Below are 57671 nucleotides of genomic sequence, written 5' to 3'. Positions count from 1 at the left end.
AATTGATCCTACTGGCGAAATGACGGCAGCAGTTCCCATTGCACCGGCTTCAGCAAACTGATCAAGATCATTGATGGAAATTGTTGTCTCTTCAGCTTTTAGACCAAGCTTGTGTGCTACAGCAAGCAAAGAGTACTTTGTGACTGAAGGCAAAATAGAAGGAGATTTTGGTGTCAAGAAACGGCCATCTTTTGTGATGCCAAAGAAGTTGGCTGATCCAAGTTCTTCAATGTTTTCATGAAGACGTGGATCAAGATAAACAACATCTGAATATCCGGCCTTGTGGGCCTCATCACCTGCTAACATTGAAGCACCATAGTTACCACCAGCTTTGGCCGCACCAGTACCGCCGTGTGCTGCACGATCATAATGATTAGTGACATAAGCGGTTGGTGTTAAGCCACCTTTATAATAGGCGCCAACTGGTGTTGCATAAACTTCAAAAACATAATTATCAGCCGGATGAACACCAACCACTGGACCACCACCAAATTCAAAAGGACGTAAATAAAGTGTTGCACCAGTACCGTATGGGGGAATAAAGTCTTGGTTGGCTTTGGTCACTTCCTTCAAAGCACGTAAAAAGAGTTCTTCGGGTACAGGCGCCATCATCAAACGATCAGCGGAATTTTGTAGACGCTTGGCGTTACGGTCGGGACGGAACAAATTAGCGCCACCATCTTTTCGACGATATACTTTTAACCCTTCAAAAATATTTTGACCATAGTGAAGACCTGTTGCAGCTTCATTCACTGGAATGTTGGCATCTGTTTCAAGGCCACCTTCACTCCATTTACCATCTTTATAATAAGCTCGGAAACGATAGGGAAGATCATGATATTCGAATCCTAAGTTATCCCAATCAAAATCTTCGGGTTTTGCTTTCTGTTGTTCAGACATTGTCCATCCTTCTTTCTTAGAGAAATATGATAAAACTACTATAACGCTTAGAAACAAATTGTGCAACCCTTCATTTTTTCAAGGCGACCATGTGCAGTTTAAACAAATCATGTATAATAAGGTTATAATTAATGGGGTTAACCAGAATTGGAGATAAAAATGACATTACTACTTGCAGTTAAGGCACTGACGCAAGAAAACAGAGATTTTCTTGCGCAGTATGATATTGATGTTGTGACACCTGACACAATAACTGATGATCAACTATCAGAAGTAGTCATTAGCTATGCTTGGGATAACACCATCGGCAGTAAAATATTAAGCTTACCAAATACCAAACTAAAATGGATTCAGGCGCAGTCTGCAGGTGTGGATTACTTACCATTATCTTTATTAGCACAGCGTGGTATCACTGTCACAAATGCGAGTGGTTTGAAAGCATTGCCAATCGCTCAAACAGTATTGGGTTATTTGCTATATTTTGCTCGGGGATTAAATGTCTATGCTACACGTACTCACTGGGAGCCATTCACTGATCAATATTTAATAAGTGAATTGCCTGTTTTAGTTTTTGGTACAGGTCGAATCGGACAACAAATTGCCCATCATATCAAGGCTTTCGGTGGTAAAGTCTATGGTGTCAACACGAGTGGAAAACCAGTAGCAGGCTTTGACGAGACTTTTCCAATTACCGACTATCAAGCTGGTTTAGCTAAAGCACAAGTTGTTGTCGATGGGCTACCTGGGACAAAAGATACAGAGAATTTTTTTGATGATCATTTCTTTGCGCAGTTTAACCAACTCTTTTTGTTTATAAATATTGGACGAGGCACCACTTTGAATCAATCCGCTTTACTTGAAGCAATTGATGATTCTCGTGTTAAGTATGCTGCGTTAGATGTAACAACGCCTGAACCATTACCTCATGATCATCCGTTATTTGAACGGCCACAAATTTTGCTAACCCAACATACCAGTTGGGGGGAGAATATTAATGCGGGTCGAGTAGGTGGCTTATTCAGGCTCTTTGAAAAAAATGTACCTAGTTTTATGAAAGACCAAACATTTGTCCAAAATGTGGTTGATTTGAACAAAGGATATTAAATTGATTAATTGCTTTATTAGCATGAAAAAAATGCTAAGTTAAAAAGATTATTGCAAAAAATGACGTCCAATCAACGCCAGTAGAGAGGATTTTATTCATGACTTTAACACATCCACTAGTGATTGTATCGTTTGATGCATTGGGGGCTGAGGATGTCGCTCAACATCTTGAGATGATGCCTAATTTGGCGCAGTTAATACAGCGTGGGGCTCATGTCAAAAAAGTGGAAGGCATTTATCCAACTTTAACCTATCCATCGCATACGTCAATTATGACAGGTGTTTATCCGGCAAAACACGGTATTGTTAATAACACTAAAATACAACCAGAACGTGGTGACTCACCAGACTGGTATTGGTATGCTAAAGATATTCAAGTACCCACTTTATTTGATTTAGCGCATCAAAAAGGACTCAAAACGGCAGCTTTTTTGTGGCCGGTGTCGGCAAAAGCACCAATTACTTGGAATATTGCTGAGATTTTTCCTAATCGAATTTGGACGAACCAAGTGTTGGTGTCATTTAATGCCAGTACCCCATATTTTATGTTTGATATGAACCGTCGTTTTGGTAAATTGCGTAACGGTATTAAGCAACCTAATTTGGATAATTTTATTACCGCTGCTGCGGTTGATACGATAAAAAATAAAAAACCAGATTTGTTAGCTATTCATTTAGTTGATATGGATGCACATCGTCATCAGTTTGGGGTGCGATCGGCAGAGGCTTACGCTGCTTTAAAGCGTCTTGATGCGCATCTTGGCGAATTAATGGCAGCCACAAAAGAGGCTGGTAATTTTGAAAATACGAATTTTGTTGTTCTTGGTGATCACTTCCAAATTGATGTTAATCATATGATTCATCTTAATCAGTTGTTTGCTGAGCAAGGCTGGTTAGTTGTCACTGACAAAGGCCTAATTGATGGGGATTGGCGTGTGTTAGCCAAGACCACTGATGGGTCGACATATGTCTATATCAAAGATGATAGTTTACAAGATAAAGTGCGGTCAATTGTTAACCAAGTTCAAGGTGTTGAAGCAATTTATCAGCCAAGTGATCTGATTAAATGGCATATCAATCCAGAAGCCGCTTTCATTATTGAGGCACAAAATGGTTATTTCTTTACTGATGAAGTTAACCGTCCAGCGGTCGTTGAAGCGGCTGATGATGCTGATTTGGGCACGAGTGATCGCTATAAAGCGGTCCATGGTTTTCGACCAGATAAGTCCGATTATCAGACAACATTGGTATTAGCTGGTCCAGATGTCGAACATATTACGATTGAGGATGCACGTTTGGTTGATGAGGCGCCCACATTTGCTAAATTGTTGGATGTTGAATTTGAGAATGTGTTAGATGGGATACCCTTGGAAAAAGTAATTAAAAAATAAGCCCAGTGTCATATATGGACTTTATATCATGTAATGGAGTAGTGATGTGCAAAATAGAGGATTAACTACCCAAGAGAAGAGTTGGGTGTTGTATGATTGGGCCAATTCTAGCTTTGGTATTATTGTGGTGACAGCAGTATTGCCAATTTGGGTGGTCAAAGTGGGCCAAAACACAGGCTTTTCCGGCGCTCAGACAACAGCTTTTTGGTCGTATGCTAACGCTTTTTCGACTTTTTTGGTCGCTATTGCTGCGCCAATTTTAGGTGCGATTGCGGACTATGCTGGATTTAAAAAAAGATTATTTACTTGGTTTACGCTGATTGGTATTATTGGAACCGTTGGTTTAGCATTGGTGCCTGATAATAAAATATGGTGGTTATTATTTATTTTTATGCTTGCTAATATTGGTTATAGCGCTGCAAATATTTTTTATGATGCTTTTTTAACAGATGTTACAACTGATATACGTATGAATCGCGTGTCAAGCGCTGGTTATGGTTTTGGATACTTGGGTGGTGTAATACCTTTTGTCATTTTTTATTTATTGCGAGGACTGATGACGCCAACAACAGGGGTTATGTTTGCTTTTATGTTGGCATCAGTATGGTGGTTGTTATGGACGATTCCGATGTGGCGTACAGTAAACCAAGTTAATTTTTTGCCTACGCCGCAACGACCATTCACAGAAGCTATACAAAGAATAATAACAACAATCATACATATTGCCAAATATCCAGATATTGCATGGTTTCTCTTAGCCTATTTTTTTTATATCGATGGTGTTAATACAATTTTTACTGAGGCAACAATGTTTGGTGCTGCTGTTGGCATCAAAATGACAACTTTATTAACCGTTTTATTGGCAGTTCAAATTATAGCTTTCCCATCATCGATTATTTACGGGCGATTGGCAAATTATTTTGGTACACGCAAAGTTTTGGTCGGTGGCATTGCCATTTATATTGGTATTACCATTTATGCGTTGTTCATCCATCATGCGATAGAATTTTTTGTATTAGCTATTTTGGTCGGTACATCGCAGGGCGGTATACAGGCCCTATCAAGATCGTACTTCGGTAGGCTGGTACCAAAAGACCAAGCCAGTTAATTTTTTGGGTTTTATAATATATTTGGAAAATTTAGTGCCATATTAGGGCCCTTATTGTTCGGAACAGTCGCACAAATGACTGGGCAAGTACAATTAGCGGCTGGATCATTAATTGTGCTATTTGGTGTCGGCTTGGCTGTCTTCATATTTACGCCAACTCGTGCCGACTAATATACATGCAGTTTTTGTACTGAAGCACCATGTTTGGGGCTTTTTTTGATGATGTAGTAGGATTGTTCGTTCAAATCAATTTAACACAGACGTGATATATGTTAAGATATATTTAAGTTATTTTTTCGGAGAAGTCAAGTGGATAAACAATTAGAAAAACGTGAAACCAAAATTTTAGCCCGCTATAAAAGGGTAATTAAAAGTTTTGACAAAACCTGGCGCGTGATTGATGACACACGTGTGCCCATTTTACGTGAAGTTCTCAGTTGGTTAGACCATCCTGACACTAAACTCAAAATCATTCAGATTGCTGGTACGAACGGTAAAGGGTCAACAGGCGCCATGTTAGGTGCTGTTTTGAAAGCTAATGGCTATACTTATGGTCATTTTTCTAGCCCTTTCATCATGGATGATCGCGAACAGATTCGTATTAACGGGGAAATGATTACCAAGCATGATTTTCTGACTTACTATGATCAAGTTGTGGCAACATTTGCCGCCCACGGACATGCAATTGATTATTTATCGTATTTTGAATATTTGACCATTATTTCCCTATTGGCTTTTGTGAACAACGGTGTTGATATCGTTATCTTTGAAGCTGGTTTAGGTGGCTTGCGAGACGCAACCAATGCCATTGAGGCACCAATGTTGACGGTTTTTACCAAAATTAGCATTGATCATCAAAATCTATTGGGTCACAACATCAAAGAAATAGCCGAGAATAAATCAGCGTTAATTAAATCAGGGACATGGGTTATTAATTACGCCGGTCAAGATATTGACGCTACGAAAGTATTGAAAGCTAGAACAGAGGCTGTTGGCGCCCGATGGTTCGAGCACAAGCGTGATGAAATTATAATTTTAAATACAACACCAGCTGGATTAGATTTGAGTATTAATGGCGAGAGTGGCTATTTTCTAAGTATGTCTGGTGCTTTTCAGGTTCACAATTTTAGTATTGTTTTACAAATAAGAGCAGCATTGATTGAAAAAGGCATGCTCTTTGACCGCGCAAAAACAAAACAAGGATTGGCGAATGTCAGAATATTAGGTCGCATGAATTATCATGAAGACACCAACATTTTGTTTGACGCAGCTCACAATGTTGATGGTATTAGGGGACTGGTATCGGCGCTGAATGCTTGGCACTTGAAAATCAAGCCAACATTGATTTTAGGCGTGTTAAAAGATAAAGACTATCACGAAATGTTGGATGAAATTGTACCGTTCGTGCAACGGGTCATTACGGTTACACCTAATAATAAAACACGGGCGTTATCAGCAGATGAACTAGCAGCCGATATTTTGTCGGATTATCCCAATATTGAGGTAGAGGTTGCCAACGATGCTTCGGCAGCAATTTCATTGGCCATGAGAGTCCGTGAATCTTCAAAAGCGTTAATTGTGGTAACTGGTTCTTTTTATACCTTGAATGCTATTCATAAAGAAGGAGGCATTTAATGCGATTTGTTTTAGCTTCAAATAATACTGCCAAAACGGAAGAAGTCGCCGTTTTAGCGCAGGCGATGGGACATCAAGTCGAAAATTATCGAAATGTTCTAGGCGAAACATTAGTTTTTCCAGCAGAAACCACGACTTCTCAAATTGAAAATGCTCGTGTTAAGGCACAATTTGTCCATCAGTATTTACCTGATGAATACGTTTTATCAGATGACACTGGCTTATATTTGTCAGCTTTTCCGGATCGCTTTGGTGTTGTGACAGCGCGAGAGTTCAAAGCTAAGGGTATCTTAGGAACTGAAGCAGAGCAACAATATATTCTTGATTTATTGCGTCAACCATCAATAGATCGATCGGGTTATTTATTGGCCGTGATGGGATTAGCAACGCCGGACGATCGTTTATTAACGGCACAAGGCAAAGGTGGCGTTCGGATTGCAGAAAATAGTCGACGGGGTGATTACATTGATGGTTTAGACAATATCGTTGAAGCTGAAAATGGATTGACTTTGTCAGAAATGTCAATTAATGACGTAATTGATTATCACGACCGTTCTCGCGCTTTGCAGGCACTTGTGAATCTTTTGTGAAAACATCTAGCCCGTGGTAAAATGGGAGAGATGTTTTTTTGTAGATAATATAAAATAATGAGGCAACACAATATGTCAAATTCAACAACAACATTGCCATTTTGGGATGAAGTCGTGGCAAATGCACAAATGGGTCACGATCAAAAGCAACCTTTTTTTAGTATGGCACCTATGGAAGCAGTTACTGATACTATTTTCCGCCGAGTAGTGGCTAAGGCAGGCGCTCCTGACGTCTATTATACTGAATTCACAAATGCCAGTTCCATGATTCACCCAAAGGCCAAATTTTCAGTACAAGGTCGTCTAGCGGTAGCGGAAAATGAACAGCAACCGATTGCACAAATTTGGGGTGGACGTCCGGATGATATCGCTGGCGCTGCTGGACTTTTACCCTCAATGGGCTACCGAGCTGTTGATATCAATATGGGTTGCCCTGATGCAACGGTGATTAAAAACGGTGCGGGTTCGGATTTGATTCGTCATGAAGATTTGGCACGACAAATTGTGGCTGCGGCGAAGCAATCTGGTCTACCTGTTTCAGTTAAAACGCGTTTAGGCTTCTACAAGACTGAAGAATTTAGAGAATGGTTACCCATCATTTTGCGACAAAATGTGGCTGTACTGACAGTGCATTTGCGCACGCGACAAGAAATGTCCAAAGTACCGGCTCATTTTGAATTCATTGATGATATTTTGGCGATGCGCGATGATATTGCACCACAAACTTTAATCCAAATTAATGGCGACATCAAAACGCGTCAACAAGGATTGGACTTAGCAAAAGCTCATCCAGGATTAGATGGTATTATGATTGGACGGGGTATTTTTGAGAATCCTTACGCGTTTGAAAAAAGTCCACGCCAGCACACTTTGACAGAATCAATTGATTTGTTAAACTTGCAGTTAGATTTATTCGATGAGGTCAATGCGACAGTCACCCCAAAACATTTTGAAGCGTTGAAACGCTATTTCAAAATATACTTGCGTGGATTCGCGCATGCTTCTGCTTTACGGCAAATGTTGATGGAAACGCATTCGACTGATGAAGTACGTACTGTTTTGGCACGTGAATTAGCTAAAGTTTATGATGCTGTTGCTAATGACAAACATATTTACCGAGATAATGCCGCTGCAAGCGCAGATATGGCAGCGGCGACTGCTCGTAAGGTTGCCAGTGAAACTGATTAACGACAATATATTCAAACGCAAACCTTGAAACAATGCGAGGTATTCTTGTGTTTGAATTTTTAATTTTGAGTTAAAAATGATTTTTTAAGGTTAATTTTTAGTTGAATAGCGTTTAGAATGTCATGGCATCTCACGCGAAGATGGTATAATTGTAGTCAGTATTATATCGAGTGCCAATATGAAAAAAGGTAAGAATAATTGAGACAAATAAAATTAACATCGCAACAAATTGAAGATATTTTAACTGAACATCATTTGTTAATCAAATCGGCTGATGTCAACGCGACATTTGACTTTTTGCATTATGATACACGTCAAGTACGCAATAATACATTATTTGTCGTGAAAGGTGCCTTTAAGTCAGAGTATTTAGCCGATGCCCAAGGTGTCACCGGATTGATTGTTGAGCAACCCCTAACGATAAATTTGCCACAATGGCAGGTTACCAACGTCCAAAAAGCGTTATCATTATTGTCAATGGCTTTTTTTGACTATCCTCAAAAGTCCCTTTGGATTGCTGCTGTCACTGGTACAAAAGGAAAGACTACCGCAGCTTATTTTGCATATACAATGCTTAAAGAAGCAACAAACAATCATACGGCACTTTTTTCAACCGTTGATCGTATTACGGGTCCAGAACCTCAAGATAAGAAAAAGTCTGATTTAACGACACCTGAGTCTTATGAATTATTTAAAGATATGCGCCGAGCGGTGGATAATGGCATGACACATTTGGTGATGGAAGTCAGCTCACAAGCCTACCTTAAAAATCGTGTCTATGCGTTACGGTACAATGTCGGTGCTTTTTTAAATATTTCACCGGACCATATTGGACCAAACGAACATCCGACTTTTGAAGATTATTTGGCTCATAAGATGATGTTATTTGATCACTCAGATGAAGTGATTATCAATGCTGAGACAGACCATTTTGATACAATTTATGCACATGCTAAAGCCGAGCATGATAAAGTTTATTTGTACAGTCATAGCATGATAACAACCGAAGAGAGTGCCATTCATGAGAGTCGATTTACTGTAACCAAAAGCGACTTTCCAGAAATGATTGGGCAATATCGTCTGAATTTACCTGGTGACTTTAATGAATCAAATGCTTTAGCTGCGATGATGATGGTCGCGTTTGCTGGCGTTAAGCATGAGGCAATGGTCAAAGGTTTGGACGAAGTGTTCATTCCTGGTCGCATGTTGAGCCTACCAATTCCAAATCACGGCATTGCATTTGTGGATTATGCTCATAATTACGCGTCCATGAGAGCCTTGTTAAAGTTTGCTCAGTCGCAATCACCCGAAGGTCGCGTCATCGTGGTAGTGGGTTCGCCAGGTAACAAAGGGGTGTCACGACGTGCCGATTTTGGTCGTGTAGTGAGTGAATTGGCTGACGTTGTTTATTTGACAGCTGATGACCCACAATTTGAAAATCCGCTTGACATTGCTCACCAAATTGCTGAACACATTGATAATCAATTATTAGTCGTTCATTTTGAAATGGATCGGATTAAGGCAATTCACAAGGCCATTTCTAATGCTGGGCAGCATGACATTGTGATCGTGGCAGGAAAAGGCGAAGATCCCTACCAAAAAATTAATGGTGAAGATGTGCCATACATCGGTGATTATGCCGTTGTTAAACAATTTAAGATGCAACTATAAAATCCGGTAGGATTTTTTTTTGTCAAAAAATGCCGTCATTTTCTGAAAACAGGCGTATAATAAAAGTGTAATATGTAAGCGGTTACAAAAGGAGAAAAGTTATGCAATTCATCAATTATTTTGGTAATGATGCCTATACCAATATTGCCATGGATGCTTGGTTACTGAAAAACTTGCATCCAAGTGAGCCAGTTTTTGCACTCTGGCAGAATAAACGGGCCATCATTGTCGGCGAGAATCAGAACACGTTTGCGGAGGTTAATCAAGATTATGTTGATAGCCATGATGTTCAAGTTGTCCGTCGCGTATCAGGTGGTGGCGCTGTTTATCATGATTTAGGTAATATTTGCTTCACATTTTTTGTACCGGTTGCAAATAGTGCAAATGTCAATTTTCACCAATTTGTTAAACCGATGGCTGATGCCTTGGAATCAGTTGGCATTCCAGTGGCAATTTCCGGACGAAATGATTTGGAAATTGACGGTAAGAAGGTATCTGGTAATGCGCAACGCTATGCGGGTGGTTATCTGATGCACCACGGTACTTTACTTTGGAATACTGATGTTGAAGCGATGGTGAGGGCACTAAATGTTGCGGATGAAAAATTTATTTCTAAGGCAGCTAAGTCGGTACGTGCTCGTGTGGGCAACATCAAAGATTTTGCACCTGAATCGTTGACAATTAATGACTTCATTGCCAAATTACAATATTATTTGAGTGATCAGGGTCGTGATGGTGAATATCAATTAAGCGACACGCAAAAAAAGGCTATTTTGCAAGCAAGGGATCAAAAATTCTCACAATGGTCATGGAATTATGGCAAGAGTCCAGAATTTATGTATGATAATCATGCAAAATTTGACGGAGGTGCGATTGATGTTCAGGTCAATGCTAATGATGGTCGGATCACAGACATTAACTTCACTGGCGATTTCTTAGGTGTTCGCGACTGGCGCGAAATCAAGCCAGCATTAGTCGGAATACCATTTACACCGGAAGCTGTTTCGACAATACTTGACCAGAATCGTGGGGGACAATACTTTGGTAGCATTACAAATAATGAACTATTAGCAACTTTTTTCCAGAAAGATGAGGTAAAAATTCATGAGTGATCTAACAGCAACAAATCAGCAGATACTAGATTTTCAAGCACAATTAGAGGCACAAGACACGTCATTTCCGATGTTGTCTGTATTAAATAATGATGGTCAAATTGTTGATGAAGAAGCACTGAAGCGCGCTGATTTATCAGATGAAGATCTTGTCAACATTATCAAAAGAATGTTGCTTAGTCGGCAATTAGATATCCGTTCAACTAAATTAGCTAAACAAGGTCGATTCGGATTCTTTGCGCCAACTGCTGGTCAAGAAGCGTCACAGATGGCATCGTCTTATGCTTTTAATGATGATGATTGGTTGATGCCTGGTTATCGTGACATTCCAGAAATTGTGGTTAAGGGTTGGCCAATTTGGAAAGCAATTTTGTGGTCCCGTGGACATGCTTTAGGAAACGAATTTACCACAGAAGAGGGCAAACCTGTCAACGCATGGATGCCACAAATTATTATTGGTGCGCAGTATGTGGAAGCAGCCGGTATTGCTTTGGGACTGAAGAAAAGGAATAAAGATGCCGTTGCCTATGCTTATACTGGTGATGGTGGTACGTCTCAAGGTGACTTTTACGAAGGCATGAATTTTGCGGGTGCGTACAAGGCGAATGCGGTCTTCTTTGCACAAAATAATGGTTATGCGATTTCAACGCCCCGTTCGTTGCAAACAGCAGCTACGCATTTGGCAGCAAAAGGATGGGCAGCTGGTTTACCAAGTATTGTCGTTGATGGTAACGATCCGATCGCTGTTTACTTAGCAGCCAAAGAAGCCCGTGCATGGGCAACGAGTGGTAAAGGGCCAGTCTTTATCGAGACACTAACAGATCGTCTAGAACCACATTCAACAGCGGGTGATGACCCTCTACGTTACCGGAAACAAGCAGATATTGATGCTTGGTGGCAAAAAGAACCACTGATTCGTATGCGTAAGTTTATGACTGAAAAAGGCATTTGGTCTGAAGAGCAAGAAAGTGCGTACATTGACGAAGTTAATGCGTTAATTGATGAGCAAATTAAAATCGCCGACAAAGTAGACAAACAAAAGATTTCTAATTTCATTAAGCATACATTGGAAGTTCCCGGACAAGCAATGACCGAACAAATCAGTAAGTTTGAAAGTGAGGGAAAGTGACATGGCTGTTAAAAGTTATATTGATGCAATTCGTGAAGCAATGGATTTAGCGCTAGAAAAAGATAATGACGTTGTTATTTTTGGTGAAGACGTTGGTGAAAATGGTGGTGTTTTCCGTGCTACTGATGGTTTGCAGGCTAAATATGGCGAAGAGCGCGTTTTCAATACGCCGTTAGCTGAATCCGGTATTGGTGGTTTAGCGATTGGCTTGACTACGCAAAATTACCGCCCGATTATGGAGATTCAGTTTTTCGGATTTGTTTTTGAAGTGATGGATTCCATAGCTGGTCAAATGGCTCGTAACCGCTTCCGTTTCAATGGCACACGCCAAATGCCAATTGTCGTGAGGTCACCATATGGCGGCGGTACCAAAACACCAGAAATGCACGCAGACAATTTAGAAGGTATGATGGCACAGATTCCAGGCATTCGTGTTGTAATGCCAGCTAATCCAGCTGATGCCAAGGGATTATTGCTGAGTTCAATTGAATCCAACGACCCTGTCGTTTTCTTAGAAAATCTGCATTTGTACCGTTCATTAAAAGGTGAAGTACCCGAAGGCTATTACACAACACCGCTTGATACAGCCGCTGTGGCGCATGAAGGCGAAGATGTTTCTATTATTTCGTATGGTGGCGGTGTACCTGTAGCATTAAAGGCTGCGGACGCCTTAGCCAAAAATGGTGTGTCCGCAGAAGTGTTAGATTTGCGCACTGTTTCACCATTGGATATCAAATCAATTGGTGACACGGTGACAAAAACTGGACGTGTTGTTGTCGTGCAAGAAGCACAACGCATGGCTGGAGTTAGTGCCAATGTAATGGGTGAGATTTCAGAACGCTTTATTTTAAGCCTAAAAGCACCCATCGGTCGTGTTGCAGCACCTGATTCAGTTTATCCATTTGGGCAGGCAGAAAATGATTGGATGATTAAGCCTGATGATGTTGTTGCAAAAGTGATGGAGGTTGTTAATTATGACTGAGATTTTTAAAATGCCAGATATTGGCGAAGGCATGGCTGAGGGTGACATCACGTCGTGGTTAGTTAAAGTTGGTGATACTGTGGCTATGGATGACCCAGTCGCGGAAGTTCAAAATGATAAACTGATTCAAGAAATTTTATCGCCGTACGCAGGTACTGTCACCAAGCTGTTTGTTGACGCAGGCACAACTGTCTCTGTTGGCGATTCATTGATTGAATTTGATGGTGACGGTAGTGGCGACAGTAGTGATGAGAGCGCTGAACCAACAGCCAGCGATACAGCTGAAGACACATCAGTTGATACAACCACTTCAGTCACACCGCAAACACCGACAGCGACTGAATTACCACAAGTTGTGAATGGACATGTTTTGGCTATGCCATCAGTACGCCATTTGGCCTTTGAAAAAGGAATTGATTTGACTAAAGTTCCGGCAACGGGTCGTCATGGGCATGTGACATTAGCTGATGTCACGGCATACCAAGCAACGGATACACCAGTAGCTGCAATTTCAAGTGAGGCATCTAATGAAACAATTGCCTCAGCCACAGCGGCAGTGACCAAAGATGTTGCAGTTCCTGAACCTGTACGCGAAGGTCGCCAACCAATGTCAGGCGTTCGCAAGGCAATTGCTAAAGCAATGGCAACACAGAATACAACTATTCCAACGGTTACTAATTTTGATTCGGTTGAAGTTAGCAAATTGGTCGCTCATCGCCAAACATTTAAGACGCAATTGGCCGATCAAGACATTCATTTGACTTATTTGGCTTATGCGGTAAAAGCGTTAGCGGCAACAGCTAAAAAGTTCCCTGAAATCAACGCCAGTCTAGACATGGATACGCAAGAAGTTGTCTATCATGACGATGTCAATATGGGCATTGCTGTTAATGCGCCAAGTGGTCTTTATGTGCCAGTCATTAAGCAGGCTGACCAAAAATCAATCGTGACAATAGCTAAAGAAATTGCTGAGTTAGCTACCGCAGTTCGTGAAGGAACAATTAAGCCAGCGCAAATGCAAGACGGTACGATTACAATTTCTAACCTTGGTTCGGCACGTGGTACTTGGTTCACACCAATTATTAATGGTAAAGAAGTCGCGATTCTTGGCTTGGGATCAATTCTGAAAGAACCCATTGTTGGTTCAGATGGTGAATTAACGGTCGGTCAAAATATGAAATTGTCATTGAGTTATGATCATCGTTTGATTGATGGCATGTTAGGACAGTCAGCTATTAATTATTTGAAGCAGCTGTTGGCTGACCCAGCCTATATGTTGATGGAGGTGTAATCATGGTTGTTGGTGCACAAGCACGTGAAGTAGATACAGTTGTTATCGGATCAGGACCTGGTGGTTATGTAGCCGCTATTCGCGCTGCTGAATTGGGTCAAAATGTGACTATTATCGAACGTGATCAAATTGGTGGTGTTTGTTTAAATGTCGGTTGTATTCCTTCAAAAGCCTTAATCAATGTGGGACATCATTATCGTGATGCTATATCAGACAATCCTTTTGGTTTGACACAAGCTGAAGCAAAAATCGATTGGTCAAAGACACAAGATTGGAAGCAAAATACTGTGGTCAACACGCTGACTGGTGGTGTTAAAATGTTGCTCAAAAAGCATCATGTTGATATTATTCAGGGTGAAGCATCATTTAATGACAATGAAACATTAAATGTTGTTCAAGAAGATGGCCACGAATTGCTGCAATTTAACAATGCTATCATTGCGACTGGTTCTAGCCCAATTGAAATTCCGGCTTTTCCATTTGGTAAGCGAATTGTTGATTCTACTGGCGCCTTGAGTTTACCTGAAATACCTAATAAGCTAATTATTGTTGGTGGTGGCGTGATTGGTTCTGAACTTGGTGGTGCTTATGCTAACCTAGGCTCTCAGGTCACAATTATTGAAGGCTTGGATCACACGCTAAATGGATTCGACGCAGAAATGGCTAAACCAGTCATAGATGATTTCACGAAACGTGGTGGGGTGATTGTTACCTCAGCCATGGCAAAAAGCGCTGTCCAAACTGAAAACGATGTGACATTGACTTATGAAGTAGATGGGCAAGAACAAACAGTTTCTGGTGATTATTTGTTAATTGCTGTTGGTCGACGCGCTAATACCAATACGCTTGGTCTCAACAACACTGATGTCAAATTAAGCGATCGTGGTTTGATTGAAATTGCTGATAACATGCAGACAACTGTGCCTCATATTTACGCCATTGGGGATGTGACAGCGGGGCCACAATTGGCACATAAGGCAAGTTTTCAAGCTAAAATTGCTGCAGCTGCAATTTCTGGGGATGCGCATGCTCGTGACTTGCACTATTCCTTACCAGCAGTTGCCTATACAAATTATGAATTAGCAACAACAGGCGAGACACCGGATTCAGTGACTGAAAAGCAGTTAACGGCTACAATTTCGAAGTTTCCATTTGCTGCTAACGGCCGTGCCATTTCAATTGATGAAGCAGTTGGCTTTATTCGTTTGATAAGCGATAAGACAACTAAAGCGCTACTGGGTGCACAAATTGTTGGTCCGGGCGCCTCGGATTTGATTTCTGAATTGTCATTAGCCATTGAAAATGGTCTAACGACGACAGACATTTTGCTAACAATTCATCCACATCCAACTTTGGGTGAAGCCATCATGGATGCCGCTGAAGTTGCGGATGGCCTACCAATTCATATATAATAAGCTTGACATAAACAAAGTTGCTTTTTGTAGCGACTTTGTTTTGATTGGAGGAACAGATTTTGTCAACAATGATGACAAATGATGGTGTGAGACTCGATTATCAAATATTTGGTACAGGTCAGCCCATTATTTTGGTTGAAGGATATTCAGGGAATCAAGCAACATGGGTGATGCAGGTTGAACCACTAGTAAACGCTGGCTTACAGGTAATCACTTATGATCGTCGTAACCATGGGAAAAGCGATACGGTTGACTACGGTATGCGAATGGCACGGCACGGGCAAGATTTAGCTGAATTAATGGCACAATTGAGGCTGGAAAAGCCAATATTGATGGGACATTCAATGGGTGCCAGCACAATTTGGGCTTACTTATCCTTATATGGGGATGCCAACGTCAGAGCTATCATTACTGAAGATCAGCTTCCAAAGATATTGCGAGATGATAGCTGGCCGTATGGCATTTTTAATGCTGATTTGACGATGATTTGGACAGCAGCGACAAAACTACCGCATACAAAATTAACGCGATTAAAACTGTTAGAAACAGTCAAACATGCGTTGGCTGATAACTATCAACCATTTGACTTTCAGTACAATGAACCACTACTATTAGACAGTTTAATGCAAGATTGGCGTGATGTGTTACGTCGTGAGCAAGTGAAGCACTTGTTTATTGCTGGCCAAGACTCGCCACTTTGGCCGTCGGCACATGTTGAAACAGTTGTCGCCATGTCAAAAAATGGTCAAGGTATCACTATTGATAAAGCGGGACATATTCCTCACATTGAGGCACCAGATCAATTTAATGATGCAGTCCTAAATTTTGTTAGAACGATTATGTAAAAAGCAATCCAAACGTATTTTTAACGTTCGGATTGCTTTTTGTTAGCGACCATTTTTGCTCTAATTTCGTCAATTTTGTCAGCTTTCGTTGTTTGTGTTTGTTGGCCCGATTTGTATTTTGCATCGGCTTGTTTTTGTTTAAAATCAATTTGATATCTACCCATGATCTGCTCCTTTAAAACGTTAATTATACCAGATAATAGATTGAAAAGGTTGCAAGTGGATGGATAGTGATATTTCTGGAATAGGATCAATAGTCGCTATCAATGGCTGCCAGCCTTTATTGAGTAGTTGTTCGGGCAGGGAAATTGTTTGAGGGGTATCTGACAAGTTGATGACAATTAATCGTTGGCTATCTGTTGAATTTCGTGTAAATACTAAAATGTTAGTTTTTTCCATAGTGATTAACTTAAAATCACCTGACTTTAAGGTATCATCATGTCGACGGAGATCGATTAAGCGACGATAGTAATTCAGTATTGAGTCAGGATTTTCTTTGTCTTCTTGGTAATTACGCGTTGTCGTGTTAGGATTAGTCACTAGCCATGTCTTTTTAGAATCTGCTGCATTGTCGGAAAAGCCGAATTTCGTCCATTGCATGGGGGTTCGAGCGTTGTCACGCGACCAACTTGTTGCTTTTTTTAAAGCTAAATCTGTTGCAATACCAGCCGACTTGAAGCGTTGAAAATCATGATAAGTTGGTGGATCATCAATTTGGTCTGGCGAGGTAAAGGGCATATTGGTCATGCCTAATTCCTCACCTTGATAAATAAAAGGTGTGCCTCGCAATGTGAGCAACAAAGTTGCCAAGCTTTTTGCTGCTAAAGGATTGTTATCACCATAAACAGTTAGAGATCTAGGCTGATCATGATTTTCTAAATAGATGCCTAGCCAGCCTTGTGAATTTAGTTGTTCCTCCCACGTTGTCAAACTAGAAAGTAAATGATTGATGTCAGCGCGCGGCGGTACTCCTGATTGACGAGATTGATGTTCTAATTCAAAAATCATGTTAATGAAACCCTGTGGTCCCGTCCAATTTCTAGCCGTGTCGGCATGCACACCGCCAGCCTCGCCAACAGTCATCAAATGAAGTGATTGAAAAGTATCATGCAAGCGTTTTAAAAATTGTTCGATACCTGGATTATTAGCAAAAATATCAAATTGATGTTCACCAGTGGGTTGTGGTGTCTCAAATGAAACCTTTTTAAGATGACTGAGCGCATCGAGACGAAAGCCATCAATGTTTTGCTCAGACCACCAAGTAATCATATTGATAATTTCAGTTTGTACAGATGGATTTTCCCAATTTAAATCAGGCTGTTCTGGCGCAAACAAGTGGAAATACCATTCATCAGTTGCTTGATTATAGGTCCAAACACTATCTCCAGTAAAATTAGTCCAATTGTTTGGTGGTTGGTGATTATAATTTTGTTGCCAAATATAAAAATCGTGGTAAGGGTTAGTACGACTAGTTTTGGCTGCTTTGAACCAAGCATGCTGGTTTGATGTATGGTTGACAACTAAATCCATAATGACACGGATATCTTGTTTGTGAGCAGCTGCAATAAGCGTTTTGAAATCAGATAACGTACCATACTCTGAAGCGATGTTTTGAAAATCAGCAATGTCATAACCGTTGTCGACATTTGGTGAGGTATAAATTGGATTTAGCCAAATAAAATCAATACCAAGCCATTTAAGATAGGGTAGGCGCTTAATAATACCTTGTAAATCGCCGATACCATCATGATTTGTATCCTGAAAGGAGCGTGGATAAATTTGATAGCCAATAGTGGATTGCCACCATGGTGGATTAATTTTTGTCATCAATAAATACCTCCAAAATTACAATTTTGTCGTGACTTGAACCACAAATGCCTCGTAAGGTTGAAGTATTTTATTATGCAAATTTTTTGGTTCGTCATAATTTGCAATCATGGTGGCTTCTATGTGATCTTCACTTGTAAACGTATTGGTCTGATTGCTGAAATTAGTCACAACTAGCCAAGTTAGATCATGATAGTGTCGGTAATAGGCAAAAACTTGATCAACTGTATCAATGAGCTCAAAATCACCATAGACAACAATTGGGTTTTGATGTCTAAGCGTAATTAATTTTTGATAAGTGTAGAAAATACTGTTGGAATCATTCAAAGCGGCTTCAACATTAATATCAGGGTAATTGCTATTAACATCAATCCAAGGATCAACATCAGAGAAACCACCGTTTAGGCTGTTGCGCCAAGGCATAGGTCGTCTTGCATTATCACGACCTTTATGATTAATTTGATCAAGTATCACATCAGCTGATAAATAGCCATCCTTAAGTGAGTCATGGTAATAGTTTAATGATTCAATATCTCGTAAAGCAGAAATATCTTTGACTGGTGTATTGGTTAACCCAATTTCTTCGCCTTGATAAATGTAGGGCGTGCCTTTCATCATGTGCAGTAAAATTGCCAACATTTTTGCTGATGCCACACGGTGAATCGTATCATTACCCCATCGTGATACAATCCGAGGTAAATCATGATTGTTCCAAAAAAGTGAATTCCAACCATCATCACTGTTGAGCTGTGTTTGCCATTTAGTCATGACCCCCTTGAGTTTGCTAACATCTAATGGAATATAAAACCATTTGTCTTGACCAGATTCTTGATCGAGAGTTATGTGTTCAAATTGAAAAACCATTGATAGTTCTTTTCGGTCAGGACGCGTATATAATTTGGCGATGTCAGGTGTCGCACCCCAAGTTTCGCCAACTGTCATCAAATCATGATTAGCAAACGATGCTTGGTTCATTTCTTTTAAGTATTCATGGAGCTTAGGCCCATTAGCGGTTATTTTGTCATCTGGTATTTTACCAATCAAATCAATGACGTCTAAACGAAAACCACCAACGCCTTTGTCAATCCAGAAATTAATCATGGCATAGATTGCTTGTCTGACATCAGGATTGGTCCAATTTAAGTCTGGTTGTTTTGGACTAAATAGATGTAAATAATATTGATTCGTGAGTGGATCTAATGTCCAGGCACTACCACCAAATGCAGAATGTAGGTCATTTGGTTCAGCATTATGGGTACCATCTCGCCAGACATAAAAATCACGATAAGCGTTATCACGACTTCGCTTTGATTCAATAAACCAAGCATGCTCATCAGAAGTATGATTTAATACCAGATCCATCACGATTTTGATATTTCTTTCACGAGCATCATGAATTAATTCTTCTATGTCGGTCATGGTACCAAATTCAGCCATGATATTTTCATAATCACTGATATCATAGCCGTTATCATCGTTTGGAGAAGCATAAACTGGTGATAGCCATATTGCATCAACGCCTAGTTTTTGCAAGTAGTCAAGATGTGAGATAATGCCTTGAATATCGCCGATGCCGTCATGATTAGTGTCCTGAAATGAACGGGGATAGACTTGATAAACAACGGCTGATTGCCACCAAGGTGCTGTCATAAAAAACTCCTTACTGATTAGAAATCGTCACAAGAAAGCCGTTAGGCTGAATGATGTGGCTGTTGTACAACTGCTCTGAAATGATGTGAGATATATCAATTGATGTTGGTATTTCGTAATTTGTATTCCCAGCATTAAATATTGCGAATATCTTTGTTTGACCTAGCTGACGTGTGAAACCAACAATGTTTTTGTTATCATCCGTCTCCCAGGACAGTGTTCCCTCAGACAAGACAGTTTGATAATCATGACGTAGCTGAATCAGTTGCTTCAAAAAATCATACATCGTTGCATCTTGTTGATCACTTTGCCAAACCATAGGCCGGCGGTTATCTGGATCTTGTTGACCACTCATTGCATATTCGCTACCGTAATAGATATCAGGCGTACCTTGCTGTAAAAACATAAAAGTATACATTTGTTTCACAATTGCCTTATTATTGTGTGCTACGGTTAGAATGCGTGGCGCATCATGTGAGTCAAGTAGATTAAACATCACCTGATTGGTTTGATCACGATTTAGCATTAGTTGTGCATTGAGTTTATGGACCATCTGGGAGGGCGAAATTTGTTGTTTGGCAAAAAAGTCAACAATTGACCCTGTGAAAGCATAATTCATGACGGCCGAAAATTCATCGCCCTGCAACCATGATTGTGCACTTGTCCAAATTTCACCAAGTATATAAATATCAGGCTTGATATTCGTAGTTGCTCTGCGGAATTTTTTCCAGAAATGATGGTCGACTTCATTCGCCACGTCCAAACGCCAGCCATCAATATCAAATTCTTTTATCCAGTAGGTCGCGATGTCAATCAGATAATCTTGTACTTCTGGATTAGCGGTATTAAGTTTTGGCATGTGCGGCGTAAATGCGAATGTATCATAATTTGCGTCTGCAGTATATTCGAAATTATCAGTCGGCGTATAACGCACAGGGAAGTCATGAATATGAAACCAATCAGCGTATTTTGATTGACGACTATTAGCAATAACATCTTGCCATTGAGGACTTTGATCACCGATATGATTGAACACGGCATCAAGCATCACTCGAATTCCGGCCGCATGTGCTCTTTCAACCAATAATTTAAAATCTTCTTTTGTACCAAAATGTGGATCGATTTCAAAATAATCTTGCGTATCATATTTATGATTAGTAGGTGCTTTAAAAATAGGTGTGAGATACAAGCCGTTAATACCAAGTTGACTGAAGTGATCTAAATGGTTGATGATACCTTTCAAGTCCCCGCCATAAAAACTTTCAGCGGTGGGATGATCACCTGACCGCCAAGGTAATGTTCCAGATGGATCATTTGATGTGTCACCATTGGCAAACCGTTCAGGAAAAATTTGGTACCATACAGTTTTTTTGACCCATTCTGGTGCTTTAAAACGATCAATTTCTTGAAAATAGGGCATTTTGAAATAATTATTAGCACCCATCAAACTGTTGTCATCATTTGAAGAAGACGTGAGTGCTTCAAATCCTTGATCACCATAAAAAACGGAAGCGCCGAGACTGTCAGTTAAAATAAAGCCATAGTTTAAACGGTTGAAAGGCGCTGTTAATGATGCTTGCCAATATTGATGTGTTTCAGTGACAAGTGTTTTTTTCATGACGACATTGGCCGATTTTTGCCAAGTACCGTTCTGCCAATTATAGGGATCTCCAGCAACGATGCTAATTGATTGAATATCATTTTTTGCTGTTCGGATGCGTAATCGTAGTTCATCTGCTGTATATAAATAAGCGTATTCAGATTCAGGGCGGTGATAAATTGCTGCTTTATTCATAAATAATTGCCTCGTTAATGGATTAAAATGTCAGGGGATTTGCGACCGTCTTAGACAATACGCTGTGTCGTATCGGCATCAAAAAAGTGTCCTTTATTAGTGTTAATAGCGAGTTCGACTGAGACACCAGGTTGATTGTAATCGCGGGCATTGACGCGAGCAATCAGTTGTTGTGAACCAACTTGCGTATACAACATTGAATCGGCGCCCATTAGTTCTGCAATGGTAACAGTTGCTGTTACTTTACTTTCGGGATAGGTGTCAAGTGCTACTTGCTCGGAGTGAATATCTTCCGGTCGGACACCAAAGACAACTTGTTTGCCTTCGTAGCCACGGGCAGTGAGTTGTTTAGCCATACCAAGCGGAATTTTCAGAGTAAAGCCATCTTTTGTGGTCAATATATCATGACTGAACTGGCCAGAAATCATATTCATTGATGGCATACCAATGAATGTGGCAACAAAAATGTTAGCAGGTTCATTGTAGAGTTCTTGCGGTGTACCGACTTGTTGAATGTCACCGTGGTCGATAATAACAATGCGATCAGCCAGTGTCATAGCTTCTGTCTGGTCATGTGTCACATAAATAGTAGTGGCACCAATTCGCTTGTGAATCTTAGTGATTTCTGCTCTAATTTCAACACGTAATTTTGCATCGAGGTTAGATAGTGGTTCATCCATTAACAAAATTTTCGCATCGCGAACGATTGCGCGACCCATTGCCACACGTTGTCTTTGACCACCAGATAAATCAGCGGGTTTGCGATCGAGATAGTCTTCAATGCCAAGAATTTTTGCTGCTTCTTGAACACGTTTTGTGATTTCTGCTTTGGGCACTTTTCTTAATTTGAGACCGAAAGCGATATTATCAAACACGCTCATATGTGGGTAGAGGGCATAGTTTTGAAAAACCATCGCAATATCTCGGTCCTTAGGTGGAACATCATTCATTAATTTATTGTCAATGAAAAATTCGCCACCAGATATTTCTTCCAAGCCGGCGATCATACGTAAAACAGTTGATTTACCAGAACCAGACGGACCGACAAACACGATAAACTCTTTATCGTGAATTTGAAGATTATAATCTGCCACAGATGGGGTGGACATGTGTGGATATGTTTTATTGATGTGTTCCAAACGAATTTCAGCCATTTTTTCTTCCTCGTATTTTAATATTGGTTATCGCAACTATAAAAATGATAGCGCTTACATGAATTAGATTAGCATATTTAAAAATAAATGCAAGCGTTTCCACAAAAGTGTTATACCAAATTTTATATGCTTGTGAAAAATGTGATTAATTCAATAATAAAATCATAGATAATTCATACTTAATAAAAAAATACTTCTTTATATGCTCAATTATTATCAATAAAAATATCATAGCTTGTCTAGACCAATTCATAAAAAATAAAAATGTAAGCGCTTGCATTACTTGGATAAATGTTTTATGATGATTGCGTAATCAAAAATACAAAGAGAATTTTTCTGGAGGAAAAACATCATGAGAAAAATGATGAGCGTGACGACTGGCGCAATGGTAACATTGCTGACGGCTTCAACTGCCGTTGGATTATTGAGTGTTTCACTTGATACCCCAACAGTAAGTGCTGCCAAGACGAAAAAGTTGAAGTTGTGGGTAGATACAAGTACAAAACCAACTTATGTTCAAGCTGTCAAAGATTTTGAAAAAGCGAATCCTAGTATCAAGGTGACTATTAAGTACACAAGCTCAACTGATGCATTAAAGAATTTGCAAAAGGATCCATCAGCTGCTGCAGATGTATTCATGTTTCCGCATGATCAAATCGGTTCGCTAGCTTCACAGGGATTAATTTATCAAAATACTAAATATGCCAAGAGCCTTAAATCAACGCAAATTTCTAATGCAATGAAAGGGGCAACCTATAAGGGCAAGGTGTATGGTTATCCTTACGGTATTGAGTCACAAGTCTTGTATTATAACAAAACGCAACTTGGCAGTGATGATATTAAATCTTGGACTAGTTTGACATCTAAGGGAAAAGTGGGAACTAATTTAGCATCAGCTGGTGCTAACTACATTTTCTCACCACTGTTCTACACTGCCGGAGATACGTTGTATGGTGCTAATGGTGAAAAAGCAAAAGGCACAAATATCGACAACAAAAAAGGTGTGTCCGTTTTGAAGTGGATGAAAGCTCAAAAAGACAATCCTGGCGTTGTTCAAGCCAGCACGAACACATTGAGTCTGCTACAATCAGGCAAAATTTCGGCAACTTTGTCTGGTCCATGGTCATACAATGACTATAAAAAAGCCTTAGGGGACAACTTAGGCATTGCACCATATCCAACAGTTGACTTGGGTTCAGGTGAAAAACAGATGCAGGCGTTCTTGGGTGTTAAGTTATTCGGTGTTAAGCAAGATACTAAGCAGCCTTTGGCAGCGATGAAATTAGCGAAATACTTATCAAGTGATAAGGTACAAGAGCTAGGATTCAAAAATTCGCACTACATTCCATCATCTAAAAAAGTTCAAGCCTCTCAAGATATTCAAAATGATGCGCTTGCAAAGGCGGTTGTTGATATGTCGAAGAAAGGTTATTCAACACCAATGCCTAAATCACCGGCCATGGCTAATTTCTGGACATCAGCTGATGCCTTGTTTAACGACACATACAAGGGCAAGATTTCAGACAGTCAAATGTTGCCAAAGCTAACCACTCTGGTTAAAAATGCCTCAAAATCAGTTAAATAAAAGTAAAGCAGTGAGTGGCTATCACTCACTGTGTACATACTTATGAAGGATGGAAAGAAAGATGTTTAAAAGAAAAAAGCATTCGACTTTTGAAGCGCATATACCACTAACAAAGTTATTTAAAAAAGCAGATGGTGCAACTAAGGCTTCTTATATTATTATGGGAGCTGCCAACATTGCCAATAAGCAATATCTCAAAGGATTCATCTTTTTATTACTAGAAATATCTTGGGTGGCGTGGTTATTCACGACAGGATTAAAAGCTTATCACAACATGATAACGCTGGGAACACATGCACAGGGTTTGGTTTATGACAAAAAGTTAGGGATTTCTGTATTAAAAGCGGGTGATAATTCGATGCTTTTGCTACTATGGGGTATGCTAGCTGTCATTATTACGGTACTGTTTATTCTCTTATATCGTGCTAATTTGGGATCGGCGCGTAAAATATGGGAATTGAAACAAGCCGGTGAGACACTGCCAACGTTGAAGCAAGACTTAGCGTCCTTGCTTGACGAAAAAATGCATGTGACTTTGATGGCAATTCCGATGACAGGTGTTTTGTTCTTTACCATTTTGCCATTGATTTATATGATTGCGATCGCTTTTACATCATACGATCACAACCACTTGCCACCCAAAAATTTATTTAGTTGGGTCGGATTTGCGAATTTTGGTAATGTTATTTCAGGGCAAATGGCCAATACCTTTTTCCCAGTATTGGCTTGGACGTTAATTTGGGCTGTTGCAGCAACAGTAACCTCATTTTTCTTTGGCGTTATCTTGGCGATGATGATCAATGCTAAGGGCATCAAGGGTAAAAAAGTTTTTCGAACTATCTTTATTTTAACGATGGCGATTCCAGCCTTCATTAGTTTGCTGATTATGAACAATATGTTTGCTGACGGCGGACTAGTTAACACATTATTGATCAACTCTGGTCTGATTAAAACATCGTTACCATTTTTCACAAATCCATTGTTTGCCAAGTTTACAATTATTGTTGTCAACTTATGGATTGGTATTCCAGCTACAATGTTGGTGACAACGGGGATCTTACAAAATCAATCCGAAGAACAAATTGAAGCAGCAGAAATTGATGGCGCTAATAAATTTCAAATTTTCAAGTCAATCACATTTCCGCAAATTGTGTTTGTGATGGCACCGAGTTTGATTCAACAGTTCATTGGTAATGTGAACAATTTTAACGTGATTTACTTGTTAACAGGTGGTGGACCAGCTAATTCTAATTATTACGGCGCTGGATCAACAGATTTGCTGATTACTTGGTTGTACAATTTAACTTTGAATACTGCTGATTATAACTTAGCTTCGGTAATTGGTATCTTAATCTTCATTTTGTCCGCAACATTCTCGTTGATTGCTTATAAGAGAATATCAAATTCTGGAATGGAGGCATAGCAATGCATAGTTTAAAAGGCGTAAAACGCCGTAATACAATGATTTTGTATCTATTATTGACTGTCATGGCAATTATTTGGGTCGTGCCCATTCTCTGGATTATATTGACTAGTTTCCGTGGCGAGGGTGGCGCGTTTGTAAACTATTTTTGGCCAAAAACCTACACCTTTCATAATTACGTACAACTTTTTACCAACTCACAATATCCTTTTGGTCGCTGGTTCTTGAATACGTTATTTGTGTCGATTGTGAGCGGCTTTATTTCCACAGCTTTAGTGTTAGCAATGGCATACTCATTGAGTCGCTTACGATTTAAGTTAAAGGGTCCTTTTTTGAAGGTTGCCTTAGTTTTGAACATGTTTCCGGGCTTTATGGCAATGTTTGCTATCTATTACATTTTGAAAGCAGCTGGGTTAACGCAAAGTTTATTCGCCCTAATATTAGTTTATGTATCTGGCGCTGGTTTGGGATTTTACATCCAAAAAGGATTTTTTGATACGATTCCGTATTCATTGGATGAAAGTGCCATGTTAGATGGGGCAACTAAATGGCAAATTTTCACCAAAATTACATTGCCATTATCTAAACCAATCATTGTCTTTACGGCATTGACAGCTTTTACTGGTCCATGGATGGATTTCATTTTTGCTCAGGTTATTATGGGTGACAATGTTAAAAATTATACAGTTGCAATCGGATTATATTCGATGATGACTAAAGAGACGGCCAATTCATTATTCATGAGTTTCGCTGCGGGGGCAGTGATTATTGCAATTCCAATTACGATTTTGTTTATTGTGTTGCAACGATTCTACGTTTCTGGTGTGACAAGTGGCTCGGTCAAAGGTTAAAAAAGATTGGGGCGTCAGTCCCAATCTTTTTCATGTTAAAATAACGTGTACAGGAGGTCGCTATGGTAACAATACAAGATATTGCAAATAAATCCGGAGTTGCTATTTCAACGGTTTCGCGCGCGTTGGCTGATTCACCGAAAATTAGTGTTAAAACAAAGGAACGTATTAAAAAACTTGCACAAGATATGGGCTATACGCCAAATTTTGCTGCACGGAACTTAACACAGCGTGAAAGCAACACGGTAGGGGTTGTTTTTCAACCACAAGCTGCAGGTAGTGCTGAAAATGATTTTGCCATGCAATTACTATTTGGGATTAATTCTCAACTTGTTGCGCGACAATACTTATTGACTACTGCGACGGGCAGCAATTGGTCTGAAGTCTACAATGCCGTTAAAATGATGGTGGAAGCTGGACAAGTTCGCCGTTTTATACTACTTTACACTGTTGAAAATGATCCGATTTCTGAATTATTACGAGAAAACAACGCCCGTGTTGTTGTTACAGGTGAACCCGAGCAAGCTAATGATGTTTTATATGTTGATAATGATAATCGCCGAGCTGGTGAAGAGGCAACTAGGCAGCTAGTTGACCAGTTTAATCTAAAAGCACCACTCTTTGTTCGTACGTTGGCTGATTGGCGTTATGAGCGAAATCGTGAAATCGGCTTTCATATTGCACAACCAGACGGTCAAGTCTTATCATTACCAATTGATTTTCAAGCGCAAAAACAGGTATTGGAAAGTTATTTCGAATTGCACCACGAAATTGACGGCATTATTGCTAGTGATGACAAAATCGGCTATCTGGCACGTATTCAGGCGCAAGCGCATTTGCCCACACATCCAAAATTGCCAACGATAGCTTTTAATCGTTCTGAATATGCACGACTGGGTGGTAAGGACTTTTACTCAGTTGATGTATTACCACGTAGCTTGGGCAGTGAAGCGGTCCGATTATTGTTTAACGATCAGCGTTCTGTGCTGGAGCAAACTAAGGCAACAAGCGTGATTGTGCCGTATCGTTTACCTGAATTTGGTGATGAGACATGGTGAATTTAAGCGATGTTGCGCGAAAGGCGCATGTTTCAAAAATGACAGTTAGCCGTGTAATTAATCATCCAGATCAAGTATCACCTGAACTGATGACATTAGTACAACAAGCAATTGAAGCCGTCGGCTATGTGCCGAACCAAGTCGCACGGGCATTGGTCAACCAACGCCATTATGTCATTCGTTTCTTACTTTTAGAAGATGTTGCAACAGTTGAACCGAATTATGCCAAATTATTGATTCGATTAGCTCATAATTTACAACAAAAAGGCTACACACTAGAAATTAGCTTAGATATTACGGCAGAGACACAAAGTATTGACGGGATAATTGTCAGCGGTTGGCGACAAGAAGATTTATTAAAATTACAAACGCTTGATGTGCCAGTGACACTTTATGGCGCAGCGCCACCAAATTGTCCCTTATCGTCTGTTGACGTGGATAATCGAGCAGGGATTGAAAAAGCGACTGAATATATGTGGCGGCAGGGATATCGTGATATTTATTATATTGGTTTATCGTTAGATTTACCTTTTGCTAAGCAACGTGAAGCTGGGTATCGAGCAGTTATGGCACAAAAAGGCGGTCGTGTTAACGTTTATCAAACTGAAAATCATGCCCACTTAGCGGATACGCTAGTAACGAACTTAATGCACAATTTCGAATTACCAACTGCGATTGTTTGTGCGACTGATCGGATTGCACTTGGTGTGTTGCGTGCTGTTCAGCGTGTTTATCATATTCCGCGTGAATGTGGCGTAATCGGATTTGATGGTGTGTTCATTGATCAGCTGACTCAACCGCAATTAACTACTGTGAGACAACCGTTTGCCTTAATTGCTGAAAAAATTGTCACACAAATTATTTCTCAGATTGAATCAGAAAACACCTTAGAAGCAGAAAATACCAGCATTTTACCAGATATAGTTGTTCGAGAAACAACAAGTTTGTGATGATGTTACCGTTAACATTGTGCAAACGCTTCCATTAATTATCAAAATGTTTTATACTATAAAATGTAAACGGTTACATGATTTTGATGTTCAAAAATATGTGTCTGATTTCTAATGAAGAAAATACAGTTTCATCACGAATTGTTCATAGAAATGGTGCATGATTAGAGCAAACAAGTTATGTTTCAAAATAATTTTTGGAGGAAGTAATTATGGCAGATAAGAAAAAAGGGCAGGGGTTGCCAAACTTGCCGCTAAGCACCATTTGGATGCTGAGTTTTGGATTTTTGGGCGTGCAGATGGCGTTTTCATTGCAGAGTTCCCAAATGGGACGTATTTTTCAGACATTGGGTGCTGATCCCACTAAGTTAGGATTTTTCTTCATCCTACCACCATTGGCAGGGTTGTTTGTTCAACCACTAGTTGGTTATTTCTCAGATCGCACTTGGACAAAGCGCTTTGGTCGTCGAATGCCTTATCTATTGGTTGGCGCTCTGGTGTCAGTTATCGTGATGTTCTTGTTGCCTAATTCAGGTAGTTTTGGTTTTTCAACTACTGCTGGTTTGTGGTTTGGAGCGATTACAATTTTGTTCATGGATTTGAGCTCTAATGTTGCAATGCAACCTTTCAAGATGGTTGTTGGTGACATGGTTAATGAAGACCAAAAGTCATACGCATACTCAATCCAAAGTTTCTTATCTAATACAGGGTCTGTGTTGGCAACCATTTTTCCATTCTTGCTGACAGCCATTGGTGTTGCTAATACAGCACCTAAAGGTCAGGTGCCAGCCTCTGTGATTATTTCATTCTATGTTGGTGCGATTGTCTTAGTTGTCTTTTCACTGATTGCAGTCTTTAACGTGAAAGAATACGATGATGCCACTTATGAGCTATATCATGGCTATGCTTTGAATACACCAGATGATGGTGAAGGTGGCTTCTTGACTTTGTTAAAGCGTGCACCAAAAACATTTTGGATGGTTACTTTGACTCAGTTCTTCTGCTGGATGGCATTCCAATATTTGTGGACATACGGTACTGGTGCTGTGGCAGACAATATTTTCCACGCAACTGATCCAACAACGGCTGGTTACCAAAATGGTGGAAACTGGTTTGGTATCATGTCAGCGGTTTATGCGATTGCAGCCGTCGTGTGGTCGCTGGTATTATCAAAGATTCCAGCAAACAAAAACAAAACAGGTTATGCTTTGTCACTATTTTTGGGGGCAATCGGGTTCACATCAGTGTTCTTTATTCACTCACAGTATTTGTTGATTGGTTCATTTATTTTAATCGGTATTTCATGGGCAGGTATGATGGCATATCCATTTATTATGGTAACCAACGCATTGCCTGGTGATCACATGGGTACTTATCTAGGATTGTTTAACGGTTCAATTTGTTTACCACAAATTGTAGCCTCGGTTGCTAGTTTTGCACTATTTCCTGCACTTGGTTCACATTTCCCATCAATGATTTTGGTATCAGGAATCTTAATGTTAATTGGTGCAGTCAGTGTTGGGTTTATCAATGAAATTCACAGTAATCCAGTAGATGCACAATAATGGCTAACGCTTCGGCGTTAATATGTGCGATCAGTCGTCGTAGATATTAGCGCTGAAGCTAAGCATTAGAAAAATTGAAGAGGTAGAAAGTCTTATGAAACGAATTTTTGAAGTTGATCCTTGGACAGTTACATCACATGATTTGAATCCCGAAGATAAACGTCTCCAAGAATCTATGACGAGTTTGGGCAACGAATACATGGGCATGCGTGGCATGTTCGAAGAAGTCTATTCCGGTGACACACATCAAGGAATTTACGTTGGTGGTGTTTGGTTCCCAGATAAAACACGTGTCGGTTGGTGGAAAAATGGTTATCCACTTTACTTTGGAAAAGCTATCAATGCGCTAAACTATGTCAAAGCAGACATTTACGTTGATGGCAATCAAGTTGATTTAGCTAAGAATGACGTGACTGATTTTGAAGTATCATTGGATATGAAAAATGGTGTTTTGAATCGAACATTTACTGTGTTTGGCGTGACGTTTAAAATCACGCGCTTAGTTTCAGCAGCAGTTAAGGAACTAGCAGATATTCACTATGACTTATCATCTGCCGATGGTCAAGCGCACAAAATTCGTTTTGATGCTAGTATTGATGCTGACGTTGTCAATGAAGATTCAAATTATGATGAGAAGTTTTGGCAAGTTTTAGACGCAGGTAATGACACTGATTCATCATTTATCGCTACGCAAACGATTGAAAATCCGTTTGGTGTGCCACAATTTACAGTTGTTGCCCGTCAGAGCTTTGTTGGCGGTGAAAAGCATGGTGTGAACCGCTCTGAAAAAGAAGTGACTGATAACTTTGACATTGAAGTACCAGCTAAAAGTTCAGTTAGTTTTGAAAAGCGCGTGATTGTGACAACTTCACGTGATTATGACGGCCTAGCTCAAGTGATTAAAGCAGGTGAAACGCTAACTGCGGATCTTGCCGCACAAACATACGACGACATATACACAGCACATGCGCAAGAATGGGCTAATCGTTGGGAAAAAGCTGATGTTCAAATTGAAGGAGATGATGCGGCGCAGCAAGGTATTCGCTTCAACCTATTCCAGTTATTCTCAACTTACTATGGTAATGATCCACGCTTGAATATCGGACCAAAAGGTTTCACTGGCGAGAAGTACGGTGGTGCCACGTATTGGGACACCGAAGCATTTGCCATTCCTGTTTACCTTGGTGTTGCTGATCCGTCTGTGACCCGTTCATTGCTACAATATCGTTTTGATCAGTTGGATGGTGCATTCCACAATGCCAAAGAGCAAGGCTTAAAGGGTGCTTTGTACCCAATGGTGACCTTTGATGGTATTGAGTCACACAACGAGTGGGAAATTACTTTTGAAGAAATTCACCGTAATTCGACAATTGCTTATGCGATTTATAATTATACAAATATCACGGGAGATCACTCATGGCTTGACGGTGATGGCGCACAAGTTTTGTATAATATCGCACGCTTCTGGGCAGATCGTGTCCACTATTCTGCCCGAAACGATAAATACATGATTCATGGTGTCACGGGTCCCAACGAGTATGAAAACAATGTTAATAACAATTTCTATACAAATTGGATGGCAAAATGGGTTTTGCAATACTCACTTGAACACTACGATGAAATTAATGCTGATGAAAAAGCTAAGTTGGCTTTGACAGATGAAGAATTAACAAAGTGGCAAGAAATTGTTGATAAAATGTATTTGCCAGAGGCTGATGTTGAAACCAAGACAGGTAAAAAGCATATCTTTGTTCAACACGATACATTCTTGGATAAAGATTTGACTCCAATCGCTGATATGCCACAAGATATTCGTCCAATTAACCAAAACTGGTCATGGGATCGTATTTTGCGCTCACCATATATTAAGCAATCTGATACATTACACGCCATGTTCTATTTCCCAGACGCGTTTACAGAAGAAGAAAAGCGTAACAACTTTGAATTCTATGAACCATTGACAGTGCATGAGTCATCATTGTCGCCATCTGTTCACTCAATTTTGGCTGCTGACTTACAAATGGAAGATAAAGCAGTTGAAATGTACGAACGTGCGGCCCGTTTGGACTTAGATAATTATAATAATGACACGTCAGATGGTTTGCATATAACCGCTATGACAGGTTCATGGTTAGCGATTGTGCAAGGATTTGCTGGCATGCGTGTTCGTGATGGCAAACTCCACTTGAAGCCATTCTTACCAAAGAATTGGACAAAATATGCTTTCCGTTTGGTATTCCGAGGTCATGTTTTGGAAGTGTCAGTTGATAGTCAAGGTGCACATGTTGACTTGATTTCAGGTGAACCATTAGTGATTGACCTATTAGGAAAAGATGTCGAATTGACAAAGTAATAAGCATGATGATGAGCGAGTGATCGCTCATTTGCTGTATAGCAGGAAAGGATATCATGAAAGTAGTAGAGAAGGATTTTGGACAATTACCCGACGGAAAAGTTGTGACGGCGTTTACCCTAGAAAATATCAATCACACACAGATTACTGCGATTTCATACGGGGCAACTTGGCAGTCATTTTCCGTTGAACGTGATGGTGTCAAACAAGAATTATTAGTACAATTTGATGATTTAGCCGCGTATTTAGATAATCCATTCCATTTTGGAAACACAATTGGTCGTGTTGGTGGCCGTCTATCAAAAACTGATTATGATATTGAGGGTGCACATTTTACATTAACACCAAATGATCATGGCAATGTTTTACACTCTGGCATTAATGGCTTTGATGCGGTTAATTGGCACGGTGAAGCAAGAAATTTGGGTACAGCGGCGGAAATTAATTTTACACGTACCTTTGATGATGAATTCGCCGGACAATTAGCTGCCCAAGTGACCTATCGATTGGACGATGAAGATCGTTTAGACATTATATTTAGTGGCGTTTCAACCGAGAATACATTGTTCAATCCAATGACGCATGTCTACTTTAATTTAGTTGGTAAGGATCAAGATATCAGTCAGCATAAATTACAAATTGCATCACGTCAACATCTTGAAGTTGATAATCACACGATTCCAACCGGTAACGTGATTGATAATCAAAATACAAAATTTGATTTTGCGCATTTGCACGTCTTGGGACAAGAGCATTATGATGATGCTTGGGTATTAGATCCAAGCCGTCAAGGAGAGGGAGTAGGACTAACTTCACCCGATGAAAGTTTGACCTTGACAGTGGATTCAGATCGCAATGGTGTTGTTGTATTCACTGCCAATCCTGACGATAGCAGTGACATTAAAACAGCGCTTGCTATTGAGATGCAGACTTTACCTGATGCGGTTAATCATGAAGGTTTTGGTGATATTGTTTTGCCAGCAAACGAAACAAAAACTTATACTGTAACTTACCAAATTAAAAAAAATGAGGATAAATAAAAATGACTAAATTTTCAGATATTAAAGGTTTTGCCTTTGATTTAGATGGGGTTATTGCTGATACGGCGCGTTTCCATGGCGAAGCTTGGCATCAAACAGCTGATGAGGTTGGCACAACTTGGACACCAGAATTGGCTGAAGGTTTGAAGGGCATCAGTCGCATGGCTTCCTTGCAAATGATTTTGGATGCTGGGGATCATGCCGATGATTTTTCTCAAGCAGATAAAGAAGCATTAGCAGAAAAGAAAAATCATAATTATCAACAACTCATTTCAACATTGACTGAAGATGATATTTTACCTGGCATGAAAGATTTCATTCAATCAGCTAAGGCAGCCGGCTATACAATGTCGGTGGCATCAGCTTCTAAAAACGCACCAATGATTCTAGATCATTTGGGATTGACCAAGTATTTTGTTGGCATTGTTGATCCAGCCACTTTGACAAAGGGAAAACCTGATCCTGAAATCTTCGTTCGTGCTGCGGAAGTCTTACATTTAAATCCAGAAAATGTTATTGGATTGGAAGATTCAGCTGCTGGTATTGTGTCAATCAATGGCGCAGGTGAGACATCACTAGCCATTGGTAACGCAGATGTTTTGTCAGGAGCGGACTTGAATTTTGAGTCTACTTCAGAAGTGACCTTAGCAAATATTGAAGCTAAAATGCAATAGATAACTAAAAAGAGTGTCAGTGTTTTTATGCACTGACACTCTTTTGTTATTCTAATTAATGTTTGCCACAGTATCGCCTTGCTTGAGTGTGATATCAGTAAAAATGATGGTATGCGGCGAGAGGTTTTGATCGGCGAGAGTCGTAATAGCTAATTCTCCCATTTGTGCAAAGTTTTGCTGCGCAGCTGTTAGGATAGGACGGGTTAATTGGGTTAGTTCTGTCCCATCAATGGTCACAATTGATAAATCATCTGGGACGGCAATACCAGCATCTTTCGCCCCATTGAGTAATCCGATACTGATAATGTCTGCTGAGCCAATTGCAGCCGTGAATGGCAGGGGATTGCCAAATTTTTTGATGGCATCTAAACCAGTTTGGTAGGCGTTTTCAACACCCCAAATGAAATCGGGATTATAAGTAATCCCATGATCTAGCAACGCATCAATAAACCCTTTTCGTCGTAAAATAGCGACAATCGGATCTGGATTGGAAGCTCCGATTAAGGCCATTTTGCGATGTCCCTGATTGTATAAATAATCCACGATAGTATGCATCATGTCATAGTTATCGGAGGAAATAGAGGGAATCACATTATTGAGTTGGTTAGAGACACTCAGCAAACTCACGTCAGCCTTTGTTAAGACCTCAAAAACAGGTTCCTCGATATCAATGGCTAACATGACAACCGCTAATAATTGCCGAGAAAGCAATGATTTAACAGTTTTGATTTGCTGCTGGCTGTCTGTTTCAACGAAAGCAATTAATAATTCATAACCTAGTTCGAAAGCCTTTGTTTGCATACCTTTAATGATTTCATCAGCAAAGTTAGTGTGCGTGGTTGGTACCAATACACCGATGACGCGACTTTCTTTTTGTGATAAATCGGCGGCCGATTGATTTTTATAGTATCCCATTTCGTGGGCTAATTGTCGAACGCGTTGTGCGGTTGCCTCACTAAAACGCCCGCGATTAGTTAAAATTCGTGAGACGGAGGCGGCTGAAATGCCAGCTTTATTTGCAATGTCTTTGATTGTAATAGCCATAAATTATATTATAACCCAAAATAGTTTGACAAATGAAATGAAAGCGGTTACAATATTAATTGCGTAAACGTTTACTCAAATATTAAAAAGTTAATTGGAAATCATGAGGCATGATAATGAATCAAAATAAATGGTGGCAAAAAGCAACCGTCTACCAGATTTATCCGCGCAGTTTTCAGGATAGTAATGGTGATGGTGTTGGTGACATTCCGGGCATTATTCAACGACTCCCATATTTAAAAGAACTAGGGGTGCAAGTCATCTGGCTAAGTCCGATTTACCAATCACCAAATGATGATAATGGATACGATATCAGTGATTATCGCAAAATTTTACCAGAATTTGGCACGATGGCGGATGTGGATGAAATGATTACAATTGCCCATGAGTTGGGCTTAAAAATCATGATGGATTTGGTCGTCAATCACACATCTGATGAACATCAATGGTTTCAACAAAGCCGCCAGTCGCGTAATAATCCATATCGTGACTATTATATTTGGCGAGATCCCGTCGATGGACATGAACCAAATAATTGGTTGTCGGATTTTGGCGGATCAGCTTGGGCGTTTGATGAAAAAACAAAACAATACTATTTACATCTTTTCTCAAAAAAACAACCTGATTTGAATTGGGAAAATCCAGCGCTACGTGTAGCAATCTATGAAACAATGGCTTGGTGGTTGAACAAAGGGATTGATGGATTCCGAATGGATGTCATCAATCTTATCTCAAAACAAACAGGATTGCCAAATGATCCTAATGTGAACGCTGATAATCACGGATCGTCAATGACATTTGTTGCCAATGGACCAAAGGTACACCAATATTTGCAGGAAATGAATGCTAAGGTGTTGTCACGCAACGATATTATCACTGTTGGTGAAACACCAGGAGTGACAACATCAGATGCGATTCAGTATGCTGGATTTGACAGTCACGAATTACAAATGATTTTCCAATTTGAGCATACGGAGATTGATAATAGCCGTGAAGGCTTAGGAAAGTGGAGTGATGAGCGATTTAATTTAGTAGATTTGAAGCGAATTTTATCTAAATGGCAAACAGCACTGGATGGCAAAGCTTGGAACAGTCTTTATTGGAACAACCACGATCGACCACGTGTGGTATCAAGATTTGGTGATGATTCTGAAGCTTATCGCGTTGTCTCTGCAAAAATGTTAGCCACAACATTGCACTTTATGCAGGGAACGCCCTACATTTACCAAGGTGAAGAAATCGGCATGACAAATGTTGATTGGTCATCAATTTCACAATACCAAGACATTGATACTTTAAATGCCTATCAAGATTTAGTGGTTGAACAGCAACGTGTCTCACCAGAACGAATGATGACTTATATACACCATTCCTCACGTGATAATGCTCGGACGCCAATGCAGTGGGATGATAGTAATCAGGCTGGTTTTACAAAGGGAAAACCTTGGCTAGCAGTTAATTCGAATTATGAAACAATTAACGTGGCACAAGCATTAGCTGACCAACAATCCATCTTTTATTTCTACAAAAAAATTATTGCATTACGACAGCAAATGCCACTCATCACTAACGGACATTATCAGGTACTGGACATGGCAGATTCAGAAGTCTATGCTTACAAGCGAATTGGTGTTGATTCTGAATTATTAGTCATTAGTAACTTTACGAATCAAACTCAGACACGTCATTATCGATTGAACGATGGCGCGAATATGATTTTAAGTAACTATGATGATGATCATGGGGATACCTTACGACCTTATGAATCAAAAGTGTACTTTGAAGGTACATAATGGCATAAAATGTAAGCGGTTACTTTAAAGCGGCGTGTGTAAACTAAAATCACTTAAAAGGAGAGTGAATATGTTGAATAGTAAGACACAAAAAAAAGGTCAGCTCCCCATGCTGACCAGCATGCAGTTATTCTTGATGACCTTTGGTTATGCTGGTGTTCAAGTTGCATTTTCAGTGCAAACAGGTAATATGGGTCGAATCTTTCAAACGTTAGGTTCTGATCCAACAAAATTGGGATTTTTCTTCATTTTGCCACCGTTAGCGGGTATGATTGCGCAACCATTAATTGGTTTGTTCTCTGATAAAACTTGGTTGCCTAAGTTAGGTCGACGAATGCCTTATTTGATTGGCGGCTGTTTGGTTTCCCTAATTGTGTTATTGCTTTTGCCAAATACCGGATCATTTGGTTTTGGGTACGGTTCATTGACAGCGCTATGGTTTGGTGCAGTGACAGTGTTATTCATGGATCTATCGGCCAATGTCTCTATGCAACCGTTCAAGATGATTATTCCTGACATGGTTAATGAACAACAAACCGATAAGGCTTGGAGTTTGCAAAACATTTGGGGTAGCTTAGGGGGCGTGATTGCTTTCGTCTTTCCGTTTATTTTGACCTCATTTGGAGTAGCCAACACGGCTGCCCGAGGTGTTGTTCCAGATTCTGTTAAAATTTCATTTTATGTGGCAGCGGCTATTTTGTTAATTTCAACTGTCTTTACTATTATGAATGTGAAAGAATACGATCCAGAAACACTGGCTTATTACCACGGCTATGGCGCCGAAACAAAGCAGCATGAATCATTTATAACAATTCTAAAGCACGCACCAAAGGTATTTTGGACACTAGGTGTGGTTGAATTCTTTGTTTGGTTCGGTATTCCATATATGTGGACATATTCAACTGGTGCTTTGTCAGAAAATATTTGGCATGTTTCAGATCCTGCATCTGCGGGTTATCAAGCGGCTGGTAATTGGTTTGGTATTTTACAGGCTGTTTACTCAGTTGTAGCAATTTTGGTGGGAATTTTATTCCAGCGTTTGAATAATAAAACGCGTAAAGGTGCTTATTTTCTCAGCTTGATTGCTGGTGGTATTGGCTTTATTGTTGTTGCCTATGGCCATACACATCTTTCATCACTGATTGGATTCATTTTGATTGGTGTTGGTTGGATTGCGTTAATTTCTATTCCGTTTACCATCTTGACGAATGCCTTAGATGGTAAGCATGATGGCATCTATTTGGGATTGTTCAATTGCTTTATCTGCATTCCGCAAATTGTGGCGTCAGTTGCTAGTTTTGCAATTTTCCCAGCAGTGGGTAAATCAATGGCACACATGTTAGCAATTGCCGGTGTCTTCTTGATGATTGGTGGTTGCCTAATCTGGACCGTAAAAGAAGAAAATCGTAATTAAAAAAGGAGAATTATCATGACAGAAACAATAAAATGGTGGCAAAAAGCAGTTGTATATCAAGTTTATCCTAGGTCTTTTCAAGACGCTAATGGAGATGGTATCGGTGATTTACAGGGTATCGAGCAACGCCTTGATTACATTAAAAAATTAGGTGCCGATGTTGTATGGCTAAATCCTGTCTATGCATCACCAGACAAAGATAATGGTTACGATATTTCCGATTATGAAGATATCAATGCCAAATTTGGTACAATGGCTGATTTTGATCGTTTGCTAGCAAAAGCGCATGACAAGGGCATCAAAATTTTGATGGATTTGGTTGTTAATCATACCTCAGATCAGCATAAATGGTTTATTGAAAGCCGTAGTTCAAAAGATAATGATAAGCGTGATTTCTATATTTGGCGTGATCCAGTGGATGGACACGAACCTAATAACTGGGGCTCATTTTTCTCTGGGCCAGCTTGGAAATTTGATGAGGCAACAGGGCAATATTATCTACACTTATTTGTCGAAGGTCAACCTGATTTAAATTGGGTTAATCCTAAAGTACGTCAATCTGTCTTTGACATGATGAATTTCTGGGTGGATAAGGGCATCGATGGTTTCCGAATGGACGTTATTTCCCTCATTTCTAAGCCAGATGGCTTGCCTGATGGTGAAGTGCCAGAGGGGGGTGAGTATGGTAATTCGGATAAAGCCGTTGCCAACGGTCCGCATGTCCATGAATACTTGCAAGAAATGCGTCAACAAGTCTTAAACAGAGCTGATATGATGACCGTTGGTGAAGCCTCAGGTGTTGATATTGAAAATGCCGTTAAGTATGCCAATCAAGACAACTCAGAATTGAACATGGTCTTCCAATTTGAGCACATGGGGCTTGACAATAATCCTAATCCCGCGCTTGGAAAATGGTATGACAAAAAAGTTTCCCTCGTTGATTTGAAAGAAAATCTCTCAAAATGGCAGAATGATTTGGCTGGTAAAGCATGGAATTCACTTTATTGGGATAATCATGATCAACCACGTGCTGTGAGTCGTTATGGGGATGATCGTCCTGAATATCGCGTTGTATCTGCTAAAATGGTAGCCACTTTACTTCATTTCATGCAAGGCACGCCCTATGTTTATCAAGGTGAAGAAATTGGCATGACCAACGCCTATAATTTGCAACGTGATGATTTTGATGATGTTGAAATTAAAAATGCTTTCAAATACTTGATTGATAAAGATCACTTAACTTATGAAGCAACCATGCTGAAGTATGTGCATGCTAAAGGTCGTGATAACGCTCGTACACCAATGCAGTGGGACGATAGTAAAAATGCGGGCTTCACAACCGGCACGCCATGGTTAAAGATGAATGATAATTATGACACCATTAATGCCAAAGCAGCATTAGCAGACTTAAATTCAACATTCTATTACTATCAAAAGCTCATTCGCTTACGCCACGAATTACCAATCATAACGACAGGCACATACGAATTGTTGGATCCTGAAGACGAACAAGTTTACGCTTACCGTCGTGTTGGTCAAAATGAGTCGTTATTGGTAATCAATAACTTCACCAGCGAAACGTTGACGCGTGACTATCATGTGCCAGATAACGCGTCAGTCCTCATTAGTAATTATGGGGATGACGCTTTGACAACACTTCGTCCTTATGAAGCAAAAGTATATCGTTATGATAAGTAATTTTGTCTTGTAATTGGCTTGACTTTGAGGTGAGATAACTATATCATTAAGGCATATATTAAAGCCGATGAATTGGAAAAATTACGGTCTGGACCATCAGAAATTTTGCGGGTGATGCAAGCAAAACGATGACGTAATTTGTGACACCTTGGAGGACACTGTTGTATAAGGCAGTGCGTGGTAGCGCGATAAGCAATCTAAGTGATGTGTATGCATCAACATCTAAGGTGGTACCGTGCAATTGCGCCCTTAACGAATAATCGTTGAGGGTGCTTTTTCAGTTTTAATGTCAAAATAAAGAAGGAGTCCAACTGACGCGTTTCAAGATGACGTGCCAGCAATTAAAATACCATGGCAAAACCACTTTTCCAGCGCCCTAAGGGCACTGCAGATTTATTACCAGATCAAACAAGCCAATGGCAACACGTTGAAAATGTTGCGCGTTTATTATTTGGTGACTATAATTTTAAAGAAGTTCGAACACCAATATTCGAAAATTTTGAAGTTTTTTCTCGTTCAGCAGGTGACACATCAGATGTCGTCACTAAGGAAATGTATGATTTTCATGATAAAGGTGATCGTCACATTGCCCTACGACCAGAGGGAACAGCCGGAATTGTCCGCGCGTATGTCGAGAATAAACTATATGGTCCGGAATTTGACAAGCCTTATAAATCATTTTACATTGGACCAATGTTCCGTTATGAACGTCCGCAAGCAGGGCGTATGCGTCAATTCCATCAAATTGGTGTGGAAGCTTTCGGCTCCTCATCACCAGCACTTGACGTCGAAGTTATTGCTATGGCGATTGATTTGTTCCAAACGCTTGGTTTAAAGAATTTACGTGTTGCAATTAACTCTTTAGGTGATAAGCAGTCACGAGATGATTACCGCCAAGCATTGATTGACTATCTTACGCCACATCGTGCCGAATTATCTGCTGATTCTCAGGCGCGTTTAGAAAAAAATCCACTACGTGTTTTAGATTCAAAAGATCCACGTGATCAAGTTTTTGTGGCTGATGCACCTTCAATTTTGGATTATTTGTCTGAAGCCTCACAACAACACTTCCAAAAAGTTCAAGCATTGTTGACGGCTTTGAATCTTGACTTTGAAATTGATCCAACAATGGTGCGTGGTTTGGATTATTATAACGATACAATATTTGAAGTAATGACAGTTGATGAACAGTTAAAAGGGGCTGCAACAATCGCCGGCGGTGGACGTTATTCAGGATTGGTGTCTGTTTTTGGTGGTCCTGAAACAGCAGGCGTTGGTTTTGGAATTGGTATGGAGCGTTTGGTGAGTTTGTTAAACGCTCAGGGTGTCGCACCGGAAGTCGATAATGACCTTGATTTTTATGTTGTCAACATCGGTGATGAAACAGATGTTGCAGCAATGCAAATCGTGCAAGCCATTCGGTCATTTGGTTTTGTTGCTGAACGTGATTATCTTGATCGCTCAGCCAAAGCACAATTTAAAACAGCTGACCGTCACAATGCTAAGTATGTCGTGACTGTTGGTGAAAAAGAGTTAGCGGCACACGCTGCCAATATTAAAAACATGGCAACTGGTGAACAACAACTTGTTAAATTGGCTGATCTTTATACAGATTTGCCAACAATTATTGATGCGCAAGGAGACGAACAATGAAACGAACAACATATGCAGGTTTAATTGATGAAAGTTACCTTGAACAAACGGTGACTTTGAGCGGTTGGGTGCAAAAGCGTCGTGATTTTGGTGACTTAATATTTGTTGACTTACGTGATCGTGAAGGCATTGTGCAATTAACTTTCAATGCTACCAACCAATCAGCTTTGACCGTCGCCGAAGATATGCGAAGTGAGTATGTTGTGGCTGTGACTGGTAAAGTCATCAAACGTGATGCTAGCCAAATTAACGATAAAATTAAGTCCGGAGCCGTTGAAGTTGATGTGACATCAGCTAAAATTTTGGCAACGTCAAAAACACCACCGTTTTATATTGAGGATAACGTTAATGCTAATGAGGAACTCAAGTTGCAGTATCGTTATTTAGACTTGCGTCGACCAGAAATGCAAAAGAACCTACGCGTTCGGTCTAAAATCATGTCCAGTGCCATGCATTTCATGGATACACATGATTTTATTAACATTGAAACACCAATTTTGGCTAAGTCAACGCCTGAAGGTGCTCGTGATTACTTGGTGCCATCTCGTGTTTTCCCCGGATCTTTTTATGCGTTGCCACAATCACCTCAACTATTCAAGCAACTATTGATGGGCGCTGGATTTGATCGTTATTTCCAGATTGCACGTGCGTTCCGTGATGAGGATTTGCGTGGTGATCGACAACCTGAATTTACGCAAATGGATGTGGAAACATCATTCATGACTGCTGACGAAATTCGAGCGCTGGTCAATGAATGGGTCAAAGCGATGATGCATGATGTTGTGAATTTTGATCTTGATACGACGACCATTCCGACTCTAACATGGCAAGAATCAATGGATCGTTTTGGTACAGACAAACCTGATTTGCGGATTGCTTATGAAATTCATGATCTTTCTGATATCGTTTCAAATAGTGAATTTGGTGTGTTTGCTAACGCTGTTAAAGCTGGTGGTGTTGTGAAAGCAATCGCTGTACCGGGCGGCGCAGATCACTATTCTCGTAAAGACATTGACAAATTGGCACAATATATTGAACGATTTGGTGCTAAAGGTTTGGCATGGTTAAAGGTAACTGATGACGGACTAACTGGTCCAATTGCCAAGTTCTTTAAACCAGAAGATAGCCAAGCCTTGATAGCTGGCGTTGGTGGTCAAACTGGCGACTTGTTGTTATTTGGCGCTGGTCGTAATGATGTTGTGTCAGCTACTTTGGATTATCTCCGTCGTCAAACGGCTGCGGATCTTGATTTGGTGGACAAAACAAATCCTTGGGCATTTGCATGGATTGTTGATTGGCCATTATTTGAGTATTCAGAAGATTTCGATCGTTGGATCGCTGCCCACCATCCGTTTACAATGCCAAACGAAGAAGATTTGCACTATCTTGATGATGGTGAAGATCCACATAAAGCGCATGCGCAAAGTTATGATTTGGTTTTGAATGGTTATGAGTTGGGCTCAGGCTCAATCCGTATTCATCGCATGGATATTCAGGAAAAAATGCTTAAAGCGCTTGGCTTTACACCCGAAAAAGCGCATGAGGCATTTGGTTTCTTGCTTGAAGGCATGGAATATGGTTTCCCACCAATGGGTGGGATTGCGCTCGGGCTAGACCGTTTAGCAATGTTATTGGCGGGACAAGAAAATATTCGTGAAGTCATTGCTTTCCCTAAAAATTCACGCGCTACTGAACCGATGACTGAAGCACCAACGCGTGTTGAAACAAAACAGTTGAATGAATTAGGTTTGTTTGTACCAGAAGCCGAGTGATTGATGCAAAAAATATTTCATAATTTCATGAAAAACCAATATGCAAGTCGTGTTGGTGGCGCTGTATTTTACGGTGTGATTGTTGCTTTTGCAATGAATTACTTCTGGCATCCTGGTCATATTTATTCATCAGGGTTTACTGGATTTGCTCAGTTAGTTTCAACTTTAAGTGGTGAAAAAATTCCGGTTGCGCTGGCATTGGCGTTGGTTAATTTACCAATGTTGGTAATTGCATGGTGGCAATTGTCTTGGCGTTTTGCTACTTTCACCACATTGGCTGTACTTCTCAGTTCAGCTTTGATGCCACTTTTTGATACAACTCGCGTGTTAACGCCAGACCCTTTAATTAATGCCATGTTTGGTGGTGCTTTAAATGGTATGGCTGTTGGAACAGCACTGCGATATGGCGTAGGAACCGGTGGATTAGATGTCATTGGATTGTTAGTTAAGAAGCATTTTGGCTTCAAAATGGGACCAATCAATTTAGCATTCAATGCTCTCATTATGATTGGTGCTGGGTTAACTTATGGTTGGAAGTATGCATTGTATTCTATTGTCGGTGTGATTATTAGTTCACGCATGATTGACGCTTTTTATACTCGCCAACAGCAAATGCAGGTCATGATTATCACGACTAAACCTGATGAAATGGTTGATGGCATTCAGCGCAAAATGCGTCGTGGGGTTACCATCATTAACGATGCTCGTGGCGGCTACACTGGTCAAGAGCGTTCTGTATTACTGACAGTGATTACACAGCAAGAACGCTTTGAATTGCGTGAAGCAATGAAAGAAGTTGATGAACATGCGTTTTCATCAACATGGAAAATTGAACATACTGTCGGTCGTTTCTACGAGCCAGAGCTGTAAACATGTTAAAAGGGATCCAATATTATATTGGATCCCTTTTAACATGTTTATGAGGCTGTTGACGTTGAAGTCGAAACCTTTGATGAAAACTTACGATGTGATAGATAACCAAAAATGATAGTAAAGACAATGGCACCAATAGCTGACATTCGTGAATCAGATTGGAAGAACAAACTAACATAAATTGCAGCAAAGAATAGTAATGTTAGAGGGCTGGTCCATTTGTAACCAGGCATGACGAATCCGTTTGGCATAAAGTCAGATGATTCGCGGAACTTACGATGAGCGTACATTGTCATCGCATAGACAATAATATACATGTTTGACGAAATTGATGTGATAAATCCAAATGCACTAGTAATTTGTGGAATTGAGTTAATAACAGGTGACAACAGTACTAACACAGCAGTCAGAATAATGGCTTTAGCAGGCACTCCGTTTGACGAGATTTCTCGGAAATTGCCCATAAACTTGGAATCAGACTCTTCTGCCAGTTGATAAAAGTGTCGACCTGCTGAATAAATAGCAGAATTTAGTGCGGAAGCAGCTGATGTTAGAACAACAAAATTGATAACTAACGCAGCGGCTTTGAAACCAGCTAATTGAAAGACCATAACGAATGGGCTTTCATCAGGTGTTTTAGCAATCACATGCCAATTGATAATTGACATGATAATAATCATAGCACCAAGATAGAAAATCAAGATACGGAAAATAATTGTGTTAATCGCTTTTGGCAAAACTTCACGTGGGTTTTGTGTTTCAGCTGTTGTGATACCAACGAATTCCATACCTTGAAAGGCGAAAAATACCATTGGAAATGCAGCGAAGAACATACTTGCACCATTTGGAAATAGTGTGAAGTTAGAAAATACATTACTAAATGAGGCAACGGTGTGGCCACCACTAGCCGGTGCCTTGAAGCCTGTTGCAATCAAGAATAATCCTGTTACAATCATGGCAACAATGGCAATGATTTTTATCATGGCAAACCAGTATTCGGTTTCTCCAAACAGTTTAACGGCGATGAGGTTAATCATTGTCAAAATGAAGAGAAAAGCAATTTGAATGATCCATGTTTGCCAGTTGGGAAACCAAAATTTAACATAAGTAGAAACCGCTGTTAATTCAGCCATTGCAACGAAAACAAGACCAATCCAATAAGACCAACCGGCAAAATAGCCTGCACCTGCGCCCACATACTTACTGATAAAGGAGACAAACGTATGTTGCGACGGGTCAGCATATAACATTTCGCCAATGCCTCGCATCATCATGAAGAAGAAAGCGCCCAATACTGCATAAACAATCAGAATGGATGGACCTGTCTTCGCAATTGAATTACCTGCTCCTAAAAATAATCCGGTACCAATTGTGCCGCCAATGGCGATCATTTGAACATGTTTCTTTTTGAGACCACGAATGGTACCGTCGTGGTTCACCGCTAGATTTGTGTATTCGATCATAAGTAATGCCTCCTTGATTGGAAACAATTTTATCATGTTTATCATCAAATACTAATTTTTCTTTGCACAAACTTATTTTTGTGATTTATGCAAAGTGACTAATTAATTAACAATAGTGACAGCTGAATATCCACTAACACATCCGGCATTTCTAAATTAACATCTAACAGCTCCGCAATACGTTTCAAGCGATAGTTAATCGTATTGCGGTGTACAAACATTGCGCTGGCTACGGCTGTGACGTTTTGATGTAAAAAAATGTATGTTTCTAGTGTCTTGAGAAGTTCAGGATTGTCTAGGATAGGTCCGAGTGTTTTTTCAACAAAGGCATGGCTTTCTTGTGGGGGTAGTAGATGAAGCAGTTCATGCGCACTTTTTGGTCTAAAGCGCATAATGGGGTGAGTTTTAGTTGTCAATTTCAAAGCGTTATTTGCTTGCTCATAAAGCTCTGCTAATTGCTTCATTTCGCCAGTAACACGTGAAAAGCCAATGGTAAAATCATATTCTAGTTTATCTTGCTCAGTTAAAAAGTCATATAATTCTTGCAAAAAAGAACGCGTGTCAATGGTCATGTTAATCAGTAAAACAAGCTGTTGTTTGTGAGAAAAGATCAATACGGACCAATTTGATTCCCGAATGAACCACCGAGTGAGTGCTTGAAGAATTTCGAATTGGCGTGTTTCAATGACTGTTTTCTTTGTCGTAAAATCTAATACTGCAACACGATAGCGCGCCGTAACGTCAATATTGGCGTCGTTCAAGTAGTGATTGATTGCTTCCTGGTTTAACCCTGATTCCATAACATTCAAAAAAAAGCCGGAGCGATTACGAAATTCTGTTTCGTTAATGAGATCTGTGCGAGAATTTGCAAAACCTAAAGCATTAATTACTTGTTCACGTTTCAATAATTGAAAGTCCGATAGCTGTTCTTCTGAGGTGGCAATTGCCACGAAAGCTTTATTCTCTTTTAAAGCAGAAAAAATCGGCAAAATGTCAAAATTTTGACCTTTAAAAGTGACACGAACTTTTTCTTGTAGATTGAGATAGGCAATACCAGAAGATTCACGTAAAAATTGAGTGAAAAAATCACGTTCCTTGAGTAATGCTGTGCTGGCATAAATTGCTGTAAAGTGAGAATCTAACAATAAGAGTGGGGCTTCTAAAATTTGGGCACTTAAATCCAGCAAGTGTTGATAAGTGTTATTATGATTGATTGCCGATAATTCTTGATTGATTTTAACAATTTCGTGCAATTCGCCCGTGTGTTTACTTAAAATGACATCACTTAAATTGCGAATTGTAATAGAAATCACTTCATCAGCTGGTGTCCATATAATAGGAATCCGATGTTTATTGGCTAAAACAATCACATCACGTGGTAATTCCGTGAAGTACCGATTGTATTTAATGCCTAGACCAGCCGCGTTGTGCTTATCCAGTTCAATAATTAAACTACGCAATAAGGGTAAATTATCATGGAAGAGGTATCCAGTCGTTAAAATTAGCTGCCCTGGTAATAAATATTTTTCAAAATCTGGCGCATCAACAACACCAACTTGACTAACTTCTCGGGCTAAGCCTTCTTCGCCAGCCGCGACAGTATATTGATCCATCAGTGGTTCATTTAACAATGATTTAAATTTCATGGTTTGCCTCCGGAAAATTACCATTATTATGGCACAACTTAACATATTGTACAAACAAAACGATTTTGTTTGTGCAAACCGACGGTGAATAGTCATTCGGATTTCGTTACAGTAGGGAAAAAGGGGTGAATCGTATGCAAGTACAACGTTCAGAACGAGAGATTATTAGTAACATTTTGAAGGGATCGCTTGGTAATTTGATAGAGTGGTTTGATTGGTATGTTTATGCCTCATTCGCTGTTTATTTTGCGCCATCATTTTTCCCGAGCCATGATAAAACGGCTGAATTACTAAGCACTGCTGGCGTTTTTGCGATTGGTTTTTTGATGCGCCCATTAGGCAGCCTTGTTTTGGGAAAATATGCTGATCAGCACGGTCGTCGGGCGGCTTTGACATTGTCTGTTCTCATTATGGCGAGCGGTTCACTGGTGATTGCTATCACACCGAGTTATGCGCATATTGGTATTATTGCACCCATTATTTTAGTACTGGCACGTTTGTTTCAAGGATTATCATTAGGTGGTGAGTACGGAACATCTGCGACGTACTTGTCAGAAATGGCTAGTCGAAATCACCGTGGTTTTTACGCTTCATTCCAATATGTTACATTAATTAGTGGCCAGTTAATTGCATTAGGTGTCCAAATTATCCTGCAAATGACGTTGACTAATGAACAGCTGACTGAGTGGGGGTGGCGAATCCCATTTATTATCGGTGCCCTTGGGGCAATAATTGTGTTGTTCTTGCGCTTGAGCATGGCAGAATCTGACCAATTTGCTTCACAAAAAGCGAAGTCAAAAGGGAGTCTGAAAGAATTAATGCGGTATCCAAAGGCTGTCCTGACAGTGGTAGGCTTGACTTTAGGCGGTACAATTGCATTTTATACGTATACAACATACTTGCAAAAATTTATGATCAATTCTGTGGGATTGCCAACACAGTCAGTCACTCGCATCAATTTTCTAGCGTTACTTATTTTTATGATTTTACAACCAATTGCGGGTGCAATTTCTGATAAAATTGGACGACGGCCATTACTGTTTTGGTTTGGTGGACTGGGAACTATTTTTACCATACCAATTTTCGTAGCCTTGCAACATGCTACAACGAGTTGGGAGGCGTTTTGGCTCATGTTAGCAGGCTTGGTGATTGTGACAGGCTATACATCAATTAACGCCATCGTCAAAGCAGAAATGTTTCCAACAGAAATACGCGCTTTAGGTGTGGGTTTACCTTACGGACTGACGGTCGCTATTTTTGGTGGTACAGTTGAATATTTGGCGCTATATTTAAGAAAAATTAATCACGAAAATCTATTTTTTGTTTATGTTACAGTAGTTATTTTTATTAGTTTATTAGTTTATTGGCGTATGACGGATACAAAAGCAACTTCTAAATTAGACAAATAAGTGATAAAATTAAATAATATTTAATTTAAGAATGAGGTAAATCATGACAACGCAACAAGACCTATTTGATTCCGTCAAAGAACAGACTTTACTGTCTGAAATTGCAGCGCTTTCTGGCTGGGATGCTTTGACTGGTATGCCCAAAGATGCTGGCCATTTTCGCGCTGATGTTGATGCTTACTTAGCGCAGAAGATATTTACAGTCAGTACAGGAGAACACCGACAAAACATACTAAAAGCGCTCTCATCGGACACAAATCAGTTAGACGAACTTGGCCGATTAGTACTTGAAAAAGCGCAAAAAGACTATGATATGACGGGCAAAATCCCAGAAGCAGATTTTATAGCTTTTGAAAAAACGTTATCGCAGGCGCAAGATTATTGGGCGCAAGCTCGTGAAGCTAATGACTACAAGATTTTTCAACCTTATTTAGAAAAAATTATTGGCTACTTAAAGCAATTTATCCCGCTATGGCAAACAAATGAGGCAACACCTTATGATGTATTGCTCAATCAATACGAACCGGGATTGACAGTGGCTAAATTAGACGCAGTTTTTGCCCAAGTCAAAACAGGCGTGAGTGACCTACGTCAACGTTTGGCAAAGGAAGGAACGACACCAGAAGATTCATTTTTGAAGAGACGCGTAACGAAAGAACAGCAACGACAGTACGCGATGGCGGCAGCACAGCGGCTAGGTTATAACCTGAATAAAGGTCGACTTGATGATACAATTCATCCTTTCATGGAAGCTTTGAATCGTGATGATGCTCGCATTACGACACGTTGGGATGATTATAATTTTCAAATGGCTGTTTTAGGTATTTTCCACGAAGCTGGTCATGGACTTTTTGAGCAAAATGTTGATCCCAAATATGATGATTTTCGTTCTGTTTTGCCAATTAGCATGAGTATTCATGAGTCCCAATCTTTGTTTAATGAGGTCATGATTGGACGTTCAAAGGCCTTCTGGGAAACAGAATATCCTCAAATGCAACAAGCTTTTGAGGGCGTTCTTGATGACGTTGATTTTGAAACTTTTTATGCAGGTTGGCTTAAAACGCAGGCTTCATTCACACGGACAGAAGCCGATCCTCTTACGTATCCATTACACATTATTATTCGTTATGAAATTGAAAAGGCAATTTTTAATGACAATATTGATGTAGCCGATCTGCCGGTCCTTTGGAATGCGAAATATAAAGAATACTTGGATTTAGATACACCTGATGATTTAACAGGTATTTTGCAAGATATTCACTGGGCAGGTGGCTCCTTTGGCTACTTCCCAAGCTATGCATTAGGTCATTTGTATGCTGCACAGTTCCAAGCAACTATGGCAAAATCATTGGACTTTGAAGCAATTTTTGCCTCTGGTGATTATTCACCAATTTTTGAATGGCGAAAAGAACATATTTGGCAATATGGTGGTGCAGTTGACCCACAAGTGATTTTAAAAGAAGCCACTGGTGAGTCACTTAATCCACAATATTGGCTTGATTTGCAAACAAAGCAGTATTTAGCGGCTTACGGTATTGACGATTAGTTAAAAGTCTGTCATAATAAATAAGTATTTAGTGCATGTCGTTTAACGAAATAAAATGCGAGAAAGGAGGGTTATCAAATGGCAAAGGTCATCGTACGTAAGAACGAATCTTTGGATGATGCATTGCGTCGCTTCAAGCGCGGTGTTTCAAAAGACGGTACTCTCCAAGAATACCGTAAGCGCGAATTCTACGTTAAGCCTTCAGTTGCACGTAAATTGAAGTCTGAAGCGGCACAAAAGCGTAACAAAAAGAAGGGTCGTTAATTCGATTCTAAACGTCACATCAGTGGCGTTTTTTTTATGGTAGAATGATAACAAGAAGGTCGGTCAGGTACCGACATTAATTTTAATTACGAAAGAAGAAAAATAATGTCATTGTTAGAAACTTTGAATGCTGATATGAAACAGGCAATGAAAGACAAAAACAAAGAAGCTTTGTCTGTTATTCGCATGGTGAAATCAACCGTCATGAATGAACAAATCAATTTAGGACATGATTTGACTGAAGAAGAAGAATTAACTGTGCTGTCACGTGAAGTCAAGCAACGCCATGAATCACTTTCAGAATTTGAAAAGGGTGGACGCGACGATTTGGCATCAGGTATCAAATCCGAACTAGCCATTCTAGCGAAGTATTTGCCAGCACAATTGAGTGAAGATGAAGTGATTGCTATTATTAAGGCTGCAATCTCAAAAACCGGTGCGACAACGCCAAAGGATATGGGTAAAGTTATGGGTGTTGTGACACCACAAGTCAAAGGTAAGGCTGATGGGAAGTTTGTTGCTAATCAAGTAAAATCTTTACTAGCAGGCCAGTAATTTATCCGCTAAAGCCCAGTATTAGTGCGTGAAGTAGCGCGCATCAAAGGAAAATGATATGAATCCAACAGTTGGTACCACAATTAAAGCACAAGTCACTGATGAAAACAGTCAGTTCTTTTTTGCGCAAGTCGATGGTTTTACTTATGAAATTGATAAGTCAGAACTTCAAAAGCCTCTCAAATTAGGTGGCTTTGTCACTGGCTTTGCCTATGAAAATGAAGATCATAAGTTACAAATTACCAAAAATGTGCCCACAGCACAAAAAGATGTGTACGGTTGGGGGACTGTTGTAGCTAACCGTCATGATTTGGGTGTCTTTGTCGCAATTGGCTTACCAAATAAAGACATTGTTGTTTCGTTAGATGATTTGCCCACTATCACATCACTTTGGCCACAAAAGGGCGATCGGCTCATGATTGCAATCAAAGAAGACAGCAAGGGGCGTTTGTGGGGTGAAATTGCACAGCAAAATATCATTAACGCTGTTTCGCGTCGTGCACCTCAAGAAATGAAATCTAAACAGATTAAGGCAACCGTATACCGAAATAAAATGGCTGGCACGCTTGTTTTAACTGAGGATTACTATTTGGGATTCATTCATCCTTCCCAACGTGACGATGAACCACGTTTAGGAGAAGTAGTTAATGCTCGCGTAATTGGTGTACGTGATGACGGCACACTTAACTTGTCGCTGAAGCCCTTAGCTTATAAAACCATGAATGAAGATGCCACTTTCTTGTTGTTACAATTGCAGAGGCGTTCCGATCACTTCCTGCCATTTAACGATAAAAGCAATCCTGAAGCAATCAAGCGACAATTTGGTTTTAGTAAAAGTCAATTTAAACGCGCGCTGGGTCACTTATATAAAGAACGTCTGATAGAGCAGGTCGATGGCGGCATCAAATTAGTTGAACAATGACACAAGAAGTTGACAATGCAATTGTAGATTATTTGCATTATATTCGTATTGAACGTGGTTTATCCGACAATACCATCAAAAGCTACCATCAAGATTTAGTTCGTTTTGGTAAGTATCTTACTGTTGAAAAATTAACATTACGCCAAGTCGATCATATTGTGATTTTAGCGTGGTTAAATCAGCTACGTCAAGAAGGAAAATCTAATAGTTCTGTGATTCATATGGTGACATCGCTACGTAAATTCTTTGGCTATTTGACCCAAGAAAAAATAGTGGCTCATAACCCGATGAGTGACGTACGCCCACCAAAAAAAGCAGAACATTTGCCAGCTGTGTTAACGGTTGAGGAAATCGATCAGTTGCTTCAAGTAGCAGTTGAAGATACAACTCTTGGCATCAGAAATCGCACATTATTAGAAGTCATGTATGCCACTGGCCTTCGTGTCAGTGAACTGGTCAACCTTAAAATGAGTGATTTACATTTGGAGTTGGGTTTAATTCAAACAATTGGAAAGGGTGACAAAGAGCGTATTATTCCGATTGGTGAAGTTGCTATTGATTGGCTACAACGTTATTTTAAGACAAGTCGAATTGCCTTATTAAAAGAGCGTGAGTCACCTTATGTCTTCCTAAACGATCGTGGTCATCAAATCACTAGGCAAGGTATTTGGAAGATAATCAAAAAATTGGTCTTGAACGCCGGTATCACGAAAGATGTTTCACCGCATACATTGCGTCATTCCTTTGCGACTCACATTTTAGAAAATGGTGCAGACCTTAGAATTGTCCAAGAATTATTGGGTCATGCTGATATTTCTACAACGCAAATTTATACCCATATTTCTAAAAAGAGATTAAGTGAAGTCTATGATGAGTATCACCCGAGGGCCTGAACGATGATTATATTAGCCAGACAACAAAATGAAAAAACAGTCATGGGCATTTTATCCCTATTACCCGGATTGCGTGAAATTCCGCATTTAAAGGCTGAAATAGCATGGTATCACAATAGTGATACGCGAGAACTTTATATTTGGCAAGCAGAATCACAAGGTCAAGTTCAAGGGGTTCTAGGTGTTGAAATTTATGATGATGAGATTACCATTATTCGACATGTTGCTTTATCGCCTGAATCACGCAGTGTTAAGAATTATTTTGCAATGCTTTCAGACTATCAGTCCCAACATCCTGACGTTTTTTTGATGGGAACTTTAGATAACCAAAAATTGATTAATAAATGGAGAAAGTCGGTATCGAAAACAACGGCTTAACAATTAAATTAACTGATTTTGAAGGCCCAATTGATTTATTACTTCATCTCATCAAAAAGTCAGAAATGGATATTTTCGACTTGCCAATTGCCGAAATCACAACACAATATTTAGATTTCATACATACACAGCAAGCGATGCAGCTAGATGTTGCCAGTGAATATCTGGTTATGGCAGCCACTTTACTGCAAATCAAGTCCTATGATTTACTACCAAATGATATCGTAGAGACTGATTTTGAAGATGATGAGTATACTGATCCACGTGAAGAATTGATGTTGCAGTTGTTAACCTATAAACAATTTCAAGTGGTGAGTGAGACGCTTCGAGAACGTGAACAATCAGATCAACAATCTTTTCCACGACTGCCAATGATGGCACCAGAAGATGTTGACCAAGAAATTGGTTTGGCACCGGGATTAGGACTAGTGGACTTGCAAATGGCATTTACGCATCTGCTAGCAAAAAAGCGGCAACAACAGCCAATCAGTCGACGCGTGGTCACAGAAAAGTATACAATTACTGATGCCGTTTCAAATATTCATCGTCATCTATTGGGTCAAAAGGTTGGTGATATGGTTGCCTTTACAACATTCTTTGATGATGTTTATGAACGTGAACCGTTAGTCATGACATTTTTAGCTTTGTTAGAAATGGCAAAAGCAGAGAAAATATCGTTGCATCAGATGGATTATGAACACGAATTTTTTGTAGAAATTGAGGATTTGGATTAAAAATGAATAATTTAAGTCAAATCGAAGCATTACTCTTTGTGGCTGGAGACGAAGGTATTTCTTTGCCGGATCTGATTACAATGACCGGATTTGAGCAGACTGCTGTGATGGGGATTATTGATGACTTGGCAACAAAGTATGACAATGACTTAAGCTGTGCACTAGAAATTCGAGAAACCGATGGGAATTATCGTTTAGTGACTAAGCCGATGTTAGGTACTGTTGTTAAACAGTATTTTGAATCACCAATTAATGCCACTCTGTCACATGCACAGTTAGAAACACTTGTTATTGTAGCCTACCGGCAGCCGATTACGAGAATTGAAATTGACCAAATCCGTGGTGTGCAGTCATCAGGCACATTACAAAAATTAGCAATGCGACATTTAATTACCGAAGTTGGACGAAAAGATGAACCGGGTCGACCGATTCTATATGGCACAACGGTCGACTTTTTAGACTATTTTGGTTTAAAAACAATTCAAGATCTGCCACCACTACCGGATTTGGAATCTTTGGACATTAATGATGATGCTGAGGGAGAATTATTTGCTAACCCATTTGCGGTCGAACCAGAAAGAAAGTGAATTTTGATATGCCTGAAGAACCACAACGATTACAAAAAGTGATTGCCCAAGCTGGCTTAGCGTCGCGGCGCGGTGCTGAAGAAATGATTAGTCAGGGGCGGGTGCAAGTTAACGGTCAAACCGTCAACACGTTAGGTGTTAAGGTCACACATGGTGATCATATTCAAGTTGATGGTGCGCCTATCGAAGGTAGAGAGAAGCTCGTGTATTACTTGCTCAATAAACCCCGAGGTGTCGTGACAACAAATGATGATGAAAAAGGTCGCAAAACAGTGCTTGATATTTTGGCAGATGTTGATCAACGCGTATATCCAGTTGGGCGTTTGGATTATGACACGACAGGGGCCTTGCTATTGACTAACGATGGTCAAGTTGCCAATCAATTGATGCACCCAAAGTCTCAAGTTAATAAAACTTACATGGCCAAAGTTAAAGGTATTGCCACGGAAGCACAACTTGCCCCATTGAAAAAAGGTGTTGTGATCAAGGGACGTAAAACAGCACCAGCTCGCGTTGCGATCACACGCGTTGATCATGACAAAAAGACGAGCATGGTAAGGTTGACAATTCATGAAGGTCGCAACCATCAAGTTAAAAATATGTTAGCAAAAGTTGGCTTGCCAGTTGAAAAATTGAAACGAGAGCAATATGCTTTCTTTGATTTAATCGGATTACAGCCTGGTGAATATCGTAAATTGACAAACGCTGAAGTGAAACAACTGCAAGCACAAGATTATCGGATGTTGCGACGCAAGTAATTTCGTGTTATCATTTATTCAAATTGAATATAAACTTCAGGGTCAGGTGTAAATCCTAACCGGCGGTGAGACATAGTATGTTAAAAATGGTAAGCCCGCGACCTGCGCAAGCAGTTGATTTGGTCAAAATCCAAAGCCGACCGTACAGTCGGGTATAAAGAAGTCTAAAAAAGAAAGTGAAAACTGCCTTTTTGTTGTACCCTGACAAATTGCGCAGTTTTTTTGATTTGGTCAATATGTGCCAAGTTAAGAGGAAAAAATATGTTACTAACAACGACACCGGTACAACGTGTTCAGCGTTTAACTTTGATTGCAATTTTAAGTGCTATTTCTTTTGGGTTAATGCTTTTTCCACAATTGCCATTAATACCTGGTGCTGATTTTTTGAAACTGGACTTTTCAATCGTTCCAATTATGATCGCCCTAAGTTGGTTAGGTATGACGGCCGCAGTTTGGGTTGTGTTTTTAAGAACAATCTTAAAACTCATTTTAGCAAATGAGGGAATCAATACTTATCTGGGTTTGCCTGTTAATGTGGCTGTCGTGTTAACTTTTATTCTGGTCTTAGGGTTAATGATGTCACAAAAAATGCAATGGCATCAAAAATTAATTGCTATGGTAATCAGCGTGATTGCAATTACTGTTGTAGCTATGATCATTAATTGGTTGGTTGCAATACCGTTGTATGCGACTTTTGCGAATTTTGACATTAATCGTCTGATCGGTATCAAAACTTATCTGTTTGGCATGGTATTGCCATTTAACTTGATTCAAGGGATTATTTGGTTCGTGACAGGTGAAATTGTAAAAGCTAGTTTGACGCCGTTATGGCAAAAAATTGTTTCTTAATAAAACGTTATCAAAAAACAATGTGGGGATGTGGTAAAATTTTATTTGAATGAATAAATATGGAGGTCGTTTAATATGAACGATTATGACCCAAATAATATGAGCCGATCTAATCGGTCCAAAAATAAAAAGATTGAACCTAAGTTTGCAAGAACATCTGATTCAAAGTCTGAAAATAAAGGGCTGCGAGTTGCCTTAATTGTATTGGGTTTGGTCATTTTATCAGCCTTCCCAGTTTATGGCTTTTTCAGTAACCATAAAGGTTCTACGCCGCAAACAGTTTCGTCATCGAGTCAACACAAATCCTCAACCAAAAAATCATCTAGCAGCACCTCCACTTCTTCTGAGACGACGTCTTCTGAAAGTAGTGTGTCCAGCTCTTCTCAATCAGAAGTAAGCAGTAGTTCTGAAAGTATAACTGATGATGAAACTGCTGCCTCATCATCAAGTGCAACGTCATCAAGTGTTGCTACTACAACAGCTGTTTTGGGTACCAGCCAAACATTGTATAATTTTGCTGTTACACATGGTTTGACAACAGAGCAAGTAATCGCTTTGAACCCTGGTTTGACGGTTGATAATTACACGCAATATGCTGGCACTGCGTTGAACATTCAATAAGCAAGGATAATAATGATGACAAATATTCAAATTGCAATTGACGGACCAGCATCGGCGGGAAAGTCCACAATTGCTAAAATATTAGCGGGCAACTTAAAGTATGTCTATGTTGATACCGGTGCCATGTATCGTACTATTACATTGGCAGCCAAGCAATCCGGCATTCCTTATGAAGATGAACAAGATATCACTAAACTACTTGATAAAACTGATATTCATTTTGAACCAGGAACACCTGTGCAACACGTTTTTCTGAATGGTCAAGAAGTCACATCACTGATTCGGTCAACTGAAGTAACGAACAATGTGTCACTCGTTTCCTCATACGCTGCTGTCAGAAAAAGTTTAGTTGAGCGTCAGCGAGCCATTGCCAACCACGATAACGTCATTATGGACGGGCGTGACATTGGCACTACTGTACTGCCAAATGCGCAAGTTAAAATATTTTTGGTGGCTAGTGTCGAAGAACGTGCCCAAAGACGTTATCGAGAAAATGTATCCAAGGGGATTGCG

At 39.9% G+C, this 57671-nt stretch carries 49 protein-coding genes, 1 pseudogene and 1 riboswitch (2 of these 51 cut by a window edge); of the genes and pseudogenes, 41 read left to right on the top strand and 9 right to left on the bottom strand.

The window, feature by feature from the left end:
- Positions 1-900: the 5' portion of a branched-chain amino acid aminotransferase gene (locus IAE53_RS03360; protein WP_200135959.1), read on the bottom strand. The gene continues 144 nt to the left of window position 1, outside the view; only the first 900 of its 1044 coding nucleotides appear in the window; the start codon lies at positions 898-900; its stop codon lies off the left edge, out of view.
- A gap of 159 nt (positions 901-1059) precedes the next feature.
- On the opposite strand from IAE53_RS03360, the gene IAE53_RS03355 reads away from it, so the two are divergent.
- From IAE53_RS03355 to IAE53_RS03295, 13 genes and pseudogenes are all read left to right on the top strand, one after another.
- Positions 1060-2004, top strand: coding sequence for an NAD(P)-dependent oxidoreductase (locus tag IAE53_RS03355; RefSeq protein ID WP_148423857.1), 945 nt, complete (start codon positions 1060-1062; stop codon positions 2002-2004).
- 98 nt (positions 2005-2102) lie between these two features.
- Positions 2103-3395: an alkaline phosphatase family protein gene (locus tag IAE53_RS03350; RefSeq protein WP_200135958.1), complete on the top strand. Its 1293-nt coding sequence runs from the start codon at positions 2103-2105 to the stop codon at positions 3393-3395.
- Positions 3396-3441: 46 nt separating this feature from the next.
- A pseudogene (locus IAE53_RS03345) lies at positions 3442-4674 on the top strand (MFS transporter).
- Between the two features lie 138 nt (positions 4675-4812).
- On the top strand, positions 4813-6138 hold the full coding sequence (locus tag IAE53_RS03340) for a Mur ligase family protein (RefSeq protein ID WP_200135957.1): 1326 nt from the start codon (positions 4813-4815) through the stop codon (positions 6136-6138).
- A complete protein-coding gene (locus IAE53_RS03335; protein WP_188353150.1) occupies positions 6138-6728 on the top strand; it encodes a non-canonical purine NTP pyrophosphatase in 591 nt (196 codons plus the stop codon). The genes IAE53_RS03340 and IAE53_RS03335 overlap by 1 nt, the downstream gene beginning before the upstream one ends.
- A gap of 72 nt (positions 6729-6800) precedes the next feature.
- The gene (locus IAE53_RS03330) at positions 6801-7916 is read left to right on the top strand and encodes a tRNA-dihydrouridine synthase (RefSeq protein ID WP_200135956.1); all 1116 of its coding nucleotides are present in this window, start codon (positions 6801-6803) and stop codon (positions 7914-7916) included.
- Between the two features lie 207 nt (positions 7917-8123).
- Complete coding sequence (gene murE / locus IAE53_RS03325; RefSeq protein WP_031941337.1) at positions 8124-9587, top strand: UDP-N-acetylmuramyl-tripeptide synthetase; 1464 nt, start codon at positions 8124-8126, stop codon at positions 9585-9587.
- A 101-nt stretch (positions 9588-9688) separates the two neighbouring features.
- Positions 9689-10699 carry a lipoate--protein ligase gene (locus IAE53_RS03320; RefSeq protein ID WP_200135955.1) on the top strand — a complete coding sequence of 337 codons (1011 nt, stop codon included), beginning with the start codon at positions 9689-9691 and terminating at the stop codon, positions 10697-10699.
- On the top strand, positions 10692-11828 hold the full coding sequence (locus IAE53_RS03315) for a thiamine pyrophosphate-dependent dehydrogenase E1 component subunit alpha (RefSeq protein WP_200135954.1): 1137 nt from the start codon (positions 10692-10694) through the stop codon (positions 11826-11828). The genes IAE53_RS03320 and IAE53_RS03315 overlap by 8 nt, the downstream gene beginning before the upstream one ends.
- Before the next feature lies 1 nt (position 11829).
- Positions 11830-12810, top strand: coding sequence for an alpha-ketoacid dehydrogenase subunit beta (locus tag IAE53_RS03310; protein WP_148424290.1), 981 nt, complete (start codon positions 11830-11832; stop codon positions 12808-12810).
- The gene (locus tag IAE53_RS03305) at positions 12803-14101 is read left to right on the top strand and encodes a dihydrolipoamide acetyltransferase family protein (protein WP_200135953.1); all 1299 of its coding nucleotides are present in this window, start codon (positions 12803-12805) and stop codon (positions 14099-14101) included. Before IAE53_RS03310 ends, IAE53_RS03305 begins: the two co-directional genes overlap by 8 nt.
- Positions 14102-14103: 2 nt before the next feature.
- Positions 14104-15513, top strand: a complete 1410-nt coding sequence (gene lpdA, locus IAE53_RS03300; protein ID WP_200135952.1) for a dihydrolipoyl dehydrogenase — start codon at positions 14104-14106, stop codon at positions 15511-15513.
- Positions 15514-15575: 62 nt separating this feature from the next.
- Positions 15576-16361: an alpha/beta fold hydrolase gene (locus tag IAE53_RS03295; protein WP_148424287.1), complete on the top strand. Its 786-nt coding sequence runs from the start codon at positions 15576-15578 to the stop codon at positions 16359-16361.
- A gap of 20 nt (positions 16362-16381) precedes the next feature.
- Here the strand turns inward: IAE53_RS03295 and IAE53_RS03290 are convergent, their stop codons facing one another.
- From IAE53_RS03290 to IAE53_RS03270, 5 genes are read right to left on the bottom strand one after another with little or no spacing between them, the layout of a single operon-like run.
- On the bottom strand, positions 16382-16525 hold the full coding sequence (locus tag IAE53_RS03290) for a hypothetical protein (protein ID WP_200135951.1): 144 nt from the start codon (positions 16523-16525) through the stop codon (positions 16382-16384).
- A 19-nt stretch (positions 16526-16544) separates the two neighbouring features.
- Positions 16545-18188 carry an alpha-glucosidase gene (locus IAE53_RS03285; protein WP_200135950.1) on the bottom strand — a complete coding sequence of 548 codons (1644 nt, stop codon included), beginning with the start codon at positions 18186-18188 and terminating at the stop codon, positions 16545-16547.
- Positions 18189-18206: 18 nt separating this feature from the next.
- Positions 18207-19838 (bottom strand): alpha-glucosidase, encoded by a 1632-nt coding sequence (locus tag IAE53_RS03280; protein ID WP_148424285.1) that lies wholly within the window; start codon positions 19836-19838, stop codon positions 18207-18209.
- A 10-nt stretch (positions 19839-19848) separates the two neighbouring features.
- Positions 19849-21633 (bottom strand): glycoside hydrolase family 13 protein, encoded by a 1785-nt coding sequence (locus IAE53_RS03275; protein WP_200135949.1) that lies wholly within the window; start codon positions 21631-21633, stop codon positions 19849-19851.
- Between the two features lie 50 nt (positions 21634-21683).
- A complete protein-coding gene (locus IAE53_RS03270; RefSeq protein ID WP_148424283.1) occupies positions 21684-22787 on the bottom strand; it encodes an ABC transporter ATP-binding protein in 1104 nt (367 codons plus the stop codon).
- A 352-nt stretch (positions 22788-23139) separates the two neighbouring features.
- On the opposite strand from IAE53_RS03270, the gene IAE53_RS03265 reads away from it, so the two are divergent.
- The 9 genes from IAE53_RS03265 (at position 23140) to pgmB (ending at position 34286) form a co-directional block, all read left to right on the top strand.
- Positions 23140-24372, top strand: coding sequence for an extracellular solute-binding protein (locus IAE53_RS03265; RefSeq protein ID WP_148424282.1), 1233 nt, complete (start codon positions 23140-23142; stop codon positions 24370-24372).
- 61 nt (positions 24373-24433) lie between these two features.
- A complete protein-coding gene (locus IAE53_RS03260) occupies positions 24434-25795 on the top strand; it encodes a carbohydrate ABC transporter permease (protein ID WP_148424281.1) in 1362 nt (453 codons plus the stop codon).
- A 2-nt stretch (positions 25796-25797) separates the two neighbouring features.
- Positions 25798-26646 carry a sugar ABC transporter permease gene (locus tag IAE53_RS03255; protein WP_148424280.1) on the top strand — a complete coding sequence of 283 codons (849 nt, stop codon included), beginning with the start codon at positions 25798-25800 and terminating at the stop codon, positions 26644-26646.
- Between the two features lie 62 nt (positions 26647-26708).
- Positions 26709-27704 (top strand): LacI family DNA-binding transcriptional regulator, encoded by a 996-nt coding sequence (locus IAE53_RS03250; protein ID WP_148424279.1) that lies wholly within the window; start codon positions 26709-26711, stop codon positions 27702-27704.
- Complete coding sequence (locus IAE53_RS03245) at positions 27698-28654, top strand: LacI family DNA-binding transcriptional regulator (protein WP_148424278.1); 957 nt, start codon at positions 27698-27700, stop codon at positions 28652-28654. Before IAE53_RS03250 ends, IAE53_RS03245 begins: the two co-directional genes overlap by 7 nt.
- Positions 28655-28866: 212 nt before the next feature.
- Positions 28867-30219 (top strand): SLC45 family MFS transporter, encoded by a 1353-nt coding sequence (locus IAE53_RS03240; RefSeq protein WP_010294172.1) that lies wholly within the window; start codon positions 28867-28869, stop codon positions 30217-30219.
- 94 nt (positions 30220-30313) lie between these two features.
- Positions 30314-32572, top strand: coding sequence for a glycoside hydrolase family 65 protein (locus tag IAE53_RS03235; RefSeq protein WP_200135948.1), 2259 nt, complete (start codon positions 30314-30316; stop codon positions 32570-32572).
- A 56-nt stretch (positions 32573-32628) separates the two neighbouring features.
- Positions 32629-33612, top strand: coding sequence for an aldose epimerase family protein (locus IAE53_RS03230; protein ID WP_148424276.1), 984 nt, complete (start codon positions 32629-32631; stop codon positions 33610-33612).
- A gap of 2 nt (positions 33613-33614) precedes the next feature.
- The gene (pgmB, locus tag IAE53_RS03225) at positions 33615-34286 is read left to right on the top strand and encodes a beta-phosphoglucomutase (protein WP_148424275.1); all 672 of its coding nucleotides are present in this window, start codon (positions 33615-33617) and stop codon (positions 34284-34286) included.
- Between the two features lie 51 nt (positions 34287-34337).
- Here the strand turns inward: pgmB and IAE53_RS03220 are convergent, their stop codons facing one another.
- Positions 34338-35330 carry a LacI family DNA-binding transcriptional regulator gene (locus IAE53_RS03220; protein ID WP_148424274.1) on the bottom strand — a complete coding sequence of 331 codons (993 nt, stop codon included), beginning with the start codon at positions 35328-35330 and terminating at the stop codon, positions 34338-34340.
- Positions 35331-35446: 116 nt separating this feature from the next.
- Between IAE53_RS03220 and IAE53_RS03215 the strand changes: the two genes are divergently transcribed.
- The 6 genes from IAE53_RS03215 (at position 35447) to IAE53_RS03190 (ending at position 44530) form a co-directional block, all read left to right on the top strand.
- Complete coding sequence (locus IAE53_RS03215; RefSeq protein WP_200135947.1) at positions 35447-37123, top strand: alpha-glucosidase; 1677 nt, start codon at positions 35447-35449, stop codon at positions 37121-37123.
- Between the two features lie 70 nt (positions 37124-37193).
- The gene (locus tag IAE53_RS03210; RefSeq protein ID WP_200135946.1) at positions 37194-38537 is read left to right on the top strand and encodes an SLC45 family MFS transporter; all 1344 of its coding nucleotides are present in this window, start codon (positions 37194-37196) and stop codon (positions 38535-38537) included.
- Positions 38538-38552: 15 nt separating this feature from the next.
- A complete protein-coding gene (locus IAE53_RS03205) occupies positions 38553-40235 on the top strand; it encodes an alpha-glucosidase (RefSeq protein ID WP_200135945.1) in 1683 nt (560 codons plus the stop codon).
- Between the two features lie 351 nt (positions 40236-40586).
- Positions 40587-41888, top strand: a complete 1302-nt coding sequence (hisS, locus tag IAE53_RS03200) for a histidine--tRNA ligase (RefSeq protein WP_200135944.1) — start codon at positions 40587-40589, stop codon at positions 41886-41888.
- Positions 41885-43660 (top strand): aspartate--tRNA ligase, encoded by a 1776-nt coding sequence (aspS, locus tag IAE53_RS03195; RefSeq protein ID WP_148424269.1) that lies wholly within the window; start codon positions 41885-41887, stop codon positions 43658-43660. The genes hisS and aspS overlap by 4 nt, the downstream gene beginning before the upstream one ends.
- A gap of 3 nt (positions 43661-43663) precedes the next feature.
- Positions 43664-44530, top strand: a complete 867-nt coding sequence (locus IAE53_RS03190; protein WP_148424268.1) for a YitT family protein — start codon at positions 43664-43666, stop codon at positions 44528-44530.
- A gap of 47 nt (positions 44531-44577) precedes the next feature.
- Here the strand turns inward: IAE53_RS03190 and IAE53_RS03185 are convergent, their stop codons facing one another.
- The gene (locus tag IAE53_RS03185) at positions 44578-45996 is read right to left on the bottom strand and encodes an amino acid permease (RefSeq protein WP_148424267.1); all 1419 of its coding nucleotides are present in this window, start codon (positions 45994-45996) and stop codon (positions 44578-44580) included.
- A gap of 98 nt (positions 45997-46094) precedes the next feature.
- The gene (locus IAE53_RS03180) at positions 46095-47642 is read right to left on the bottom strand and encodes a PucR family transcriptional regulator (RefSeq protein WP_148424266.1); all 1548 of its coding nucleotides are present in this window, start codon (positions 47640-47642) and stop codon (positions 46095-46097) included.
- Between the two features lie 134 nt (positions 47643-47776).
- On the opposite strand from IAE53_RS03180, the gene IAE53_RS03175 reads away from it, so the two are divergent.
- The 13 genes from IAE53_RS03175 to cmk form a co-directional block, all read left to right on the top strand.
- Entirely contained in the window at positions 47777-49051 is a 1275-nt protein-coding gene (locus IAE53_RS03175; protein ID WP_200135943.1) for an MFS transporter, read from the top strand.
- A gap of 43 nt (positions 49052-49094) precedes the next feature.
- Entirely contained in the window at positions 49095-50597 is a 1503-nt protein-coding gene (locus IAE53_RS03170; protein WP_148424265.1) for a carboxypeptidase M32, read from the top strand.
- 78 nt (positions 50598-50675) lie between these two features.
- Positions 50676-50861: a 30S ribosomal protein S21 gene (gene rpsU / locus IAE53_RS03165; RefSeq protein ID WP_004899901.1), complete on the top strand. Its 186-nt coding sequence runs from the start codon at positions 50676-50678 to the stop codon at positions 50859-50861.
- A gap of 105 nt (positions 50862-50966) precedes the next feature.
- A complete protein-coding gene (locus IAE53_RS03160) occupies positions 50967-51416 on the top strand; it encodes a GatB/YqeY domain-containing protein (protein ID WP_148424264.1) in 450 nt (149 codons plus the stop codon).
- A 58-nt stretch (positions 51417-51474) separates the two neighbouring features.
- Positions 51475-52338 (top strand): S1 RNA-binding domain-containing protein, encoded by an 864-nt coding sequence (locus tag IAE53_RS03155; RefSeq protein ID WP_004910057.1) that lies wholly within the window; start codon positions 51475-51477, stop codon positions 52336-52338.
- Complete coding sequence (gene xerD / locus IAE53_RS03150) at positions 52335-53231, top strand: site-specific tyrosine recombinase XerD (protein ID WP_139968407.1); 897 nt, start codon at positions 52335-52337, stop codon at positions 53229-53231. Before IAE53_RS03155 ends, xerD begins: the two co-directional genes overlap by 4 nt.
- A 3-nt stretch (positions 53232-53234) precedes the next feature.
- On the top strand, positions 53235-53609 hold the full coding sequence (locus tag IAE53_RS03145; RefSeq protein ID WP_148424262.1) for a riboflavin biosynthesis protein RibT: 375 nt from the start codon (positions 53235-53237) through the stop codon (positions 53607-53609).
- Positions 53576-54343, top strand: coding sequence for a ScpA family protein (locus tag IAE53_RS03140; RefSeq protein WP_148424261.1), 768 nt, complete (start codon positions 53576-53578; stop codon positions 54341-54343). The genes IAE53_RS03145 and IAE53_RS03140 overlap by 34 nt, the downstream gene beginning before the upstream one ends.
- Before the next feature lie 2 nt (positions 54344-54345).
- Positions 54346-54930 (top strand): SMC-Scp complex subunit ScpB, encoded by a 585-nt coding sequence (gene scpB, locus IAE53_RS03135; RefSeq protein ID WP_148424260.1) that lies wholly within the window; start codon positions 54346-54348, stop codon positions 54928-54930.
- Positions 54931-54938: 8 nt separating this feature from the next.
- Positions 54939-55688 carry a pseudouridine synthase gene (locus IAE53_RS03130; RefSeq protein ID WP_148424259.1) on the top strand — a complete coding sequence of 250 codons (750 nt, stop codon included), beginning with the start codon at positions 54939-54941 and terminating at the stop codon, positions 55686-55688.
- A gap of 28 nt (positions 55689-55716) precedes the next feature.
- A riboswitch (FMN riboswitch) is annotated at positions 55717-55857 on the top strand.
- Positions 55858-55949: 92 nt separating this feature from the next.
- Complete coding sequence (locus tag IAE53_RS03125) at positions 55950-56537, top strand: ECF transporter S component (RefSeq protein WP_148424258.1); 588 nt, start codon at positions 55950-55952, stop codon at positions 56535-56537.
- 75 nt (positions 56538-56612) lie between these two features.
- The gene (locus IAE53_RS03120) at positions 56613-57158 is read left to right on the top strand and encodes a peptidoglycan-binding protein LysM (protein WP_148424257.1); all 546 of its coding nucleotides are present in this window, start codon (positions 56613-56615) and stop codon (positions 57156-57158) included.
- 12 nt (positions 57159-57170) lie between these two features.
- A protein-coding gene (gene cmk, locus IAE53_RS03115; RefSeq protein WP_148424256.1) for a (d)CMP kinase crosses the window boundary here: on the top strand, positions 57171-57671 show its 5' portion. It continues 177 nt past the right edge of the window; only the first 501 of its 678 coding nucleotides appear in the window; its start codon is at positions 57171-57173; the stop codon falls past the right edge of the window.

It is taken from the genome of Leuconostoc sp. S50 (assembly GCF_016624925.1).
In the GTDB taxonomy this organism is placed as follows: Bacteria; Bacillota; Bacilli; order Lactobacillales; family Lactobacillaceae; genus Leuconostoc; species Leuconostoc pseudomesenteroides.
Note: the sequence above shows the minus strand (reverse complement) of the source record. Positions and strands in the feature narration are given on the sequence as shown.

Excerpts from the sequence above, each read along its gene's own strand:
- IAE53_RS03355 (WP_148423857.1), top strand. The coding sequence starts at position 1,060 with ATGACATTACTACTTGCAGTTAAGGCACTGACGCAAGAAAACAGAGAT.
- IAE53_RS03350 (WP_200135958.1), top strand. The coding sequence starts at position 2,103 with ATGACTTTAACACATCCACTAGTGATTGTATCGTTTGATGCATTGGGG.
- IAE53_RS03335 (WP_188353150.1), top strand. The coding sequence starts at position 6,138 with ATGCGATTTGTTTTAGCTTCAAATAATACTGCCAAAACGGAAGAAGTC.
- IAE53_RS03330 (WP_200135956.1), top strand. The coding sequence starts at position 6,801 with ATGTCAAATTCAACAACAACATTGCCATTTTGGGATGAAGTCGTGGCA.
- IAE53_RS03320 (WP_200135955.1), top strand. The coding sequence starts at position 9,689 with ATGCAATTCATCAATTATTTTGGTAATGATGCCTATACCAATATTGCC.
- IAE53_RS03315 (WP_200135954.1), top strand. The coding sequence starts at position 10,692 with ATGAGTGATCTAACAGCAACAAATCAGCAGATACTAGATTTTCAAGCA.
- IAE53_RS03310 (WP_148424290.1), top strand. The coding sequence starts at position 11,830 with ATGGCTGTTAAAAGTTATATTGATGCAATTCGTGAAGCAATGGATTTA.
- IAE53_RS03305 (WP_200135953.1), top strand. The coding sequence starts at position 12,803 with ATGACTGAGATTTTTAAAATGCCAGATATTGGCGAAGGCATGGCTGAG.
- lpdA (WP_200135952.1), top strand. The coding sequence starts at position 14,104 with ATGGTTGTTGGTGCACAAGCACGTGAAGTAGATACAGTTGTTATCGGA.
- IAE53_RS03290 (WP_200135951.1), bottom strand. The coding sequence starts at position 16,525 with ATGGGTAGATATCAAATTGATTTTAAACAAAAACAAGCCGATGCAAAA.
- IAE53_RS03285 (WP_200135950.1), bottom strand. The coding sequence starts at position 18,188 with ATGACAAAAATTAATCCACCATGGTGGCAATCCACTATTGGCTATCAA.
- IAE53_RS03280 (WP_148424285.1), bottom strand. The coding sequence starts at position 19,838 with ATGACAGCACCTTGGTGGCAATCAGCCGTTGTTTATCAAGTCTATCCC.
- IAE53_RS03275 (WP_200135949.1), bottom strand. The coding sequence starts at position 21,633 with ATGAATAAAGCAGCAATTTATCACCGCCCTGAATCTGAATACGCTTAT.
- IAE53_RS03270 (WP_148424283.1), bottom strand. The coding sequence starts at position 22,787 with ATGGCTGAAATTCGTTTGGAACACATCAATAAAACATATCCACACATG.
- IAE53_RS03265 (WP_148424282.1), top strand. The coding sequence starts at position 23,140 with ATGAGAAAAATGATGAGCGTGACGACTGGCGCAATGGTAACATTGCTG.
- IAE53_RS03260 (WP_148424281.1), top strand. The coding sequence starts at position 24,434 with ATGTTTAAAAGAAAAAAGCATTCGACTTTTGAAGCGCATATACCACTA.
- IAE53_RS03255 (WP_148424280.1), top strand. The coding sequence starts at position 25,798 with ATGCATAGTTTAAAAGGCGTAAAACGCCGTAATACAATGATTTTGTAT.
- IAE53_RS03250 (WP_148424279.1), top strand. The coding sequence starts at position 26,709 with ATGGTAACAATACAAGATATTGCAAATAAATCCGGAGTTGCTATTTCA.
- IAE53_RS03245 (WP_148424278.1), top strand. The coding sequence starts at position 27,698 with ATGGTGAATTTAAGCGATGTTGCGCGAAAGGCGCATGTTTCAAAAATG.
- IAE53_RS03240 (WP_010294172.1), top strand. The coding sequence starts at position 28,867 with ATGGCAGATAAGAAAAAAGGGCAGGGGTTGCCAAACTTGCCGCTAAGC.
- IAE53_RS03235 (WP_200135948.1), top strand. The coding sequence starts at position 30,314 with ATGAAACGAATTTTTGAAGTTGATCCTTGGACAGTTACATCACATGAT.
- IAE53_RS03230 (WP_148424276.1), top strand. The coding sequence starts at position 32,629 with ATGAAAGTAGTAGAGAAGGATTTTGGACAATTACCCGACGGAAAAGTT.
- pgmB (WP_148424275.1), top strand. The coding sequence starts at position 33,615 with ATGACTAAATTTTCAGATATTAAAGGTTTTGCCTTTGATTTAGATGGG.
- IAE53_RS03220 (WP_148424274.1), bottom strand. The coding sequence starts at position 35,330 with ATGGCTATTACAATCAAAGACATTGCAAATAAAGCTGGCATTTCAGCC.
- IAE53_RS03215 (WP_200135947.1), top strand. The coding sequence starts at position 35,447 with ATGAATCAAAATAAATGGTGGCAAAAAGCAACCGTCTACCAGATTTAT.
- IAE53_RS03210 (WP_200135946.1), top strand. The coding sequence starts at position 37,194 with ATGTTGAATAGTAAGACACAAAAAAAAGGTCAGCTCCCCATGCTGACC.
- IAE53_RS03205 (WP_200135945.1), top strand. The coding sequence starts at position 38,553 with ATGACAGAAACAATAAAATGGTGGCAAAAAGCAGTTGTATATCAAGTT.
- hisS (WP_200135944.1), top strand. The coding sequence starts at position 40,587 with ATGGCAAAACCACTTTTCCAGCGCCCTAAGGGCACTGCAGATTTATTA.
- aspS (WP_148424269.1), top strand. The coding sequence starts at position 41,885 with ATGAAACGAACAACATATGCAGGTTTAATTGATGAAAGTTACCTTGAA.
- IAE53_RS03190 (WP_148424268.1), top strand. The coding sequence starts at position 43,664 with ATGCAAAAAATATTTCATAATTTCATGAAAAACCAATATGCAAGTCGT.
- IAE53_RS03185 (WP_148424267.1), bottom strand. The coding sequence starts at position 45,996 with ATGATCGAATACACAAATCTAGCGGTGAACCACGACGGTACCATTCGT.
- IAE53_RS03180 (WP_148424266.1), bottom strand. The coding sequence starts at position 47,642 with ATGAAATTTAAATCATTGTTAAATGAACCACTGATGGATCAATATACT.
- IAE53_RS03175 (WP_200135943.1), top strand. The coding sequence starts at position 47,777 with ATGCAAGTACAACGTTCAGAACGAGAGATTATTAGTAACATTTTGAAG.
- IAE53_RS03170 (WP_148424265.1), top strand. The coding sequence starts at position 49,095 with ATGACAACGCAACAAGACCTATTTGATTCCGTCAAAGAACAGACTTTA.
- rpsU (WP_004899901.1), top strand. The coding sequence starts at position 50,676 with ATGGCAAAGGTCATCGTACGTAAGAACGAATCTTTGGATGATGCATTG.
- IAE53_RS03160 (WP_148424264.1), top strand. The coding sequence starts at position 50,967 with ATGTCATTGTTAGAAACTTTGAATGCTGATATGAAACAGGCAATGAAA.
- IAE53_RS03155 (WP_004910057.1), top strand. The coding sequence starts at position 51,475 with ATGAATCCAACAGTTGGTACCACAATTAAAGCACAAGTCACTGATGAA.
- xerD (WP_139968407.1), top strand. The coding sequence starts at position 52,335 with ATGACACAAGAAGTTGACAATGCAATTGTAGATTATTTGCATTATATT.
- IAE53_RS03145 (WP_148424262.1), top strand. The coding sequence starts at position 53,235 with ATGATTATATTAGCCAGACAACAAAATGAAAAAACAGTCATGGGCATT.
- IAE53_RS03140 (WP_148424261.1), top strand. The coding sequence starts at position 53,576 with ATGGAGAAAGTCGGTATCGAAAACAACGGCTTAACAATTAAATTAACT.
- scpB (WP_148424260.1), top strand. The coding sequence starts at position 54,346 with ATGAATAATTTAAGTCAAATCGAAGCATTACTCTTTGTGGCTGGAGAC.
- IAE53_RS03130 (WP_148424259.1), top strand. The coding sequence starts at position 54,939 with ATGCCTGAAGAACCACAACGATTACAAAAAGTGATTGCCCAAGCTGGC.
- IAE53_RS03125 (WP_148424258.1), top strand. The coding sequence starts at position 55,950 with ATGTTACTAACAACGACACCGGTACAACGTGTTCAGCGTTTAACTTTG.
- IAE53_RS03120 (WP_148424257.1), top strand. The coding sequence starts at position 56,613 with ATGAACGATTATGACCCAAATAATATGAGCCGATCTAATCGGTCCAAA.